At 69.5% G+C, this 55,604-nt stretch carries 53 protein-coding genes and 1 riboswitch (2 of these 54 running past the window's edge); of the genes, 25 read left to right on the forward strand and 28 right to left on the reverse strand.

The window, feature by feature from the left end; genetic code table 11:
- Positions 1–201: the 5' portion of a helix-turn-helix domain-containing protein gene (locus ACWFRB_RS07140; protein ID WP_452639835.1), read on the reverse strand. 648 nt of this gene lie to the left of the window's left edge; 201 of the gene's 849 nt are visible here — the first part of the coding sequence; its start codon is at positions 199–201; its stop codon lies beyond the left edge, outside the window.
- A 132-nt stretch (positions 202–333) separates the two neighbouring features.
- Here ACWFRB_RS07140 and ACWFRB_RS07145 point away from each other — a divergent pair, with 132 nt between their 5' ends.
- The 3 genes from ACWFRB_RS07145 (at position 334) to ACWFRB_RS07155 (ending at position 2,240) form a co-directional block, all read left to right on the forward strand.
- Positions 334–1,011 (forward strand): hypothetical protein, encoded by a 678-nt coding sequence (locus ACWFRB_RS07145; protein ID WP_452639942.1) that lies wholly within the window; start codon positions 334–336, stop codon positions 1,009–1,011.
- Positions 1,012–1,034: 23 nt separating this feature from the next.
- The gene (locus ACWFRB_RS07150) at positions 1,035–1,541 is read left to right on the forward strand and encodes a hypothetical protein (RefSeq protein WP_452639837.1); all 507 of its coding nucleotides are present in this window, start codon (positions 1,035–1,037) and stop codon (positions 1,539–1,541) included.
- Positions 1,542–1,607: 66 nt separating this feature from the next.
- Entirely contained in the window at positions 1,608–2,240 is a 633-nt protein-coding gene (locus ACWFRB_RS07155) for a DUF305 domain-containing protein (protein WP_452639839.1), read from the forward strand.
- A gap of 63 nt (positions 2,241–2,303) precedes the next feature.
- Here the strand turns inward: ACWFRB_RS07155 and ACWFRB_RS07160 are convergent, their stop codons facing one another.
- On the reverse strand, positions 2,304–3,299 hold the full coding sequence (locus tag ACWFRB_RS07160) for an HNH endonuclease signature motif containing protein (protein ID WP_452639840.1): 996 nt from the start codon (positions 3,297–3,299) through the stop codon (positions 2,304–2,306).
- A complete protein-coding gene (locus ACWFRB_RS07165) occupies positions 3,260–4,177 on the reverse strand; it encodes a DUF222 domain-containing protein (RefSeq protein WP_452639842.1) in 918 nt (305 codons plus the stop codon). The genes ACWFRB_RS07160 and ACWFRB_RS07165 overlap by 40 nt, the downstream gene beginning before the upstream one ends.
- 113 nt (positions 4,178–4,290) lie before the next feature.
- On the opposite strand from ACWFRB_RS07165, the gene ccsB reads away from it, so the two are divergent.
- Positions 4,291–5,271, forward strand: a complete 981-nt coding sequence (gene ccsB / locus ACWFRB_RS07170; RefSeq protein WP_452639843.1) for a c-type cytochrome biogenesis protein CcsB — start codon at positions 4,291–4,293, stop codon at positions 5,269–5,271.
- Here the strand turns inward: ccsB and ACWFRB_RS07175 are convergent.
- Positions 5,268–6,446 carry a YbfB/YjiJ family MFS transporter gene (locus ACWFRB_RS07175; protein ID WP_452639844.1) on the reverse strand — a complete coding sequence of 393 codons (1,179 nt, stop codon included), beginning with the start codon at positions 6,444–6,446 and terminating at the stop codon, positions 5,268–5,270. The genes ccsB and ACWFRB_RS07175 overlap by 4 nt on opposite strands.
- 112 nt (positions 6,447–6,558) lie before the next feature.
- On the opposite strand from ACWFRB_RS07175, the gene ACWFRB_RS07180 reads away from it, so the two are divergent.
- From ACWFRB_RS07180 to ACWFRB_RS07205, 6 genes are all read left to right on the forward strand, one after another.
- Positions 6,559–7,416, forward strand: a complete 858-nt coding sequence (locus tag ACWFRB_RS07180) for an LLM class F420-dependent oxidoreductase (RefSeq protein ID WP_452639845.1) — start codon at positions 6,559–6,561, stop codon at positions 7,414–7,416.
- A 71-nt stretch (positions 7,417–7,487) separates the two neighbouring features.
- Complete coding sequence (locus ACWFRB_RS07185; protein WP_452639847.1) at positions 7,488–8,441, forward strand: ABC transporter ATP-binding protein; 954 nt, start codon at positions 7,488–7,490, stop codon at positions 8,439–8,441.
- Positions 8,438–9,199, forward strand: a complete 762-nt coding sequence (locus ACWFRB_RS07190) for an ABC transporter permease (RefSeq protein WP_452639848.1) — start codon at positions 8,438–8,440, stop codon at positions 9,197–9,199. Before ACWFRB_RS07185 ends, ACWFRB_RS07190 begins: the two co-directional genes overlap by 4 nt.
- A gap of 63 nt (positions 9,200–9,262) precedes the next feature.
- Entirely contained in the window at positions 9,263–13,090 is a 3,828-nt protein-coding gene (locus tag ACWFRB_RS07195) for an ABC transporter ATP-binding protein (RefSeq protein ID WP_452639849.1), read from the forward strand.
- Positions 13,091–13,199: 109 nt separating this feature from the next.
- Positions 13,200–17,039, forward strand: coding sequence for a multifunctional oxoglutarate decarboxylase/oxoglutarate dehydrogenase thiamine pyrophosphate-binding subunit/dihydrolipoyllysine-residue succinyltransferase subunit (locus ACWFRB_RS07200; RefSeq protein ID WP_452639851.1), 3,840 nt, complete (start codon positions 13,200–13,202; stop codon positions 17,037–17,039).
- Between the two features lie 22 nt (positions 17,040–17,061).
- Complete coding sequence (locus ACWFRB_RS07205) at positions 17,062–17,763, forward strand: AAA family ATPase (protein ID WP_452639944.1); 702 nt, start codon at positions 17,062–17,064, stop codon at positions 17,761–17,763.
- Here ACWFRB_RS07205 and ACWFRB_RS07210 read toward each other — a convergent pair.
- From ACWFRB_RS07210 to ACWFRB_RS07220, 3 genes are all read right to left on the reverse strand, one after another.
- On the reverse strand, positions 17,722–18,741 hold the full coding sequence (locus ACWFRB_RS07210; RefSeq protein WP_452639852.1) for a hypothetical protein: 1,020 nt from the start codon (positions 18,739–18,741) through the stop codon (positions 17,722–17,724). The two genes, ACWFRB_RS07205 and ACWFRB_RS07210, sit on opposite strands and share 42 nt — an antisense overlap.
- Before the next feature lie 84 nt (positions 18,742–18,825).
- Positions 18,826–20,337, reverse strand: a complete 1,512-nt coding sequence (locus ACWFRB_RS07215) for a multicopper oxidase family protein (RefSeq protein ID WP_452639853.1) — start codon at positions 20,335–20,337, stop codon at positions 18,826–18,828.
- 58 nt (positions 20,338–20,395) lie between these two features.
- A complete protein-coding gene (locus ACWFRB_RS07220; protein ID WP_452639854.1) occupies positions 20,396–21,007 on the reverse strand; it encodes a TetR/AcrR family transcriptional regulator in 612 nt (203 codons plus the stop codon).
- Positions 21,008–21,078: 71 nt separating this feature from the next.
- Between ACWFRB_RS07220 and ACWFRB_RS07225 the strand changes: the two genes are divergently transcribed.
- From ACWFRB_RS07225 to ACWFRB_RS07235, 3 genes are read left to right on the forward strand one after another with little or no spacing between them, the layout of a single operon-like run.
- Positions 21,079–22,716 carry a flavin-containing monooxygenase gene (locus tag ACWFRB_RS07225; protein ID WP_452639855.1) on the forward strand — a complete coding sequence of 546 codons (1,638 nt, stop codon included), beginning with the start codon at positions 21,079–21,081 and terminating at the stop codon, positions 22,714–22,716.
- Positions 22,713–23,543 (forward strand): SDR family NAD(P)-dependent oxidoreductase, encoded by an 831-nt coding sequence (locus ACWFRB_RS07230; RefSeq protein ID WP_452639856.1) that lies wholly within the window; start codon positions 22,713–22,715, stop codon positions 23,541–23,543. The genes ACWFRB_RS07225 and ACWFRB_RS07230 overlap by 4 nt, the downstream gene beginning before the upstream one ends.
- 4 nt (positions 23,544–23,547) lie before the next feature.
- Positions 23,548–24,450, forward strand: a complete 903-nt coding sequence (locus ACWFRB_RS07235) for an alpha/beta hydrolase (protein ID WP_452639857.1) — start codon at positions 23,548–23,550, stop codon at positions 24,448–24,450.
- Positions 24,451–24,531: 81 nt separating this feature from the next.
- Here the strand turns inward: ACWFRB_RS07235 and ACWFRB_RS07240 are convergent, their stop codons facing one another.
- On the reverse strand, positions 24,532–25,137 hold the full coding sequence (locus ACWFRB_RS07240; RefSeq protein WP_452639858.1) for a glycine betaine ABC transporter substrate-binding protein: 606 nt from the start codon (positions 25,135–25,137) through the stop codon (positions 24,532–24,534).
- Between the two features lie 63 nt (positions 25,138–25,200).
- A riboswitch (SAM riboswitch) is annotated at positions 25,201–25,291 on the forward strand.
- 6 nt (positions 25,292–25,297) lie between these two features.
- Between ACWFRB_RS07240 and ACWFRB_RS07245 the strand changes: the two genes are divergently transcribed.
- Genes ACWFRB_RS07245 through ACWFRB_RS07260 form a run of 4 tightly spaced genes read left to right on the forward strand, consistent with a single transcriptional unit; the run spans position 25,298 to position 28,779 of the window.
- Complete coding sequence (locus tag ACWFRB_RS07245) at positions 25,298–26,251, forward strand: ABC transporter substrate-binding protein (protein ID WP_452639859.1); 954 nt, start codon at positions 25,298–25,300, stop codon at positions 26,249–26,251.
- 10 nt (positions 26,252–26,261) lie between these two features.
- Positions 26,262–27,407, forward strand: a complete 1,146-nt coding sequence (locus ACWFRB_RS07250; RefSeq protein WP_452639860.1) for an ABC transporter ATP-binding protein — start codon at positions 26,262–26,264, stop codon at positions 27,405–27,407.
- Positions 27,407–28,099: an ABC transporter permease gene (locus ACWFRB_RS07255; protein WP_452639862.1), complete on the forward strand. Its 693-nt coding sequence runs from the start codon at positions 27,407–27,409 to the stop codon at positions 28,097–28,099. The genes ACWFRB_RS07250 and ACWFRB_RS07255 overlap by 1 nt, the downstream gene beginning before the upstream one ends.
- Positions 28,096–28,779 carry an ABC transporter permease gene (locus ACWFRB_RS07260; RefSeq protein WP_452639863.1) on the forward strand — a complete coding sequence of 228 codons (684 nt, stop codon included), beginning with the start codon at positions 28,096–28,098 and terminating at the stop codon, positions 28,777–28,779. Before ACWFRB_RS07255 ends, ACWFRB_RS07260 begins: the two co-directional genes overlap by 4 nt.
- A 90-nt stretch (positions 28,780–28,869) precedes the next feature.
- Here the strand turns inward: ACWFRB_RS07260 and ACWFRB_RS07265 are convergent, their stop codons facing one another.
- The 4 genes from ACWFRB_RS07265 to ACWFRB_RS07280 all read right to left on the reverse strand — a co-directional run bounded on the left by ACWFRB_RS07265 (position 28,870) and on the right by ACWFRB_RS07280 (position 32,197).
- Complete coding sequence (locus tag ACWFRB_RS07265; protein WP_452639865.1) at positions 28,870–30,060, reverse strand: NAD(P)-dependent malic enzyme; 1,191 nt, start codon at positions 30,058–30,060, stop codon at positions 28,870–28,872.
- Positions 30,061–30,395: 335 nt separating this feature from the next.
- On the reverse strand, positions 30,396–30,710 hold the full coding sequence (locus ACWFRB_RS07270) for a hypothetical protein (protein WP_452639866.1): 315 nt from the start codon (positions 30,708–30,710) through the stop codon (positions 30,396–30,398).
- 4 nt (positions 30,711–30,714) lie between these two features.
- The gene (locus ACWFRB_RS07275; RefSeq protein WP_452639868.1) at positions 30,715–31,329 is read right to left on the reverse strand and encodes a MarC family protein; all 615 of its coding nucleotides are present in this window, start codon (positions 31,327–31,329) and stop codon (positions 30,715–30,717) included.
- 13 nt (positions 31,330–31,342) lie between these two features.
- A complete protein-coding gene (locus ACWFRB_RS07280) occupies positions 31,343–32,197 on the reverse strand; it encodes a PHP domain-containing protein (RefSeq protein ID WP_452639870.1) in 855 nt (284 codons plus the stop codon).
- A gap of 120 nt (positions 32,198–32,317) precedes the next feature.
- Between ACWFRB_RS07280 and ACWFRB_RS07285 the strand changes: the two genes are divergently transcribed.
- A complete protein-coding gene (locus ACWFRB_RS07285) occupies positions 32,318–33,391 on the forward strand; it encodes a magnesium and cobalt transport protein CorA (RefSeq protein ID WP_452639871.1) in 1,074 nt (357 codons plus the stop codon).
- On the opposite strand, the gene ACWFRB_RS07290 is transcribed toward ACWFRB_RS07285, so the two are convergent.
- Positions 33,392–33,979 carry a suppressor of fused domain protein gene (locus tag ACWFRB_RS07290; protein WP_452639873.1) on the reverse strand — a complete coding sequence of 196 codons (588 nt, stop codon included), beginning with the start codon at positions 33,977–33,979 and terminating at the stop codon, positions 33,392–33,394.
- 36 nt (positions 33,980–34,015) lie between these two features.
- The gene (locus tag ACWFRB_RS07295; RefSeq protein ID WP_452639874.1) at positions 34,016–35,419 is read right to left on the reverse strand and encodes a cellulase family glycosylhydrolase; all 1,404 of its coding nucleotides are present in this window, start codon (positions 35,417–35,419) and stop codon (positions 34,016–34,018) included.
- Between the two features lie 86 nt (positions 35,420–35,505).
- Between ACWFRB_RS07295 and ACWFRB_RS07300 the strand changes: the two genes are divergently transcribed.
- Positions 35,506–36,129, forward strand: coding sequence for a hypothetical protein (locus ACWFRB_RS07300; protein WP_452639876.1), 624 nt, complete (start codon positions 35,506–35,508; stop codon positions 36,127–36,129).
- Here ACWFRB_RS07300 and ACWFRB_RS07305 read toward each other — a convergent pair.
- The 3 genes from ACWFRB_RS07305 to ACWFRB_RS07315 form a co-directional block, all read right to left on the reverse strand.
- Positions 36,113–37,240 (reverse strand): winged helix DNA-binding domain-containing protein, encoded by a 1,128-nt coding sequence (locus ACWFRB_RS07305; RefSeq protein WP_452639878.1) that lies wholly within the window; start codon positions 37,238–37,240, stop codon positions 36,113–36,115. The genes ACWFRB_RS07300 and ACWFRB_RS07305 overlap by 17 nt on opposite strands.
- 81 nt (positions 37,241–37,321) lie before the next feature.
- Positions 37,322–38,233 (reverse strand): serine hydrolase, encoded by a 912-nt coding sequence (locus ACWFRB_RS07310; RefSeq protein ID WP_452639880.1) that lies wholly within the window; start codon positions 38,231–38,233, stop codon positions 37,322–37,324.
- Entirely contained in the window at positions 38,230–39,123 is an 894-nt protein-coding gene (locus ACWFRB_RS07315; RefSeq protein ID WP_452639881.1) for a LysR family transcriptional regulator, read from the reverse strand. The genes ACWFRB_RS07310 and ACWFRB_RS07315 overlap by 4 nt, the downstream gene beginning before the upstream one ends.
- 147 nt (positions 39,124–39,270) lie before the next feature.
- On the opposite strand from ACWFRB_RS07315, the gene bla reads away from it, so the two are divergent.
- Complete coding sequence (gene bla / locus ACWFRB_RS07320; protein WP_452639882.1) at positions 39,271–40,227, forward strand: class A beta-lactamase; 957 nt, start codon at positions 39,271–39,273, stop codon at positions 40,225–40,227.
- Between the two features lie 22 nt (positions 40,228–40,249).
- Here bla and ACWFRB_RS07325 read toward each other — a convergent pair whose 3' ends face one another.
- Complete coding sequence (locus tag ACWFRB_RS07325; protein WP_077042429.1) at positions 40,250–40,744, reverse strand: general stress protein; 495 nt, start codon at positions 40,742–40,744, stop codon at positions 40,250–40,252.
- Between the two features lie 61 nt (positions 40,745–40,805).
- A complete protein-coding gene (locus ACWFRB_RS07330; RefSeq protein WP_077042430.1) occupies positions 40,806–41,762 on the reverse strand; it encodes an HpcH/HpaI aldolase/citrate lyase family protein in 957 nt (318 codons plus the stop codon).
- Between the two features lie 32 nt (positions 41,763–41,794).
- Between ACWFRB_RS07330 and ACWFRB_RS07335 the strand changes: the two genes are divergently transcribed.
- The 5 genes from ACWFRB_RS07335 (at position 41,795) to ACWFRB_RS07355 (ending at position 46,980) form a co-directional block, all read left to right on the forward strand.
- Positions 41,795–43,066: a magnesium transporter MgtE N-terminal domain-containing protein gene (locus ACWFRB_RS07335; RefSeq protein ID WP_452639885.1), complete on the forward strand. Its 1,272-nt coding sequence runs from the start codon at positions 41,795–41,797 to the stop codon at positions 43,064–43,066.
- A complete protein-coding gene (locus ACWFRB_RS07340; protein ID WP_452639886.1) occupies positions 43,059–43,589 on the forward strand; it encodes a DUF1003 domain-containing protein in 531 nt (176 codons plus the stop codon). The genes ACWFRB_RS07335 and ACWFRB_RS07340 overlap by 8 nt, the downstream gene beginning before the upstream one ends.
- Before the next feature lie 85 nt (positions 43,590–43,674).
- Positions 43,675–44,736 carry a lytic transglycosylase domain-containing protein gene (locus ACWFRB_RS07345; protein ID WP_452639888.1) on the forward strand — a complete coding sequence of 354 codons (1,062 nt, stop codon included), beginning with the start codon at positions 43,675–43,677 and terminating at the stop codon, positions 44,734–44,736.
- A gap of 243 nt (positions 44,737–44,979) precedes the next feature.
- A complete protein-coding gene (locus tag ACWFRB_RS07350) occupies positions 44,980–45,819 on the forward strand; it encodes a lytic transglycosylase domain-containing protein (protein ID WP_452639889.1) in 840 nt (279 codons plus the stop codon).
- Positions 45,820–45,843: 24 nt separating this feature from the next.
- Positions 45,844–46,980 (forward strand): Mrp/NBP35 family ATP-binding protein, encoded by a 1,137-nt coding sequence (locus ACWFRB_RS07355; RefSeq protein WP_452639890.1) that lies wholly within the window; start codon positions 45,844–45,846, stop codon positions 46,978–46,980.
- A gap of 9 nt (positions 46,981–46,989) precedes the next feature.
- Here ACWFRB_RS07355 and ACWFRB_RS07360 read toward each other — a convergent pair whose 3' ends face one another.
- The 9 genes from ACWFRB_RS07360 to ACWFRB_RS07400 form a co-directional block, all read right to left on the reverse strand.
- A complete protein-coding gene (locus tag ACWFRB_RS07360) occupies positions 46,990–48,201 on the reverse strand; it encodes a vWA domain-containing protein (RefSeq protein ID WP_452639892.1) in 1,212 nt (403 codons plus the stop codon).
- 9 nt (positions 48,202–48,210) lie between these two features.
- Positions 48,211–48,870 (reverse strand): SRPBCC family protein, encoded by a 660-nt coding sequence (locus tag ACWFRB_RS07365; protein WP_452639894.1) that lies wholly within the window; start codon positions 48,868–48,870, stop codon positions 48,211–48,213.
- 13 nt (positions 48,871–48,883) lie between these two features.
- A complete protein-coding gene (locus ACWFRB_RS07370) occupies positions 48,884–49,798 on the reverse strand; it encodes an AAA family ATPase (protein ID WP_452639895.1) in 915 nt (304 codons plus the stop codon).
- Between the two features lie 3 nt (positions 49,799–49,801).
- Entirely contained in the window at positions 49,802–50,386 is a 585-nt protein-coding gene (locus tag ACWFRB_RS07375; RefSeq protein WP_452639896.1) for a nucleotidyltransferase family protein, read from the reverse strand.
- Positions 50,383–51,279 (reverse strand): XdhC family protein, encoded by an 897-nt coding sequence (locus tag ACWFRB_RS07380; protein WP_452639897.1) that lies wholly within the window; start codon positions 51,277–51,279, stop codon positions 50,383–50,385. The genes ACWFRB_RS07375 and ACWFRB_RS07380 overlap by 4 nt, the downstream gene beginning before the upstream one ends.
- A 51-nt stretch (positions 51,280–51,330) precedes the next feature.
- Entirely contained in the window at positions 51,331–53,748 is a 2,418-nt protein-coding gene (locus ACWFRB_RS07385; RefSeq protein ID WP_452639899.1) for an aerobic carbon-monoxide dehydrogenase large subunit, read from the reverse strand.
- On the reverse strand, positions 53,745–54,311 hold the full coding sequence (locus ACWFRB_RS07390; protein WP_452639900.1) for a (2Fe-2S)-binding protein: 567 nt from the start codon (positions 54,309–54,311) through the stop codon (positions 53,745–53,747). Before ACWFRB_RS07390 ends, ACWFRB_RS07385 begins: the two co-directional genes overlap by 4 nt.
- Positions 54,312–54,348: 37 nt before the next feature.
- Entirely contained in the window at positions 54,349–55,215 is an 867-nt protein-coding gene (locus tag ACWFRB_RS07395) for an FAD binding domain-containing protein (RefSeq protein ID WP_452639901.1), read from the reverse strand.
- 79 nt (positions 55,216–55,294) lie between these two features.
- Positions 55,295–55,604, reverse strand: partial view of an XdhC family protein gene (locus ACWFRB_RS07400; protein ID WP_452639902.1) — the 3' portion only. Its footprint extends 818 nt past the window's final position; the window shows 310 of its 1,128 coding nt (coding positions 819–1,128); its start codon lies off the right edge, out of view; its stop codon occupies positions 55,295–55,297.

Raw genomic sequence — 55,604 nt, forward strand, 5'->3', positions numbered from 1 at the left:
GCCGGGCTGCTGCCGCGGTTCGGACATCCGTGCGAGTTCGAGCGGGGCGTCGAGCGCGATGATCACCGTCAGGTACGGCGTGGGCAGGCCAAGGTGCGAGCCGGGCTCGTACCCGGCCAGTCGATAGCCCTCGTAGGGGCCGACGAACGGGCGCAGGGCCTGCGCAGGCGATGCCCGTCTACCCTCCGAGTGCCCGGTCATGAACTCAGCGTAGGCAGTGATCTGCGTCGCATCCAGGGATGACGTGCCCGGGCCAGGAACAAACACGACGTGGCCGACCGTTGGACAGGAGTTCGGCCGCGGACGGTGCTGGCCGTGACGGAGGGGAAGACCATGGCGGACAAGCTGGGACGCATCGAACAGGTCATCGTGTCGCTGCTCGACAACGGCGCCAAGCTGCAGGGACCCGCGATCCAGAAGTACGTGGACCGGGTTCGCCGCGCCCACCCCGACGAGAATCCTCAGCAGATCGTCGAGCGAATGGAAAAGATCTTCCTCACCGCGGTGACCGGCAGCGGCGGCGCGGTGGGCGCGGCCGCTGCGGTGCCCGGCATCGGAACTGTCGGCTCGATCGCGGCGGTCGGCGCCGAGTCGGCGTTCTTCCTGGAGGCCTCGGCTTTGCTGACGCTGGCGATCGCCTCGGTGCACGGCATCTCGGTGCAACAGCACGAGCAGCGCCGTGCGCTGGTCCTCGCGGTGGCCCTTGGCGCCTCGGGCATGGAGATCGTGGAGAAGGCCGTCGGCGCGACCACCAAGAACTGGGGCTCGCTCATCACCAATCGGCTCCCGGCGCAGACCATGTCGGGGATGAACCGGAAGCTGATCCACAAGTTCGTCACCAAGTACGCGGCCCGCAGGAGTGCTCTGATCCTCGGCAAGCTGGTGCCCGCGGGCATCGGCGCCGCCATCGGCGGCACCGGAAACCGGGTCATCGGCAAGGGCGTGATCAACAACGCGCGCGACGCCTTCGGGCCCGCACCCGCACGGTGGCCGCTGGAGCTTACTACCTGACCCCCGCAGGGTATGGTCTAGGCATGGACCGGCTCCGCCTCGCCCCGCAGCGCGCCGCACTGTCGTGCGCGCTGCTGCTCGGGGCGCTGGTGTGCGGCCTGCTGGCGATGCATCACGTGGCGGCGGCCGTGCAGGCGCACGGTTCCACGGCGGCGGTCAGCGCGCCCGCGGCGGACACGCACGACGCGGGCGCCCCGGTCACAGCCCACGGGGCTATGACCGGATTCGAGTCCACCGCCATGGCACCGGATCGGCCGGCGTCGGATCCCGGGACGTCGGCCCATGCGGCCGCGCCCGCGGATCAGCGGCCCGCCGACCACACCGGCGGCCATCACATGCTCAATGCCTGCGTCGCGGTCCTGCTGTCGGCGGTGCTGCTGGCCATGTCCGTGATCGCGTTCGGCCTCCCGTCGGGCGCGGGCACCCGCATCCGCCGCGGCCGGTCCGCGGTGACCTACACCGGTCGCGGGCCACCGTTTGCCGCGCCCACCTCGAATCGCCTTGCCACCTTGTGCCTTCTGCGGGTCTGACAGGGCCACTGCGTCGTGCTCGACGCAGTTCGGCCACTGATCCACTCGGAAGACCAAGGAAGAATGATGAACACACGTACCAAGACCGCGGGCCTGATCGCCGCGGCCGCTGCCGCCGTCGCCCTGATCGCGGGCTGCTCCAACGACGACTCCGGATCCGGCCACTCGATGGATTCGATGGGCGGGGCGTCCATGACCTCGAGTTCGGCGCAGTCCGCGTCGTCGGGCACGCACAACAATGCCGACACCATGTGGGTGCAGATGATGAACCCGCACCACCAGCAGGCCGTGGAGATGGCGGCGCTGGCCGAGGGCCGCACCGCCAACGCCGAACTGCTGGCACTGGCAGGCCAGATCAAGGCCGCCCAGGACCCCGAGATCGTGCAGATGACGGGGTGGCTCACCGAGTGGGGCGTGCCGACGATGGCGGCAGACATGAGCCACGCCGACATGGGCCACGGGGACGGCGGCGACGGGATGATGACGGCGGAGCAGATGACGCAGCTCGAGCAGGCGTCGGGAGCCGATTTCGACCGGGCGTGGCTGGAGATGATGATCGCCCACCATCAGGGCGCGGTGGATTCCTCGTCCGCGATCCTGACTGACGGACAGAGCGAGCAGGTCAAGGAGCTGGCAAAGAAGATCATCGCCAGTCAGAAGACCGAGATCGACCAGATGAAGGCGATGCTCGGGCAGTAGCCGGGCCCGACCCTGCCGCCGCACGTCCCCGTGGCCACCCTGGTGGCCGCGGGGACGCGTGCTTCAGAACGGCGGCGGGTCCGCCGGCCTCGTCTGCGGCGGCGACGGGGTGTTGCCGCCGCGGCGGCCGGTGATGCGTGGGGTTGGGGTGTGCAGTGTGTGGCTGCCGTGGGCGCCCGCGGGGAGGGTGATCGCGGTGGTGCCGGTGCGGGAGGTCCAACGCAGGGTGTGGCCGGGCAGCACGGTGACGCTCCAGAGGCCGAGGGTATTGAGTTGATGATGGAACTGGCAGAGGCAGTGCAGGTTGGTGGCGATGGTCCAGCCGCCGCTGAGGGGGTCGTGGGCCAGGTACTCGATGATGTGGTCAAGTTGGCATCCGGCGGCCGGTCGGGTGCAGCCGGGGAATCGGCAGTGCCCGTCTCGGGCGTGGACGAGTGCGGTGGTGGCGGCGTCGGGGCGGTAGGTGAGGGCGCCGCCGGGTGGGGAGGTGAGGCCGCCGTGTCCGTCGGGGTGTTCCGGTCGCGCAAGGGTCGGGTCGGCGTTGGTGGCGGCGAGGATCGCGTCGGCGATGGTGCCGATGCTGACCGGGGCCGGTGGCAGCGCAGTGCCCAGCCGCGATGGAGTTGACGTCCCGAATTCGGGGAGGTACCCAGCTTTTCGGCGACTGCCGCGGGCGAGGAACGAGCGCACGCAGAACCGCGACGGTGGTGGCGGGGGCGATGCCTCGGGGCCGGGTGGGTCGGCATGGGTGTGGGCAGACTTCTCCCCATCGGTTTGGCCTTCTGGTTCTTCGTCGACCCCCGCGGCTGGCTCTGACTCGGACTCCGGCTGCGGGGCAATGTCATTGACAGTTCCTGTGGCCGCGCGGTCACCGTCAACATCGACGTCGCCATCGCCATCGTCGGCGGCGCCCTCGTCATGGGCGATCAGGCCGAGCTCCTCCGCCAGGTTCAGTGCCTCGGTGAGCAGGGCTTGCCACGTCCCGTCCGCCGCCAGCATGCGTGCCAGCTCCGGGTCGATCAGCCCATGCCCGTGCAGGTAGGCGGGCTCCGAAAGCAACCCAAGCAGCGTCGCGACTGGGGGTACCTCCCTGCACGAAGTGCTTGGGGGCCGATGGTGACCTGCGTCAGCGGCGCCCGCCGACCCGGCAGCGCCGTCCGGCCGGCCTGTGTGCAGTCGGCACGCCCGCAGCTGCACCGCAGGTAGGGCTCGCCGTGCATGATCGCCATCACCGAATCCACCAGCCGGCACTGCTTGCCGCGCTTGTCGCGGGGGCACACCGTGGCCGCGAACTCGGCGACCAGCTGCATCACCTGCTCGGCCTCCTCAGGCGACACGTTCACCTCGATGGTGGAGGAATTCCCGCGGGAGCGTTTGACGATCCGGCGCCCCAACTCCTGCGCGGTGTTTCGCTGCGCGGCCGCCTCCTCCGCCGAGAACTCCGAGACCAGTCGACCGATTTCCCCAGCCAACGGTCCCGGCGTCAGCTGCCGTGCCGCCGCCACGATCCCCGGCTCCAACGCCGCCACCGTCTCCGGCTTCAAGCCCGTCGTCTCGCGGGCAATCGCCCGCGCCCGGGGCAGGTCCAGCTCACCGGACTCGAAAGCCTCCCGCGCCAGCGGGAGCCGCAGCCGCAGGTCCATGCCCAACGCCGCGTACGACTCGGCGACGGTCTTCGAGCAACCCATCCGCACCGACAGCTCGGCGATCGCACCGTTACCGCAGTCGACGATGTCACCCGACCCCAACCGCACGTCACGTTCGATCCACGACTCCCAGAACCGGCCCGCCGCCAACACCTTCCGCGCCGCGAACCGATTCTCCGCCCGGCAGGACCAGGCGACCTCGTCGAGAGCGGCGACGTCGGCCAGCAGCGAGGCGACCTCCGCCTCGACCCCGGACCCCACCTCGCTGACCCCGTCACCACTCTCGAACATACATTCGATAATACGCCCGGGGCCCGACATAAATCAGGGCTTGCGCGAAGTCCAGCCAGCGCCGAGTCGTCTACTATCTACCGTAGTAGCCGATGAGTTGCGAGGGGGGCCTCATGCCGGTCAACACCACACTGGCGCAGTACAGCGACTTCGCATTCGCGTCCGCGTTCGCGATCTACGTTCTTGCTCTGGGTCTTTCAGCATTCGAATTTGCCGGCACATCCGTTCGCCCCCGCACCGCAGCGGACGCCCAGGCGCGGGCCATGGCCACTGTCGGCGCATCAGCCCCGGATATGCCGGGGCGAATCTCGACCGCGGACAGCAACCGCCCGCCCAGCGAGAGAGCTGGACGCGCCGCCATCGCCCTCACACTCGTTGCCCTGACACTAAACACGGCGGCGATCGTCCAACGTGGCCTGGCGACCGACCGCTGGCCACTGGGAAACCTCTACGAGTACGCACTCTTCCTGAGTGCAGCAACTGTCGTCTGTTGGCTGGTCGCGGTGCGGAAGTACCCGATCCGCAACCTGACAGTCTTCGTACTCGCGCCGGTGGTCGTACTCCTGTTCATCGCGGCAGCGGCGATGTACAACGATGCCGCTCCCCTCGTGCCGGCGTTGCGCTCCTACTGGATCGCCATCCACGTCACCATCATCGTGTCCGCCTGCGGGATCCTCACCTTCGCCAGCACGGCCAGCCTGCTCCACATCGTCGCCGTCCGCAGGCACGGGCACGGGCACGGGCACGGCCTGACAGCCTGGATCGCCAACCGGCTTCCATCCGCAGAATTGCTCGATCGAGTCGCCTATCGCACGACCATCGTCGGCTTCCCGCTCTACACCATCGGTGTCATCTGCGGCGCGATCTGGGCCGAGGCCGCATGGGGACGCTTCTGGGGCTGGGATCCGAAGGAGACCGTCTCCTTCATCGCGTGGGTGCTCTACGCCGCCTACCTACACGCCCGAGCCACCAGCGGATGGGGGACCCTTCGCGCGTCGTGGATCAACGTCGCAGCCCTCGCCACCACACTGTTCAATATGTTCGCCATCAACTTCGTCGTCTCGGGCCTGCATTCCTACGCAGGACTCAACTAGCGCGCGACCACCTGCTCCGACTCACGCACCTCCGCCCTGGCAGAACGGAGCAGTGGCACCAGGAACGCCAACCCGAGCACCAGGGTTCCGGCCGCGACAGCGAGGGAGCGCGAGTAGCCGGTGTCGAGCAACGGGGCCACCATCAGCGGGCCGAGGACCTGGCCGAGCCCGTACAGCGCCGTGCCGATCGCGGGGGCACGCGGGCCGACCAGCTCCGTGCCCTCCGCGAGCGTCAGCATCACGATTCCCATGAAGGTGCCACCGAAGGCCAGCGCCGCCAGCAGCTGCACCGCCGTCGAATCGAAGAGCGCCGATGCCCCCACCCCGATGATCTGGACGGCAAACGCCACCGCGAGCACGGCCACCCGGGAATGCCTGCGTGACAGCCTGATCCACAGCACGCAGGAAGGCAGTCCGGCCAGCCCGACCGCGATCCACACGGCGCCGCCCAACCAGGTCGCCGTTCCGATGGAGGCCACCGCGGCGACGATGAAGGTGGCGGACACGATGTAGCCGACGCCCTCACAGAAGTAGGCCGCCATCAACCAGGCGAACCTCCCCCGGTCCCGGCGCGACACCGGCGTCGACCCGCCCGCCGAGGCGGCTGCCACCGGATCACCGCCGGGCAGCGACCACGCGAACAGCGCCAGGACCGCCGCCAACGCGGCCACCACGAGCCAACTCACCCGCCACGATCCACCGGACCCCAACGCGAGAAGCGCGCAGCCGGACAACGCGATTCCGGCCCCGATACCACCGAACACCCAGCCGACGCCGTCCCCGCCGCCCGTGACCTGCTGGTGCGCCACCCGCGCGGTGAACACGAACAGCACCGCGCTGGCGACACCGGCCAGGAACCGCAGCGTCAGCCACAGCGACATCGACTCGGCCGCAGGCATCAGCGCCAGAGTCGCGATCAGCAGGAGCAGCGACACCCGCAGCGCCGCCCTGCTCCTGGGAATCCAGTGCGCGAAGATCGCCGCCACCGCACCCACCAGGTATCCGAGGTAGTTCGCCGTCGCCAGCGTGGCCGCGGACTCCGCGGTCAGCCCCGTCTGACTCACCATCAACGGGAGGATCGGCGTGAACGCGAACCGCCCCAGTCCCATGGCGACCGCCAGGGTAAGGCTCGCGCGCAACACGAGCATCCGATCGTTGCCCCCGGTAACCACCATGATCAGCAGGCTACGACCCACCGAGAATCACCGAATCAGCTGCCGGAATGAACTCCCGCTTCGCGGGGTTGCGCAAGGCACCCCTATGGCAAGCCAATCGGACGGAGAGCCCATGAGCGTCATCGAAGAAACCCCCGACCTCGGCCGAATCGGTGTGTGGCAGCCCGCGTACTTTGCGACTCCCGAGTTCGGGCAGGCGCTGGAACGACTGGGTTACGGCACCGTCTGGCTCGGCGGCTCCCCACCCGCGGACCTCGTGACCGCCGAGTCCCTGCTCGACGCGACCACCGGCCTCACCGTCGCCACCGGGATCACCAACATCTGGGTCTCCCCCGCCGCCGAGGTCGCCGCGTCGTTCCACCGACTGGAGGCGCGCCACCCGGGCCGGTTCCTGCTCGGCATCGGCGCCGGTCATCCCGAGCACTCCGGACAGGTCTACGCGAAGCCATACCAGGCACTCGTCGCGTATCTCGACGAACTCGACGCGGCCGGGGTCCCCGCCGGGCGCCGCGTCCTCGCCGCTCTCGGACCGCGGGTGCTCAAGCTCGCCGCGGACCGCACCGCGGGCGCGCACCCCTACCTGACCACCCCCGAGCACACCCGCGAGGCGCGCGAGTTGCTCGGCCCTGAACCACTTCTCGCACCCGAGCACAAGATCGTGCTCGACACCGACGCCGCGGCCGCGAGGGCGATCGGCCGCCCCGTCGTGGAGAACCCGTATCTGCACCTACAGAACTACATCGCGAACCTCACCCGGCTCGGATTCACCGAGGCCGAACTCTCCGACGGCGGCAGCGACCGGGTCATCGACGCCCTCGTCGCTCACGGCGATGCCGCTGCGATCGCCGCCCGCCTCACCGAACACCTCGACGCGGGCGCGAACCATGTCGCCATCCAAGCGCTCCCCGTCGACGGCGACCAGCTGCCCGCCCTCACCGCGCTCGCCGCCGCGCTCGGCCTGCGGAACTGAAACCGCGCGGGTTATCGGCCCGCCCCTCCCTCCGCGGATAGGCTGTCGCCATCACGGAGGGAGGGCACGGCATGAGCGCAGGGGGATCCCCGGCGGCACTCGAGGCGATCGGACTGACCAAGCGGTTCAAAACCGTTGACGCCGTATCGGATCTGAGCTTCACGGTGCCGCAGGGGTCGATCACCGGGTTCCTCGGCCCGAACGGCGCAGGCAAGACCACCACCCTTCGCATGCTGCTCGGCCTGGTTCGGCCCACCGCGGGCACCGCCACCGTCGCGGGCGTGCCGTTCGCGGAGCTCACGCAGCCCGCCCGCGTGGTCGGCGCGGTTCTCGATTCGCTGAGCCTGCACCCGAACCGCACAGCGCTCGGCCATCTCCTCGTCTGCACGGCCGCGACCGGGCTCCCCGATTCCCGCGCCAGTCAGGTGCTGGCGCTGGTCGGGCTCGAGCAGGCCGCCCACCAGAAGGCAGGCACCTTCTCGCTCGGCATGCGTCAGCGGCTCGCACTGTCCACCGCGCTGCTCGGCGATCCGCAGATGCTGGTCCTCGACGAACCCGCGAACGGCCTCGACCCCGAGGGCATCGCCTGGCTGCGCGAGTTCCTCAAGGCGTTCGCCAGATCCGGCCGCACGGTCCTCGTCTCCAGCCACATCCTGCGCGAGGTGGAGCAGACCGTCGACCGCCTGGTCATCGTGAACGAGGGCCGCCTCGTCTATCAGGGCGGCATCGACGAACTGCGGCGTTCACGCCAGGGCCGCATCCTCATCGCGGGCTCCGACCCCGCGACCCTGGCGATCGCCCTGGCAGCCAACGGGATCACCGACGCCCAGGTGCTGCCCGACGGCCGCCTCGCGGTCACCGGCGCCGACCTCGACACGATCGCCACCATCGCGCAGCCCGCAGGCGTGCGCATCTTCGGCGCCACCGCCGAGCCGGTCGACCTCGAGCAGGTGTTCCTGTCGATGACATCCGGCCGGTACGCGGCCGACTACCAGCCGGGCCACCACTACGGAGGTCCCCGATGACCGCGCTGCTCACCGCCGAACTCCGCAAGGTCACCACCCTGCGCTTCTGGTGGGCCCTGGCGATCGCACCGCTGGCCGTCGCGCTGTTCGCAGGGGCGATCTTCGCGGCGGTCGACGACACCCTCACCACCATGGACGCCGAACTCACCACCAGCGCGCCGAACGTCGGGCTCTTCATCACCATCGGCTGGGTCGCCCTGTTCGCCGGCCTGTTCGGCGCGGTGAACGCCGGCACCGAATTCCGTTACAGCACATTGACTCCCACCTTCCTCACGGCCTCGAACCGGGACCGGGTGCTCGCCGCGAAACTGATCGTGACGGCAGCGTTCGGCGCGCTGTACGCGATCGCAGCCATGGCACTCGCGGCGATCTGCCTGACGGCCTTCGGCGGCGCCCTCGAATTCGACGGCTCGCTGGCGGAACTGCTCGCAGCCGGGGCGCTGACATCCGTCGCCTGGTCGCTGATCGGGGCCGGGTTGGGACTGGCGCTGGCCTCCTCGATCGGTGCGGCGATCGCGCTGCTGGCCTGGTACCCGGTCGGCGAGATGATCGTCGGCGCGGTCCTCGCCGGGTTCGGTGCGGGATCGCTCGTGCAGTGGTTGCCCGGCGCGCTCACCCTGTCCACCGTGCTGGGCGCGGCCACCGACGGGCTCTCCGACACCGCGCCCTGGCCGCTCGCGCCGATCGTGCTGCTGGCATGGGCGGCGCTGTCCGCAGGCCTCGGCTGGTGGCTGACCCGAGCCCGCGACATCACCTAGGGCGGAGACATGCCCTAGGGCCTGAATCGTCCGCGTCGGACCCCGGGGCTACCGTGGATTTCGATGGTGACCTCGGAGAGCAAACGCGGCTGGATACGTCGGCTGACGGCCGAATGCTGGGCCCACAGGACCGTCGTGCTCGGCGCGCTCGCGGTCACGGTGATCGCCGCGATCATCGACATCTCGTTCCCGCTCCTGACCCGGATCGCGATCGATGACGCCACCAGCGGCGCCACCGAGATGATCGCGACGGTGGCCGCGAGCATCGCGGCACTGGCCGTGGTCCGGTTCGGCTGCCAGTTCGGCCGCCGGATGCTCGCCGGCCGGCTCTCCATCGATGTACAGCACGACCTCCGGCTCGGGTTGCTGGGCTCGCTGCAACGCCTCGACGGCGCAGGCCAGGACCAGATCCGCACCGGACAGGTGGTGTCCCGCTCGATCACCGATCTGCAGCTGGTGCAGGGCCTGCTCGCCATGGTGCCGCTGTCCGCGGGCGCGCTGATCCAGTTCCTGCTCGCGGTCGTGGTGATGGCCTACCTCTCCCCGCTGCTCACCGTCGTCGCGCTGCTCGTGGTCCCGGCGGTCTCGCTCGTGGTCTGGCTGATCCGACCCAAGCTGTACGCGGCCACGTGGTCCGCCCAGCAACGCGCCGCCGACCTCGCGCAGCACGTCGAGGAAACCGTCACCGGGGTCCGGGTGGTCAAGGGATTCGGCCAGGAGGCCAGGGCGGTGCAGCGCCTCGAGGGCCTCGGCCGCGACCTCTACGCCGAACGGATGCGGGCCGCCAGGATCAACTCGCGCTTCACCCCGACGATGGCCGCGCTGCCGCAGCTCGGGTTGGTCGGGGTGATCGCGCTCGGCGGCGCGCTGGCGCTGCAGGGCTCGATCTCCGTTGGCACCTTCCTCGCGTTCGCGACCTACGTGGCGACCATGTCGAACATCAGCCGATTGCTGTCGTCGGTGGTGATCATGGCCCAACTGTCGCGGGCGGCGGTCGAACGCGTCTACGAGGTGATCGACACCGAGCCGTCGGTCGCGGACCCGGCGCGGCCGATCCCGTTGCCCGCCGGGCCGATCGGGGTCCGGCTGCGCGGGGTCACCTTCGGCTTCGAGTCCGGCCGCGAGGTGCTGCGGGACCTGGACCTCGACATCGCACCCGGCGAGACGGTGGCCGTCGTCGGCCGGGCCGGCTCCGGGAAGACCGCGTTGTCGCTGCTGCTCCCCCGCTTCTACGCGCCCACCGAGGGCAGCGTGGGACTCACCTCGGACGGACAGGCCATCGACGTGTCGGACCTGCGCGCCGACCAGCTGCGCGAGGCCGTCGGACTGGTCTTCGACGAGCCGTTCCTGTTCTCCGACACCATCGCCGCGAACATCGCCCTGGGCCGCTCCGACGCCGGCGCCGAGGAGATCGCGATCGCCGCGAAGATGGCGCAGGCCGACGAGTTCATCGAGGCGCTGCCCGACGGCTACGACACCGTCGTCGGCGAGCGCGGGCTCACCCTCTCCGGCGGCCAGCGCCAGCGGGTCGCACTGGCCCGCGCGCTGCTCGTCGATCCCCGGCTGCTCATCCTCGACGACGCCACCTCTGCCGTCGACGCAGCCACCGAGGCCGCGATCTTCGACACCCTGCGCTCCCAACGCGATCGGACCACGCTGATCCTGGCGCATCGGCGCTCGACGCTGACCCTGGCGGACCGGGTCGCCGTCCTCGACGACGGTCGGATCATCGACAGCGGGACGATCGCCGAGCTCGACGAACGCTGTCCGTTGTTCCGGGCGCTGCTCGCCGACCCGGACCCGGAAGGCGCGCACCCGGATCCGACGCCGTTGCCGACGGGACCCGAACCCACAGACGCGCAACTGTGGCCCGAGACCGTGCCCTCCGCCGAGTTCGACGCGATCGTCTCCGACAACCCGGCCGCGGCGGCCGGGCACGGGCACGGGGGCGCACCCGGCCGCGGCGGTGGCGGAGGCGGAGGGCCGATGGCAGGCGCCCTCGGCGACGTCGCGGCGACCCCCGAGCTGCGGGCGGCGGTCGAGGCGCTGCCGCCCGCGGTCGAGAACCCACGGATGGACGACGCCGGCCTCCGCAGGCCCGATCCCGACTTCCGGCTGTCGTCGCTGCTGCGGCCGGTCCGCTGGATCCTGGCCGCGGTGGTCGCCTGCCTCGCGCTCGATTCGCTCGCGGGTGTGCTGTTCCCGTCGATCGTGAAGTTCGCCATCGATCACGGCGTGGTCCCCGACCAGCCGTCGGCGCTGTGGTGGGCGACCCTCGCCGGGGTCGCGTTGGTGGCCGCCAACTGGGTTGTGGTCGCGGTGATGACGGTGATCACCGCCCGCGCGGGCGAGAAGGTCCTCTACGGTCTGCGGGTGCGCAGCTACGCGCACCTGCAGCGGCTCGGACTCGACTACTACGAGCGCGAGCTGTCCGGCCGGATCATGACGCGGATGACCACCGACGTCGACGCGCTGTCGTCCTTCCTCCAGACCGGCCTGTCCACCGCCGTGGTCAGCGTGCTCACCGTCGTCGGCATCTCGGTGGCGCTGCTGCTCACGGACGTCGTCCTCGCGCTCGTCGCCCTCGCCGTCGTGCCGCCGCTGATCGTCGCCACCCTGATCTTCCGGCGGGTGTCCTCCGTCGCGTACTCGGTCTCACGCGAACGCATCTCCATCGTGAACGCCGACTTCCAGGAGAACGTCGCGGGCCTGCGCGCCGCCCAGGCGTATCGCCGTGAGGACTTCGCGGCGGAACGCTTCGCGGCGCGGGCGGACAGCTACCGCAGCAGCCGGATGCGCTCGCAGCTCGCGATCTCGATCTTCTTCCCGTTCATCACGCTGCTCTCCGACCTGGCACTCGCCGCGGTTGTCCTGGTCGGCTCGCGTGAGGTCGCGAGCGGCGACGCCACCGCGGGGACGCTGGTCGCGTTCGTCCTCTACCTCGGGCTGCTGTTCGGTCCCATCCAGCAACTCTCGCAGGTGTTCGACGGCTACCAGCAGGCCAGCGTCGGCCTCAGCCGCATCGGCGACCTGCTGCGCACCTCGAGCTCGATCGAGACCGCGACCCAATCCGACACCGTTCCCATCGAGGGCCACCTGCATGGCGACGTCTCCTTCGGTGCGGTGAGCTTCCGCTACAGCGGCGCCGAACGGGACGCGTTGAGCGGGGTGGACCTGCGGATCGAGTCCGGCGCGACTGTCGCGCTCGTCGGCAAGACCGGCGCGGGCAAGTCGACCGTGGTCAAGCTGCTCGCCCGGTTCTACGACCCGAGCACCGGTTCGGTCCGCGTCGACGACGTCGACCTGCGGGCCTACCCGCTGCACCGATACCGCGGCCGCCTCGGCGTGGTGCCGCAGGAGGCGCACCTCTTCTCGGGGGACGTGGCGAGCAACATCGCCTACGGAAAGCCCGACGCCACCCGTGACGAGATCGTGGCCGCGGCCCGCGCGGTCGGGGCGCTGCAGACCATCGCCGGCTTCCGGGGCGGGATGTTCCAGCCGATCGGGGAACGAGGCCAGGGGCTGTCGGCCGGGCAGCGACAACTGATCGCCTTGGCCAGGGCCGAGCTGGTCGACCCCGACCTCCTGCTACTCGACGAGGCGACCGCGACGCTCGACCCCGCGACCGAGCGGACCGTGCTGGAGGCGGGCAGGCTGCTCACCCGTCGCAGGACCGCGGTCATCGTGGCGCACCGCCTCGCGACCGCCGCCCAGGCCGACCTCGTGGTCGTGATCGACGACGGGCGGATCGTGGAAAGCGGTCGGCACGGCGAGTTGCGGCGTGCCGGTGGTCACTATGAGCGGCTCTGGGATGCAGCGCAGAGCCAGGAAGGGAATAATTCGCGAGGACTAACCGTCATCGATAGTAGAGAACCCGGCGGCCTGAAGTGATGTACTTCACTCGGCGGGCGCCCGGTGCGCGCTCGTCACAGATGGGGTCTAGCCTCAGGTCTATCCGCGCTGATCTGGGACCAAGAGAGAAACGAGGCGAACACCTGCCGTGAGCAGCAGTTCTACGTCACAATTCGGACAGAACCAGTGGCTGGTCGACGAGATGTACCAGAGGTTCCAAAAGGACCCGGCATCCGTTGACGCGAGTTGGCACGAATTCCTCACCGATTACACGCCAGATGCTTCCGGAGCCGGCAACGGCGTGAGCACCCCCACGGTGCCCGCGAAGCCTGCCCCGACGAACGGCACCGCCGCACCGGCGACGAACGGCACGCCGCCTGCCCCCGCCGCAGCTGCGCCGCCTGCCCCGGCCCCCGCGCCGGCTGCCCCCGCGGCAGCCGCACCGGCAGCCCCGGCCGCACCGGCAGCCCCGGCCGCGCCCGCTGCACCGGCAGCCCCGGCCGCTCCGGCCCCCGCGGCGAAGCCCGCGCCCGCGGCCCCGGCCGCCGCCAAGCCCGCGCCCGCGGCCCCGGCCGCCGCCAAGCCCGCGCCTGCGGCGCCCGCTGCCACCACCGACGAGTCGAAGATCCTGCGTGGCGCCGCTGCCGCGGTCGCGCGCAACATGTCCGCCTCGCTCGCGGTCCCCACCGCCACCAGCGTGCGCGCCATCCCCGCGAAGCTGATGTTCGACAACCGGATCGTCATCAACAACCACCTCGCCCGCACGCGCGGTGGCAAGATCTCGTTCACCCACCTGCTCGGCTACGCGATCGTGCAGGCGGTCAAGGCGTTCCCGAACCTGAATCGGCACTTCGCCGAGGTCGACGGCAAGCCGAACGTCGTCACCCCCGCACACACGAACCTCGGTCTGGCGATCGACCTGCCCGGCAAGGACGGCAGCCGCGCGCTGGCCGTCGCCGCCATCAAGGGCACCGACGAGATGAACTTCGTGCAGTTCCACGGCGCGTACGAGGACATCGTCCGCCGTGCCCGCGACGGCAAGCTGACCGCCGAGGACATGTCCGGCGTCACGATCTCGCTGACCAACCCCGGCGGCATCGGCACCGTGCACTCCGTGCCGCGCCTCATGCAGGGCCAGGGCGCGATCATCGGTGCAGGCGCGATGGAGTACCCGGCCGAGTTCCAGGGGTCGAGCAACGAGAAGATTGCCGAGATGGGCGTCGGCAAGCTGATGACGCTGACCTCGACCTACGATCACCGCATCATTCAGGGCGCGGAGTCCGGCGACTTCCTTCGGACCATCCACAACCTGCTTATCAGCGACGAGTTCTACGACGAGGTCTTCCACTCGCTGCACATCCCGTACGAGCCCGTGCGGTGGCGTCAGGACATCTCCGCGACGGACATCGACAAGAGCACCCGTGTGCTCGAGCTGATCGCGGCGTACCGCAACCGCGGACACCTGATGGCGGACACCGATCCGCTGCAGTTCGTCAAGGACAAGTTCCGCAGCCACCCCGACCTCGACGTCACCACCCACGACCTGACGCTGTGGGACCTCGACCGCCAGTTCAACGTCGGCGGCTTCCACGGCAAGCAGCGGATGAAGCTGCGCGACGTGCTGTCCATCCTGCGCGACGCGTACTGCAGGCACATCGGCGTCGAGTACACGCACATCCTCGACCCGAAGCAGCAGCAGTGGCTGCAGGAGCGCGTCGAGGCCAAGCACGTCAAGCCGACCGTCGCTCAGCAGAAGTACATCCTGAGCAAGCTGAACGCCGCCGAGGCCTTCGAGACCTTCCTGCAGACCAAGTACGTCGGCCAGAAGCGGTTCTCGCTCGAGGGCGCCGAGTCGGTCATCCCGATGATGGACGCGGTCATCGACCAGAGCGCCGAGCACGAGCTCGACGAGGTCGTCATCGGCATGCCGCACCGCGGTCGCCTCAACGTGCTCGCCAACATCGTCGGCAAGCCGTACTCGAAGATCTTCACCGAGTTCGAGGGCAACATGAACCCGGCGGCCGCACACGGCTCCGGTGACGTGAAGTACCACCTCGGCGCCGAGGGCACCTACATCCAGATGTTCGGCGACAACGACATCAAGGTCTCGCTCACCGCGAACCCGTCGCACCTCGAGGCCGTCGACCCGGTCCTCGAGGGCCTCGTCCGCGCCAAGCAGGACATCCTCGACAAGGGCGAGGAAGGCTTCACCGTGCTGCCACTGATGCTGCACGGCGACGCCGCCTTCGCCGGTCAGGGCGTGGTCGCGGAGACGCTGAACCTGTCGCTGCTGCGCGGCTACCGCACCGGTGGCACCGTGCACATCGTCGTCAACAACCAGGTCGGCTTCACCACCGCCCCGGAGCACTCGCGCTCCTCGGAGTACTGCACCGACGTCGCGAAGATGATCGCCGCGCCGGTCTTCCACGTGAACGGCGACGACCCCGAGGCCTGTGTCTGGGTCGCGCAGCTCGCCGTGGACTACCGCGAGGAGTTCGGCAAGGACGTCGTCATCGACATGATCTGCTACCGCCGCCGCGGCCACAACGAGGGCGACGACCCGTCGATGACGCAGCCGGCGATGTACGACCTGATCGACACCAAGCGCAGCGTCCGCAAGAGCTACACCGAGGCCCTGATCGGCCGTGGCGACATCTCGCTCAAGGAAGCGGAAGACGCGCTGCGTGACTACCAGGGTCAGCTGGAGCGGGTGTTCAACGAGGTCCGCGAGCTGGAGAAGTTCAAGCCGGAGCCGTCGGAGTCGGTCGAGCTCGACCAGACCCCGCCCGCGCGCCTCACCACCGCTGTCGAGCAGGCCGTGCTCGAGCGGATCGGCGACGCGTTCGTCAACGTGCCCGAGGGATTCACGGTGCACCCGCGCGTCAAGCCGGTCATCGAGAAGCGCCAGGAGATGTCCCGCGACGGCAAGATCGACTGGGCGTACGCGGAGCTGCTGGCGTTCGGTTCGCTGGTCGAGCAGGGCGCGCTGGTGCGCCTGACCGGTCAGGACTCGCGTCGCGGCACGTTCACCCAGCGCCATTCGGTGCTCATCGACCGCAAGACCGGCGACGAGTACAACCCGATCTCGGCGATCGCGGCGAATGCGGGCAACGGCGGCAAGTTCATGGTCTACGACTCGGCACTGACCGAGTACGCGGGCGTGGGCTTCGAGTACGGCTACTCGGTGGGCAACCCCGACGCGCTGGTGCTGTGGGAGGCGCAGTTCGGCGACTTCGTCAACGGCGCCCAGACGATCATCGACGAGTTCATCTCCTCCGGCGAGGCCAAGTGGGGCCAGCTCTCCGACGTCGTGCTGCTGCTGCCGCACGGCCACGAGGGCCAGGGCCCGGACCACACGTCCGGCCGCATCGAGCGTTTCCTGCAGCTGTGCGCGGAGGGCTCGATGACCGTGGCGGTGCCGTCCACCCCGGCGTCGTACTTCCACCTGCTGCGTCGTCACCACCTCGACGGCATCAGGCGTCCGCTGGTGGTCTTCACCCCGAAGTCGATGCTGCGCAACAAGGCCGCGGTCAGCGATCTCGCGGACTTCACCACCGGCAAGTTCCGCTCGGTCTTCGAAGAGCCGGAGTACGAGACCGGCGGCGGCGAGCGCGACAAGGTCAAGCGCGTGCTGCTGGTCAGCGGAAAGCTGTACTGGGAGCTGCTGGCCCGCAAGCAGAAGGAAGACCGCGAGGACATCGCGATCGTGCGGATCGAGCAGCTGTACCCGCTGCCGAGCCGGCGCCTGCGCGAGACCCTCGACCGGTACCCGAACGCGACCGAGTTCCGTTGGGTCCAGGAGGAACCGGCGAACCAGGGTGCCTGGCCGCTGTTCGGCCTGGCCCTGCCGGAGCTGATCCCCGACAAGCTGACCGGGATCAAGCGGATCTCCCGCCGTGCCATGTCGGCCCCGTCCTCGGGATCGAGCAAGGTGCACGCCGTCGAGCAGCAGGAGATCATCGACGAGGCGTTCAAGCCGATCGCGTAGCTTGACCGCACCGGCCTTGCCACTGAGCCGGGTCGAGTTCACTCAACGGAGTGGATTCGACCCGGCTTCGTGGTATCTCGACCTGCCCGCGATCGGCGAACTGTGCCGGGGCGGGCTCGATTTCACCAGCCCGGTGACGGTCGTCGTGGGTGAGAACGGCGTCGGCAAGTCGACCCTGGTCGAGGCCATCGCCGGCGCGTGGCAGGGCGGATTCCGCGGCGCCCAGGACCGGCTGTGGTCAGCGGGCGGCAGCGCCGAGGACACCGACCTGCCCCGCCACCTGACCTGCATCGGGGCGCAGCCCAGACCGTACGGCGGCTGTTTCCTTCGGGCCGAGTCCATGCACTCGCTCTTCGACCGGGCCGACGCCGATCGGGTCCGGGACACCGACCAGGGGCTCAACGAGCTCTCGCATGGCCAGTCGTTCCTGCGCTACGTGGCGGACCGGCCGATCGGCATCGGCCTGTGGGTCCTGGACGAGCCGGAGGCCGCGCTCTCGTTCCAGTCCTGCCTGGCGCTGCTCGGGGTGATCAAGGACCTGGCCGCCGAGGGCTCCCAGGTGATCATGGCGACCCACTCCCCCCTGCTGGCCGCCTGTCCCGGCGCCGAGATCTGGGAGCTGACCGAGGACGGCATCGAGTACCCCCGGTGGGACGAGCTCGAACTGGTCCGGAACTGGCGCTCATTCCTGGACGGCCCCGACCGGTTCCTGCGGCACCTGTAGCGGCTGCGCCGCCCGTGCGCGAGTCGTACCTCTACCGGTGTGAAACGCGCGCACGGCTGCGACCCCGAGCACCGTGGCGCCGAACAGGGCGCCGGCGGCCGCGAGGGTGAGCGCGTCGGGGTCGGTGACCGGCTGTCCGCGCAGCGCCTGCCACGACAGCAGCACCAGCAGGCCCGTGTAGCCGCCTGCGAGCACCCCCATCACCGCGGCCCGCGTGCCCTCCTCCCGGAGCCACGCGACGCGCGGGGCGAGCGCCGCCAGGACGACCGCGGCCAGCAGCAGGACCTGCAGCGCGTGCAGCCCGACGAAGTGCGGGATGCGCAGGTCTCCACCGGTGGTGCTCCAGTTGGTGATCGGCATGCCGGGACGGTCGTCGGTCGCTCCGACGGTGTGCCCCGCGCCGAGCTCGACCATGCGACCGTTCGCATCGCGCGCCGACTGCTCACCCTGGAAGCCCACCATGTAGGCGATCGCCATCCCGGCCAGCGCGAGCCACAGCCCGGCCTTGACGGCCCGGGTGGTCGGGCGGTCGGCCAGCCGCTGACGCAGCAGGATCACGGCGATCACCAGATTGGCCGCGAAGAGCCCCAGCACGCCGTACATGAAGATCGTCTGCCCCACCGAGTTGACGATGTCGTCGGATTTGTTGAAGTGGCTGAAGGTTCCGCGTGCCGCCTGCACGGCGATGAAGGCGACGTCGGCGAGGCCGGCCACCACGAAGACGAGAGCCAACCGGCGAGTCCAGCGACTTCCCCTGTGCGGCAGGTTCAGCAGCCACGCCAGGGTGGCGCCGTAGAGGACGAAGGCGATCGCGAACTTGAACGGTTTGACCCACACCGAGACGCCCAGCAGCGTGCGGTCGTCGACGACCATGCCGACGGCACAGACGCACGCGAGCACCATCATCGCGGCGACCATCACCATGAGTGGCCGCTGCCGGGCGAGCAGGGGGCGGACCTGCGATCCGAGGGTGTCCATGCACCGACGGTATGGACGCGAGGCCGATCGGCGCGTCCCGCTGCGGAGTGAGATCGGATCCCATACCCAGGTATGAGAGCGCGATTAGATCTCGTAGGAGACGTTGCCCATCATGCCCGAATCCTGATGAAAGCTGTTGTGACAGTGGTAGGCCCACACCCCAGGGTTGTCGGCGTCGAAGTCGGTCGCCATCGTGGTCCTCGGCAGCACGATGACGGTGTCCTTGCGCGCACCCGATTCGGCGAGCTGAAAGGTGTGGCCGTGCAGGTGCATGGGATGCCACATATCGGTGTCGTTGCGCCAGTTGATGCGTACTCGCTCACCGCTGCGCACCCCGAATCGGTTCGACTCGACGCTGCTGGGATCGAACGGGACGCCGTCGATGCTCCACGTGTACGGGCTCATCGACCCCGTGAGCCGGATGTCGAGGGCGCGGGTGACATCGCGGCGCGGAAGGCGGTCGGCCTCCGTCGCCGACATGTCCCACGCCATCGGGATCCTCCCGTCCAGCTCGGCGACCGGCGCATCGGCAGGCGGGGGCTCGCCGGGACCTGTGCGGACGATCGCCAGCCCCCTGGCGTTCTTGCCCTCCGCGGAGGCGGCGAGCGGGAACACGCCGTCCTTCAACGTCACCATGGCGTCGTACCGCTCGCCCATCCCGAGCAGCAGTGCATCGGCCCGCACCGGCTCGATCGGGTAGCCGTCGGTGTGGGTCACGGTGAGCTCGTGGCCGCCTAGCGCCACCCGGAATGCCGTGTCGGCGCCGGCGTTGACGATGCGGAGTCGGGCACGGTCGCCCGGCTTCGCGGCGAACTGTGGCGGATCGGCGGGGATCCTGCCGTTCACGAGGTAGTAGGGGTACTTCACGTCGCCTGCGTCGCCGCCGAGCAGGGCGCTCGTTCCGTCGGTGAGCATGTACTGCGGCCCGGCCATGCCGGGCATCCCGGTCATGCCGGGCATCCCGCCCATCCCGGTCGTCAGTTCGCGGTAGACGTCGTCGGGCGTGCCGGTGACCCCATCCATCCAGTCCTTGAGGAAGACCGTCCATTCGTGGTCGTAGCGCAGGCCCTCGTTCGGGTCCTCGATGATCAGCGGTCCGGACAGTCCCCGGTCGAGCTGCAACCCGGAATGCGAGTGGTACCAATACGTTCCCGGGTCCGGCATCACCGCCTCGTAGACGAAGGTCTGCCCCGGCGCTATCGGCGGCTGGGTGAGCACCGGTACACCGTCCATGTCGTTGCGGATCGCGATGCCGTGCCAGTGGATCGTCGTCCCGACCGGCAGGCCGTTGGCCACCTCGGCGCGCAACCGTTCGCCCGCCTTCACCCTGATCTCGGGACCCACCGCGACGTCGCCGAACCCCCAGGTGTTCGCCGCGACACCGCCCAGGTCGACGGTCACCGGCCTCGCCGACAGGGCCATCGGGACCACCGTCGCCGAACGGGCCAGCGCCCGATCGCGCGCCGCGATCTCGGGGTCGGAGGAGGTGATGAAACGCGGCTGCGGCGGTGAACTCGAGCACGCCGCGGCGAGGCCGCCCGACACCGTGGCCGCGGCGGCGTACTTCAGGAACACCCTGCGAGACACGGCATCCATCGCGGCACCCTCCGCTGTGAACAGCGACAAGTCTATCCCCGAAGAGCGCGTCCGAGGGTTACGCGCCGAGCAGTGCCGCCGTGGTCTCCGAGCTCAGTGCGACCGCAGGCAGGGCGGTGACGATCAGGTCGATCAGTTCCTCGCGGGAGATCTCCGGGTCCTTGAGCCAGCTGATCGTGGCCTCCTCGACGAACGCGATCCAACCGCGGACCGCGAGGGTGATCCGGGGCCCCGGTTCGATACCCAGCTTCGGCAGCTGCAGGGTGATCCGCTCCGCCATGGTCGCCCGGGTCCGCTCGAACTCCTCCCGCATCTCCGGGTCCCCGCTCGCGGTGCCGCGGAGCAGCGAGACGTAGGTGTTCCGGTTCTCCGAGACGTAGTCGACGTAGGAGGTGATCGCGGACCTCAGGATCTCGAGCGGCTCCAGGTCGAGGTCGGGTTCGGTGTGCGCGAGCATCTCGACGTTGGTGTGGCGCACGATGGCGAGGTGGAAGTCGTGCTTGGACGCGAAGTAGTGGAAGAGCAGTCCGCGGGAGACGCCTGCCTGGTCCGCGATCTCCTCGACCGAGACCTGCTCCAGGGGTCGCTCCGCCAGCATGCGTGCGCCCAGGTCGATGAGCTGAGCGCGCCTCTCCTCCGGGCTGAGCCGGGTGCGCTTGGTGACCGCCATGACCATCAGCTTACTGAATTGTCGTCAATAAGCTATTGACTGCGACTCAACAAGCCCCTACTGTGTGGTACATGAGTCTTCCAGTTACAGATACCGCCGTGAAGCCGGGTGGAGCTCCGCGACACGTCGACACGCTGATCATCGGCAGTGGCTTCGCGGGCCTGGGCGCCGCGATCAAGCTGGTTCAACAGGGCAAGCGGGACTTCGTCGTCCTCGAGCGCGGCAGCGAGGTGGGCGGCACCTGGCGCGACAACACCTACCCCGGCGCGGCCTGCGACGTTCCGTCGCATCTGTACTCGTACTCCTTCGCGCTGAACCCGTCCTGGACCCGGTCGTTCTCCAAGCAGCCGGAGATCCAGAACTACATCAGCTCCGTCGCCCGCAAGTACAACGTGCTCGACAAGCACGTCTTCAACTGCGAGGTCCAGGAGGCGCGCTGGAACGAGGTCAACGCACACTGGGAGGTGCAGACCTCGCAGGGAGCGTTCACCGCCAAGATCGTGATCTCCGCCGTCGGCGCGCTGTGCGAGCCGTCGCTGCCGGACATCAAGGGCATCGACGGTTTCGAGGGCGAGATCTTCCACTCCGCCCGCTGGAACCACGACGCCGACCTGGCGGGCAAGCGCATCGCCGTGATCGGCACCGGCGCCTCCGCCATCCAGATCGTCCCCCAGCTCGCGGCCAAGGCCGGCCGGCTCGACGTCTACCAGCGCACGGCGCCGTGGGTCCTGCCCCGCGCGGACCGCGAGTACACGACGCTCGAGAAGCTCGCGTTCAAGTACGTGCCCGGGTTCCAGAAGCTCTCCCGCACCGGCATCTACTGGATGCGCGAGACCCAGGTCGTCGGCCTGGCCAAGGCCCCGATCTTCATGAAGCCGCTGCAGTTCGCGGCCGAGCGCCACCTGCGCATGCAGATCAAGGACCGGGACCTGCGCAAGAAGGTCACCCCGAACTTCCAGATCGGCTGCAAGCGAATGCTGATCTCGAACAACTACTACCCCGCGCTGGCCCAGCCGAACGTCGATCTCGTCACCGACGGCATCGCGGAGGTCACGGCCAACGGCATCGTCGACCGCAACGGCGCGACCCGCGAGGTCGACGCGATCGTGGTGGCCACCGGCTTCCACGTGACCGACTCCCCCACCTTCGCCGGGATCATCGGCAAGGACGGCCGCTCCGCCGCGGAGGTATTCGAGGCCAGCGGACAGCAGGGCTACAAGGGATCGGCAATCGCCAACTTCCCCAACATGTTCTTCCTGGTCGGCCCGAACACCGGCCTCGGCCACACCTCGATGGTCTTCATGATCGAGTCGCAGCTCAACTACGTCATCGACGCGATCAACACCATCGAGCGCAACGGCATCGGGACCATCGAGGTCCGCCAGGACGCGCAGGACGCCTACAACAAGGACCTGCAGGACAAGCTCGCGCGAAGCGTCTGGAACAACGGCGGGTGCGCCAGCTGGTACCTCGACAAGCACGGCAACAACACCACTCTGTGGCCGGGCTTCACCTTCCAGTTCCGCAACACGACAAAGAAGTTCGACCTCGCCGCGTACCGCAGCGTGGCCACCAGGGACCTGCCGGGGATCACCGGCGACGAGATCGCCGCGGAGATCGAACGCGGCACGGCATCCACTGTCGGCATCGCCGACGGTGCGACCACTGTCGGCATCGCCGACGACGACGAGAAGGTTGTTGCACAGTGAGCGATTTCGCAGGCAAGGTCGTGGTCATCACCGGAGCGGGATCCGGCATCGGTCGGGCGCTCGCGCTGAACCTGGCCGAGAAGGGCGCCCGGCTCGCGCTCTCCGACTTCGACAGCGTCGGACTGACCGAGACCGTTCGCCAGGCCGAGGCCCTCGGCGCCGAGGTCAGGTCCGATCACCTGGACGTGACCCAGCGGGAGGCGGTACTGCAGTACGCCGACGCGATCGCCGAACACTTCGGCAAGGTCAACCAGATCTACAACAACGCAGGCATCGCGTACCACGGTGAGTTCGAGAAGTCCGAGTTCAAGGACATCGAGAAGATCATGGACGTGGACTTCTGGGGAGTCGTCAACGGCACCAAGGCATTCCTGCCGCACCTGGTTGCCTCCGGCGACGGGCACGTGGTGAACGTCTCCAGCCTGTTCGGCCTGCTCTCGATGCCCGGCCAGTCCGCCTACAACTCCGCGAAGTTCGCGGTCCGCGGCTTCACCGAGTCGCTGCGGCAGGAGATGTTGATCGCCAAGCACCCGGTCAAGGTGACCTGTGTGCACCCGGGCGGCATCAAGACCGCCATCGCCCGCAACGCGACCGCGGGGCCAGGAGAAGACCTCGCGGCCTTCTCCGAGTTCTTCGACAAGAAGCTGGCGCGGACCACGCCCGAGCAGGCCGCGAAGGTCATCGTGAACGGCGTGCAGAAGGGCAAGGCGCGGGTGCTGATCGGTGCCGACGCCAAGTTCCTCGACGCCTGGGTGCGCCTGGTCGGCTCGAGCTACCAGCGCGTGGTCGCCGAGATCGCCGGCCGCGTGATGCCGAAGGGGAAGTAGCCCAATGGTGTTCCTGCCCCGACCGCTGGTCGCCGCGAACCTCGGCGCCTTCTACCGGGTGGCCCTGCACGCGAAGATGCCGGTACCCGCGGCCCGTGCGCTGCTCGACGCGGGCTCCCCGCTGCAACGGCTTCCGCGCGACACCGTCGTGCGGGAGCTGACCCTGGCAGGCCGCAGGGCCGAGCGCATCACGGTCGGGGCCAGCGAGCGCCGCACCGCCGTGCTGTACCTGCACGGCGGCGGCTTCACCCTCGGATCGCTCGCCACCCACCGGTCGCTGGCCGCGTACCTCGCACGCGAGTCCGGGTCCGCGGTGTACCTGCTCGACTACCGCCTCGCCCCGGAGAATCCGTACCCGGCAGGGCTGGAAGACGCGGTCGACGCGTACCTCGAGCTGCTCGTCGAGCACGGGTACACCGCCGATCAGGTTGCCATCGCAGGGGATTCGGCAGGCGGCGGGCTGTCGCTCGCCACCGCGCGCCGCCTGATCGACGCGCACGACGTACACCCGGCCGCCCTCGGACTGATCGCGCCGTGGGTGGACCCAGGCGCCCGTAACGCCCCGAAGGATCGCGATCTCGTGATCAACACGGCGTGGTCGTTCATCGCGGCCGAGGCGTACCTCGGCGGCGGCGACCCCGCCGATCCGGGCTACGCGCCGCTGCACGGCGACATGACCGGGCTACCGCCGACCATCGTGCACGTCGGCACCTCCGAGGTGCTGTACCCGCAGGTGGTGGAGCTCGTGGACAAGCTGCGGGCCGCGGGCGTCACGGTCGAGTTCACCGAGTACCCGACGCTGTGGCACGTCGCGCACCTGCAGGCGTCGATCCTGCGGGAGGCGAACGACGCCGTGCGCGAGCTCGGCGGCTTCCTGCGCGAGGCGCTCGAACGCACCGAGGTCTAGCTCACCTGTCGAACGGGTGGTCACCGGGACGATCGCCGAGAGGCGAACCCGGCAACCACCCGTTCGAGCGTCACCGCAAGTTCAGCGCTCGGCGAGCCATTCGTCCGCCGCCCGCTTCGGATCCGCCTCTCCCCGCCGGACCCGCTCCGCCATCGACGCCAGGTCGGCCGAGGTCAGCTCGCCTGCAACGACGTTGAGCGCCTTGACCTGATCCTCGGTGAGCACCCCGTTTCGCATGAGTGGCACCACGTTCTCCGCGGGTGCCGAATCACCGGCCTCCAACTCGGCCTCGCTGTAATCGGACACCGAGAGCCCCTCCGGCAGAGACCTGTTCAGCTCCTCGAACACCTCATCGGGATCGGTGAGCGCCGAGTCCGGCTGAAAATAGTGCAGAAGCTGCCCGGTGAAGTCCGGCACCACCGTGATCTCCGCCGCCCCGAGTCCCTCCACGTACTCCGCCCTGGTCTCCGGGGAACCCACCTCGACCGGGGATCCGGTGCCGCGCAGGATCCCCGCGTAGATCTCCGCGACGACCTGTGACTCCGCGCTCTCCCCTGACCCGACGGTGATCGCTGCAGGTGCCTGCGTCTCGTCGAGCCGGGAATTGTCCACCGTGCATCCGGCGAGCGCGCACACCACGGCCGCGGACATCGCTGTCGTCGCAGCCTTCCTCCACCGAGCCGTCATGGCGCGCCACGCTCCCTCTCCTCACCAAGCGAATGTCCTCCCTATCGTTACACTCGGTGGCCAGCACCATCTCGAGCGGCCGAGAGATCCGGCTTGTTGACGCCGCAGCAACCAGTCCGACAGGGACGGGTGCTACCGCCGGAACCGATGGAAGGATGCCATGAGGTTCTCAGCTCGCCGCTCCGCCCGCCCGATCGCTGTCGCCGCGGCGGTCACCGCCCTGACGGTCCTGACCTCATGCGGCAACTCCGACCCACTGAGCAGCGGCGGTGGCACCGGCTCGGACCCGAACGCGATCATCGTCGGGTCGGCGAACTTCCCCGAGTCCGAGACCGTGGCGAACATCTACGCGGAGGCCCTGCGTGCCAACGGCTTCGACGTACAGACCAAGCTGAACATCGGCAGCCGGGAGACCTACATCCCCGCGGTCAAGGACGGATCCATCGATGTGATCCCGGACTACACCGGCAACCTGCTGCAGTACCTCGACAAGGACACGACCGCGACCAGCGCCGCCGAGGTGGACGCGGCCCTGCCCGCGGCGCTCGGCCCCGACCTGGCGATCACCACGCCGGCGCCCGGCGAGGACAAGGATGCGGTGGTCGTCACCCGTGAGACCGCCGACAAGTGGCAGCTGACCTCGATCGCCGACCTGGCGCCCCACTCCGCCGAGGTGAAGTTCGGTGCCCCCGCCGAGTTCCAGGAGCGCGCGGGAGGGCTGCCCGGCCTCGAGGCCGACTACGGCCTCGTCATCAGCCCGCAGAACTTCGTGCCGATCGCGGACGGCGGCGGACCCGCAACGGTGGCCGCCCTCTCGTCCGGCCAGGTCACCGCGGCGAACATCTTCACCACCTCGCCCGCCATCGCCAAGAACAACTTCGTGGTCCTCGCGGACCCGAGGAACAACTTCCCGGCGCAGAACGTGGTCCCGGTCCTGCGCGCGAACAAGCAGTCCGAGAAGCTGGCGGCGGTCCTGAATGCGGTGTCGGCCAAGCTGACCACCGACGAACTCATCGCACTGAACACTTCGGTGTCCGGCGACTCGAAGACCGAACCGGACGCCGCCGCCGCCGAGTGGGTGTCGGCACAGGGGCTCGACAAGCCGGTGTCGTAGGCGGCCGGCCTTGATCTCCTTCGAGTCGGTCACCAAGCGCTACCCGGACGGCACCACCGCGGTCGAGAGCCTCGACCTGGTCATCGAGCCCGAGTCCTTCACCGTGTTCGTCGGGCCGTCGGGCTGCGGCAAGACCACGTCCATGCGGATGATCAACCGGATGATCACGCCCACCTCCGGCAAGGTGATCGTGAACGGCCAGGACGTCACCCGCACGGACGCGGTCAAGCTCCGCCTCGGCATCGGCTATGTGATCCAGAGCGCGGGCCTGCTCCCGCACCGGACCGTGATCGACAACGTGGCCACGGTGCCTGTGCTGCGCGGCGATTCGCGGCGCGCGGCCCGCAAGGCCGCGCTCGAGGTGCTCGAGCGGGTCGGGCTCGACCCCGCGCTGGCCACCCGTTACCCGTCCCAGCTCTCCGGCGGCCAGCAGCAGCGCGTCGGCGTCGCCAGGGCGCTGGCGGCTGATCCGCCGATCCTGCTGATGGACGAACCGTTCAGCGCGGTCGATCCGGTGGTCCGCGAGGACCTGCAGGCCGAGATGCAGCGCCTACAGGCGGAGCTGCGCAAGACCATCGTGTTCGTCACCCACGACATCGACGAGGCGGTGCGGCTCGGCGACCGCGTCGCGGTGTTCGGCCCGCACGGCAGGCTCCAGCAGTACGCCGATCCGCAGACCGTGCTCGCCTCCCCCGCAACGGATTTCGTGGCCGACTTCGTGGGACGCGATCGCGGCTACCGCGGGTTGTCGTTCCGGCCCGCCGACGAGGTGCCGGTGCACGAGATCCGCACCGCCGTCGAATCCGAACTCGCCGCGCTTCGCCTCGACCAGGGTGAGTGGGTGCTCGTGGTCACCGAGGACGGCGCGCCGCGCGGCTGGATCGACGTCACGGGTGTCGAGGGCATCCGGGCGGGCAACACCCTGGCCGACAGCACATCGGCGGGTGGTTCGCTGTTCACGCGGGGCGGGGACCTGCGGCAGGCGCTGGACGCCGCGATCTCGTCGCCGTCGGGAATCGGGGTCGTGGTGGACGAATCCGGCTCGGTGGTGGGCGGGGTCAACGGATCCGAGGTGATCCGCAAACTCGCGGACCAGCGGCAGGCCGAGGACCGGGCCAGGAACCGGCACTTCTTCAACGGCGAGACGGCCGGCTGATGCGCTGGCTGATCGACAACTTCTCGCAGGTTGTCGACCTCGCGAAGACGCACCTCTACCTGGCGCTGCTGCCGCTGCTGATCGGGCTGCTGATCGCGGTGCCCGTCGGCATCGCCATCCGAAATGTCGCGTGGTTGCGCAAGACCACCATGACGCTCGCCTCGCTCGCGTTCACGATCCCCTCGCTTGCGCTGTTCGTCACCATCCCGCCCCTGCTCGGGCTGAACATCCTCGACGAGATGAACGTGGTGATCGCGCTGTCGATCTACTCGACCGCGCTGCTGGTGCGCGCCGTGCCCGAGGCGCTCGACTCGGTTCCCGCGTCGGTGATCGACTCGGCCACCGCGATGGGCTTCACCCCGCTGCGGCGCGCGCTGACCGTCGAACTGCCGCTTGCCGTCCCGGTGCTGATCTCCAGCATCCGGGTCGTCGCCGTCACCAACATCTCGCTGGTGTCGGTGGGCTCGCTGATCGGCATCGGCGGACTCGGCGAGCTGTTCACCAAGGGCTACCAGCGCGACTACCCGGACCAGATCCTGGCGGGGATCATCGCGATCGTCTTCCTGGCGTTGGTGATCGACGGCCTGCTCTACGTCGCGGGCCGCCTGCTGACGCCATGGACCAGGACCGCCCGCAGCCGGAAGGCGGACGAACCGGCTGCGGTCCTGCGCGCGACGGAGGGCCCCGCATGAACTTGTTCGGCTCCGCCTTCGACTTCATCGCCGACCCGTCGAACTGGTCCGGCCCCACCGGCATCGGCGCCCGGATCGTCGAACACCTCTGGTACAGCCTGCTCGCGGTGGTCATCTCGGCCGCCATCGCGATCCCGATCGGCCTGCTCATCGGGCACTTCCGCAGGGGCGACGCCATCCTGGTCGGTCTGGTCAACTCGCTCCGCTCGCTGCCCACCCTCGGCATCCTGACGTTCCTGGTGCTGCTCCTCGGGCTCGGCCTGATCCCGCCGATCATCGCGCTGGTGCTGCTCGGCATCCCGCCGATACTGGCGGGCACCTACGCCGGAGTCGCGAACGTCGACCCGGTCGTGGTCGACGCCGCGCGGTCGATGGGGATGACACGGGCCCAGGTGCTCGGCCGGGTGGAGGTCCCCAACGCGCTGCCGCTGATCGTCGGCGGGCTTCGCAACGCGACGCTGCAGATCATCGCCACCGCCACGGTCGCCGCCTACGTCAACCTGGGCGGCCTGGGGCGGTACATGTTCGACGGCTTGGCGCTCGGTGACTACGCCCGCGTCCTGGTGGGCGCGATCCTCGTCGCGGCGCTGGCCCTGATCCTCGACGGCATCCTCGCGGTCGCGGTGTGGGCCTCGGTGCCGGGCACCGGCCGACTGCGCCGCACGCCGACGCTGACCTGAACCCACGCCGTGACGGACGGCCCCGAACGCGAAGGGCCCCGTCGTGCGGCGTCAACCGCCCGACGGGGCCCGTCGGTGCACAACTGGTGGCTAGGCGACGCCCTCGGCCTTGGCCGCGGCCGCGACGGCCTCGGCGACCGCGGGGGCGACCCGCGGGTCGAGCGGGCTCGGCACGATCTTGTCGACGGCCAGCTCGTCGGCGACGACGGACAGGATCGCCTCGGCCGCGGCGAGCTTCATGCCCTCGGTGATGCGCCGGGCGCCCGCGTCGAGCGCGCCCTTGAACACGCCGGGGAAGGCGAGCACGTTGTTGATCTGGTTCGGGAAGTCGCTGCGGCCGGTCGCGACGATCGCGGCGTGCTTGCGCGCGATGTCCGGGTGGATCTCCGGGTCCGGGTTGGACATCGCGAAGATGATCGCCTCGGGGGCCATCGTCGCGATGATCTCCTCCGGCACGGTGCCCGCGGAAACGCCGAGGAACACGTCGGCGCCGTCGAGCGCCTCGACGATTCCACCGGTGCGTCCCGCCGGGTTCGTGCGGGCGGCCAGGTCGGCCTTGATCTCGTTCAGGTCGCCACGGTCGCTGGACACGATGCCCTTGGAGTCGAGGACGGTGACGTCGGCGATGCCTGCCGCGAGCAGGATGTTCGCGCAGGCGACACCGGCAGCGCCCGCACCGGAGATCACCACGCGCAGCGCGGTGATGTCACGGTCCTGGACCCTGACCGCGCCCTTGAGCGCGGCGAGCGCCACGATGGCGGTGCCGTGCTGGTCGTCGTGCATGACGGGGCAGTCGAGGGCCTCGATGACCCGCTTCTCGATCTCGAAACAGCGCGGGGCCGAGATGTCCTCGAGGTTGACGGCGCCGAAGCTCGGGCGCAGCCGGATGAGGGTCTCGACGATCTCGTCGGGGTCCTTGGTGTCGAGCACCAGCGGGATCGAGTTCAGTCCGGCGAATTGCTTGAACAGCGCGGACTTGCCCTCCATCACCGGCAGCGAGGCGCGGGGTCCGATGTCGCCCAGCCCGAGCACCGCGGTGCCGTCGCTCACGACGACGACGAGGCGGCTGGTCCACGTGTAGCGGTCCGCCAGCGTCTCATCCGCCGCGATCGCGCGGCTGACCTGAGCCACACCGGGCGTGTACGCGATCGACAGTGCGCGCTGAGAATCGAGGGGGGCGGTCGTCTCGACAGAGAGCTTGCCGCCGACGTGGCCCGCGAAGATCTCTTCGTCGGTCAGCTCAACCTTTTTCGGTGTGGTTGCTTCAGACACAAGAGACACGATTGCACTCCTACTCATGCCGCTCCCACTCGGGGGCGGGTTACTGGGAAGTAGCAGCGCCGAGGTGGAAATCGACGCAGCCGCAGGTTTTTGGTCGAGATGGGGGTGAGGCTAACCGAGGGTGCACGATCAATTCCCGATTGGTCTACGGGCCGCTGCACTCAACTCGGAAGCGCGAAGGCGCCAGGCGGGGTGAGCCCGGGCGCGAAATCTGCCGCTGGTGAATCCGACTCTCGCTCCGTTACCGGGGGGTAGCACCGGCGCGAAGTGCAACAAGTGTGCCACCGCGGCCTCACCGCATGCAAATCTCACCGGTGAGTAGCTTTTTTGGTGAGCTAGCGCCACCACTGGGTCCACAGCAGCAGGCCTGTGACCAAGAACACGCCCACCGAGCCGAAGACGGCCGTGACACCCCGACGGTGATCGGCCACCCTCTGCGCCAGCAACACCAACACGACCGCAACGATGTGCGCGCCGACCGACACCTTCCCCGGCCCGGGGAACCCGCGCTGGCCGCCGAGATACGACGTGCCGAGGACGACCACCGCCAGCACCACGACGCCCGCCGCGACGGCACCGCTCAGCGCCCGCAGTCCGCGCGCGACTCCCCCGTTGCTCCCGGCGTGGCCCTCGTACTCGTCGACCGACACGTCCCTACCCACCTGCGATGAATCCGCGGACCGAGTCCGCAATGAGCTGCACCGCGATCGCGGCCAGCAGGAGTCCGGCGATCCGGGCCAGCAGCGAGATGCCGCTCACGCCCAGCAGCCGGATCAGCACCGTGGAGAACCGCAGCACCACGAACAGGATGAAGTGAATCGTCAGAATCGCCAACCCCACCGCCAGCGGGGCACCCGAATGCCCCTCGGCCTGGTTCACGAAGACGATCACCGCGGCGATCGCACCCGGCCCCGCCATCAGCGGCGTCCCGAGCGGCACCAGCGCGACGTTGACGTCCTCGGCCCCCCTCGGCTGATTTGCGTCCCGGCCGGTCAACAGCTCCAACGCGATCAACAACAGCAGCAGGCCGCCCGCACCCTGCAACGCGGGGATCCCGATGTGGAGATAGTTGAGGATCGCCTGGCCACCGATCGCGAACACGGTGATGACGGCCAGCGAGACCAGGGGCGCCTGCCACGCGGCCCGGTTGCGCGCCTCCTTGCTCTTGCGGCCGACCAGGGACAGGAAGACGGGGATGGCGCCCGGCGGGTCCATGATCACGAAGAGCGTGATCACGGCCGTCATGTACAGGGTCGTGTCGAAGGACATCAGCACTCCCCCCTCATCCCGAGATCACCTCGACGCCGCTGGCCCTGGCCACGATCCGCTCGAACTCGCTTGGTGCGGTGAGAAATTCGCCGAGCTTCACCGACTTGTTGACGCCGTGATAGTCCGAGGACCCGGTCACGATGAGGTCGTGTTCACGGGCGATCCCGGCGAGGATCTCCCGATCCGCCTGCAGGTGGTCGTGATGGTCGATCTCCACGCCCGCGAGACCGTCCGCCACGAGCTCGCCGATCTGCTCCATCGCGAGCAGGCGGCCGCGGCTGGCGGCCCGCCCGTGCGCGATCACACTCACCCCGCCCGCGTCGGACACCATCCGCACCGCCTCGGGCAGCGGCGTGTCCGCCTTGTGCACGTAGTAGCGGCCGCCGGTCCTGAGCAGGTCACCGAACGCCTCGTCGACGGACCCGACAACCCCCGCCGCCACGAGCGCCCGCGCCAGGTGCGGGCGACCCGCCGCGGGCCCCGCCGCCGCCATCACCTCGTCCGGGTCGACCGGCAGGCCGTCGAGCGCCATCCGCTCGGCCATGGCCCGCAGCCGTGACGTCCGCTCGGCTCGCAGCCGTTCACGTTCCGCGGCGAAGGCCGCATTCGTGGGATCGAAGAGGTAGGCGAGCAGGTGGACCGCGACCGGCCTGCCGTCCTCGCCGCGACCCTCGCAGGACATCTCCATCCCTCGGACCAGGCTCAGCCCGGCGGGCAGCGCGGCTGCGGCCTCGGCCCAGCCGGCGGTCGTGTCGTGGTCCGTCAGGGCCACCACGTCGAGCCCGGCATCCGCGGCGTGCCGCACCAGGTCAGCGGGGCCGTCCGTCCCGTCCGAGGCGGTTGTGTGGGTGTGGAGGTCGATGCGCACCGAGCCATTGTCTCAGGCTGTGGGAAGTGGATTCGACAACTCGCGGCGCGGCGTCCGCCCGGATCCCCCGGGCTAGGATTGACCCGAGACCGTCGCCTGGCTCGAGAGGGAGTGACTGCTGTGCCGTCCATGCCGTCACTACGCCCGACCCGGAGGTCGCCCAGCCCCGCTCCGGCGCGAATCCCCGTCCCGACCGCAAGGGCCATCGTGGACTGCGCCGTGTACATCGACGGTGAGCGACTGCCCGGCAAGTTCACCCACTCCGCCGCCCTCGCCGAGGTCCGTGCCCGCGGGAAGGGCTTCGCCTGGGTGGGATTGCACGCCCCCGACGAGTATCAGATGGGCAGTGTTGCAGAGGTTTTCGGCCTGCACGAGCTGACGGTCGAGGACGCCGTGCACGCCCATCAGCGACCTAAGCTCGAGCTGTACGACGATGTCCTCTTCCTCGTACTGAGGACCGTGAATTACGTTGAGCACGAGTCGATCACCACGGCCAACGAGGTGGTCGAGACCGGCGAGATCATGATCTTCCTCGGCACCGACTTCGTGATCACCGTCCGGCACGGCGAGCATTCCGGCCTGGCCGGTGTGCGGGCGCTGATGGAGGCCAACCCGACCCGACTCGCACTGGGGCCGTCGGCCGTCCTGCACGCGATCGCCGACCATGTGGTGGATCACTACCTCGCGGTCACCGAATCCGTCGAGAAGGACGTCGATCTCATGGAGGAGGAGGTCTTCAGCCCCCGCACGCGGGTCGCGATCGAGCAGATCTACCTGCTCAAGAGGGAGATCGTCGAGCTGCGCAAGTCGGTGAACCCGCTGGCCAGCCCACTGCAGCGGCTGAGCCAGGACGCCGCGACCGGCGTGCCCAAGGAGGTCAGGCGCTATCTACGCGACGTGCAGGACCACCACACCGTCGTCGCCGAGCGCATCGCCGAGTTCGACGAGGTGCTCAGCACCCTCGTCGAAGCGGCCCTGGCCAAGGTCGCCGTGCAGCAGAACACCGACATGCGCAAGATCTCGGCCTGGGTAGCGATCGCCGCGGTGCCGACGATGGTCGCGGGCATCTACGGGATGAACTTCGACCACATGCCGGAGCTGCGCTGGACCTATGGCTACCACGGGGTGGTCGCGTTGATCGCCATCGTGTGCACCGGCCTGTTCGTCACGTTCCGCCGCAACAACTGGCTCTGACTACAGAGCTGCTGCACCGCGCTCTGGATCGCGCACGTCGATCCCGGCCTCCGCCCACGCCTCCCGCAGCGCCGCGGCGCCACGCAGCCGCACCCAGGCGGCCTCGGTGCCGGTGATCGGCACCGCGGCGAGGAAGCGCACCGGATCGGCAGGCTCGGGCAGCTCGAGGTCCTCGACGTCGCCCTCCCCCAGCAGCATCGCGGTGAACGGCGCGCCCTTCCACAGCGGCTCACCCACATCGAGCAGTCCGTCGACCGTGAGGACCACGCCCTCGACCGCGGGCGCGGCGGCCAGGATCGCCAGCGTCTTGTGCACACCGGAGGCCACTCCGACGCCGCCGCGCAGGGTCAGCATCAGCTCCGCGCGGGGCCCGCGCACCGGGTCCGCGATGGCCTCGCCCGGATCACCCATCGGGTGTCGCGAACATCCGAGCGAGACGTACCGGACCAGATCGTCGGAGTCGGCGGGAAAGCGGAGCACCTCCAGCGGTTCGAGCCCTAGGAAGGTCACGGAGGCGGCGGAGGGCGCGGGCCCACCGATCCGCTCGGTGAGGTGCGCACGGACGGAGGCGATGACGCTGTCACTCACCCGTTCATCTAACACCCAACCGCCGATTCGCTCCGATCAGGGCGCCGGGGTGAGCGTCACGGTGACGTCCTCGCGCGACTGCGGCCGCTGGAGCGCGAGCAGCCGGGTTTGCTGATCCCAGGCCAGCACCTCGCCGCCGTCGACCGTCACGCCTGCCGGGAAGCCGCGCCGCGGCAGGTAGATCTCGGTCGGTGCCGAGACATCGTGGTCGGGACGGAAGGTGAGCTCCAGCCGATCCGCGGATGCCGCCCAGGAGACGGGCGTCCCGGCGACCGCGCGAGGGTACGGCGTGTCCAGCACGGGAACGAGGTTCCTGGCCGTGCCGTCCTCGGCGTACGGACCCCATGGCCCCGGATCGCGCGACCAATAGCTCACGCCTGCGCCGATCTCCTCCGCGGTGGCGTAGATCCGGTCCACGTAGTCGAGCGCGCCGGGGAGCGTGGTGTCGAGCCCGAACTCGCCCAGGATGATCGGGGCGTCGCCGAGGGCCGCCGCCGTGCGCACGGTGTTGCCGCGCCACGAGTCGACCGTCGCGTCGACCAGGTCGCGGGAGGTGCCCTCGTAGCCCCCGCCGAGATCCATCGGCAGCGGATAGATGTGTGGGCAGTAGGCGATCCGCTGGTCGCCCTGACGGTTGTCGGTGATCGCGCCGAGGCCGCTCGGGGTACCCCAGTTCGTGCCCATCGCCTGCGGTGCCACGCAGACCCAGGTGTCCTGGTCGACGGTGCGGATCGCGTCGGTCGACTTCTGGTAGAGCGCCGTGAGCGGCCCGGCCTCGAAGACGGGGCCCTGCAAGGTACCGCCGTATGGCTCGTTCATCAGGTCGTAGGCGACGACGGCGGGATGGTCGGCGAATCGCTCGGCCACCGCCCGCCACGCGTTCGCATAGTGCTCGGAGAGCTCGGGGTGCTCGCCGGTGGTGTTCCAGAAGTTGTCGAAGGCCCGGATCACGCCGGGGTCGAGGTAGTACTGCTCCCACATGTCGTGCGATCCGACCGGCAACCCGTCCATGTATGTGGCCCATGCGGGGGCGCCGTTGCCGGTCTTGCCGTCCGGGGTGATCGCGCCCGACCAGAGGTCCTGGTGCATGTCGAGCATGACGTGGTAGCCGCGGTCCGCGTACCAACCGACGCGCTCCTCCACCCGGTCCAGGTACTCCTGGCTGTAGACGCCGGGCTCCGGCTCCACCGACCGCCACGAGATCAGGAACCGGACGAAGTTCGTGCCCATGTCCGCGTGTTCACGTTCGAGGTCGGCCTCGGCGAAGTCGGGCATGCCGTCCGGGGTGCTCTTCGCGCTGGACGCCGTGTTGAATCCACGGAGGACGAGCGAGCGCCCCTGGTCGTCGGTCAGGTACGACTCGGCAGGCGCCGGGTCGGCGCGGAGCACCGCGCCGACACCACCGGCGAGGACGAGCGCACCGGCCGCAACGAGGGACACCACTCTGATTGGCCGCACTGGACTCACACCCGACTTTCTGCATGATTCTGGACGCTTGGTCCATTCGATCCCGTTAATGTTGCGGCATGTCTGACGCCAGCGCTGCCGATTCGGTGAATCCGCAGGTAGAGCCCGATATTCGCACCCCGTGGCCTGCCGTCGCGACGCTCGCCGTGATCTCGGTCCTGTTCGGGGTCTGGTCGATCACCGGTGCCGTGCTGACCCGGCTCCCGGAACTCCTCGTCCCGAGCGCGATCGGGCTGCCGTTCGGCATCCCGGCTCTGCGACTGTTCCCGCTCGGCGAGACGACCACCACCAACTGGCTCGTCGATTGCGCCGCCGCGCTCGTGATGCTCGCCGTCGTCTGGATGCGGCTGGTGAATTCCGCGCGCAGGCACCCCGGCGGCGGCGTCGGGCGCGCCTTCTCGGCGGGCCTTGGCGCCACCGTGATCGGCATCCTCGCCGGCAACCTGATCCGCACGGTGTACCTGAGTTTCGTGCTGCAGGAGGGTCCGGGCGCCTACCTGGCCTCGCTCGTCGGCGGCGCGCTCGTGTCGCTGCTCTGGGGCGCGATCGTCGGGCTGTTCGTCGGCGCGGTCCACGCGCTCGCGCGGCGGATCTCGAGGGGTGGAGCGGCCGAGGAATCGAGCAATGACCTTCCCGCAGCGGACGAGTCGTCGATCGCGGAGACGGTTACCGCACGGCCGTGAACCGGACGTCGTGGTCGTCGGCGTCGGGGTGTGCGAACTCCAGCAACCGCTGCGCCTCTGCCTCGAGCGCGGACGTGGCGCCCTTCGCGAGCGGGGCGAATGTCGCGATCTCGACGGCCGCGGAACGCTTCTTGGCGGTGACCGTGACGAATCCGGCGACCTGACCGCCGACCAGGACCGTCGGCTTGACGATCCCGTTCACGGTGAACACCACCTTGCGGTGCTCGTCGGCGAGCACCCGGCTCCGGTTCGCGTGGCCCAGCAGGACGCTGTCGAACGGCGCCAGGATCCGCGGCGGCAGGCTGCCCGCCGGGTCCGGCCGCGGGGCGTCGGGCAGGTCGAACAGTTCGGCGCCGTCCTCGTCGACGAACACCCGCAACCCCGGACGGAGTCGGTCGAACACCTCCCCCAGCCTGGTCAGTCCGGACCAGGCCTGGGCGTCCGCGACCGACGCCGGACCGTAGGCGGCCAGGTAGCGCAGGATGATCTCGTCCGGCACGGGTTCGGACAGCGGCGCGTCCGTCCACCGCTCCAGGGTGGTGCAGACCGGCTGACCGGACCGGCCCCAGATCCCCCGCGGGGGCACCTGTACGAGCGGGAGCAGAGCCCGGACCGCATGCGCGAGGGCCGCCGGGTCGCGGTCCGGCCAACGCTCGGCCAGCAGCGGTCGCAGATCGGCCAGGCTCAGTGGGGTGTGCTCGAGCGTCGCCCGGCTCCAGTCCGTCAACGCCGCGAAGTCCATCCCGACGAGAGCGTCCTTGTGCAGGGTGTTCGTCCGCAGGTCCGCATCCATGATCGGCCGCACCCACGGTCGCAGCGCGAGGGCATCGGCCGCGGTGACCGCGTGCACCGTGCCTCGCATGATCGCTATCCGGACGACGTCCCGGCTCTCGATCAACGAGGACAGGTCGGCGGGCCGAAATCCCTTGATACGAGTCCACAACGCGAAGTAGGGGGCCATCGGCGCCTGCGCCTGCAGTCCGTACAGGTGCCCGATCACCTCGAGCGCGTTGTCGCCGGTGCGGCGCAACAGGTGCTGCCGTTCCAGCGTCGCGCGGCTCAGTGCCCTGCGGGACAATCGTTCACGCCTGGCCTCTAACCCCGCTGACATTGCACTCCCCTACCGCCGAAGGACTTCCACCGCCGCACCAAGGGTAGGACACCGCACCACAGAATCCGGCTCACTGCGCTCTCACTCGACGCGGCCGGAACGAAGTTCGGTCACCGCGATGTGGGCGGCCCGTCCGATTGCCTGATCGACCACGGGCAGGACCGGATCGGCACGCGCCGCCCGCGTGAAAACAGCCACGGCAACGGGAGTCTCGCCAGGGAAGCCCACCACTGCCACCTCGTTGCGGATCGCCCCGATCGTCCCGGTCTTGCCCGCCACCGTGACCCCCGCATAGGGAAATCCGGAACGGATCCGGTGCGGCCAGATCTGCCTGGCCATGACCTCCCTGATGAACTCGGTCTGAGCCGCGGACACCGCCCTGCCCGTCCAGATCGCGTCGAGGAGCGACGTCATCTCCCGGGGCGTGGTCGCACTCGTGAACGCCGGATCGTAGGCCGAGGCCGCCCACGCCTCGTCGTTGTCGGCCAGCGCATCGAACGCTTCTCTCGTCGTGTGTGCCTGCGACTCCACGAGCAGGGCCCGGTGGACATCCGCTGTACCGCCGATGATCCGCGTGCGACTCAGTCCGAGTTCGGTGAGGACCCGATCGATTCCATCGAGGCCAACCCTCCCGAGGATGAGATCCGCCGCGGCGTTGTCGGACACGGTCATCATCGACAGGGCGAGATCACGCCAACTCATCACCACGGGGTCCAGGAAGATCGACACCCCGGTCGGCCCCGGCGTGCAGTCCGCGGGGTTGACACGCACCGTCGCCGTGGGCGAGAGGGCACCCGTGTCGAACTCCCCGCACAACGCGACCAGGAGGGGAAGCTTGTAGACGGATGCCGTCACGACGAGATCGTCGGCCTCGACCGAGACGTCATCACCGTCGTCGACCCGCTGTTCTCCGACACGACGGGCGTGCAGCCAACCGGTACAACCGGCGTCGGCGAACACGTCGCGGATCCGCTTCTCGGTGGCCGTCCTCATCGCCCCGCCTTGAGGAGCACCCGATCCAGTTCCCTGGCCGCAGGTGAGAACTCGGAACCCGATCGCCAGACGATCCGGAGCCGAAGCGCGATGTCTTCACGAACCATGTCGACCCACCTCACGCCCGGCATCGCCGTCGGAGTTGTCGTCGTCACCCCGAAACACCCACCGGCCGCGACCTGGGTGAGCAGATCCCGGGTACCTGTCGAGACGATCACCTCCGGATCGACCCCTCGCGCCCTCCACATGTCGACGAACAGATCGTGGGCAGGAGGATTGTCCGACCGTTGACCCGTGCACAATGTCAGCCCCCTGAGCATCCGGACCTGCGCCTTCTTCGCGGCGCCGACAGGGTGGTCCTCCTGCACCACGACCCAGCGCCGAATCTTCAGGACAGGCCCACTGTCGAGGCCGGTGAGCAGGGCCGGGTGCTCGACCACCGCGACATCCAGGCTCCCGGCCCGGACACTCTCCACGAGTTCGGTGGTGGTGGCCGTGGTTGTGACGATCCTCGTTGGCCTGGCCCCGTCGGCTCCTCGGAGCGCACGGACACACCGCACCACCACCTCGTCGCCGAGCGAGGGGATGACACCCCACCTCACCGTCCGGTCGTCCCCGCCCGCGATGCGCTGGGCCTCGTCCTCGAATCGGGCGGCATCTGAGACGAGAAGCCTTGCCCGAGGCAGTAATTGACATCCAGCGTCCGTGAGGACGACGCCGCGGGCACCGCGATGGACGAGATTGGTGCCCAGCCTCTGCTCGAGGCGCCGCATCCCCTGCGACAACGGTGGCTGCGTCATCCCCAACCGCGACGCGGCATTTCCGAAATGCCCCTCCTCCGCAACGGCGACAAAGAAGCTCAGATGGCGGAGCAGATCCATGGCCGCCATTGAACCAGCCGATCCGGGGCCGTCAGCCGCCCATGACGAGTTGCCCGACACAAAAGGCGTCCCCGAACTGGGGGGATAGTCATGTCGACTGGCGGCGGCGGCGCGTCCGTCTTTGCGCCTGTCGCGGACGATCACGACATTGGGTTCATGACCAGACTTCGAGTTCAGCCGAAACCGGGGCACGCCGCCCGCCGTCGCGGCGCCTTCGCTCTCGCACTCACACTTCCCCTGCTGCTCGGTGCGTGCACGGCCGCCGCGGATCACCCCGCACCCGTCACATCAGTGACCCCGACACCGGAACTCCGGTCGCTCGACGCGACCCTCGACACGTTGGAGGCCCAATACTCCACGCGAATCGGGGTCACCGCAATCGATCCCGCGTCGGGCCGAACCTACCGGCATCGGGGCGAGGAACCGTTCGCACTGTGCTCGACGTTCAAGACATACGCGGCAGCCGAGGTGCTCCGCCGAACGGTCACCGGTGCCTCTTCGCTGGAGGAGCCGGTCATGGTCGACCCCGACGATCTGGTCGAGAACTCGCCCGTGACCGCAGCCGCTGTCGGCACGACGATGCCGCTGCGGCAGCTTGCCGAAGCGGCATTGACGAGGAGCGACAACACGGCGGGCAACTACCTGCTCGAGGAGATCGGCGGGCCGCCTTCCGTCACCGCGCTCGCCCGCGATATCGGCGACGAGAGCACTCGTCTCGATCGGTGGGAGCCCGAACTGAACACCGCACTCCGAGGCGATCCGCGGGACACCTCGACACCGAACGGCCTCGCGGAGGGATATCGGGCCCTGATCGTCGGGGACGCGCTCGGCTCGGCGGAACGTGCACAACTCGTCGACTGGATGCGCGCGAGCAAGACATCGGACAAGCGGATTCGTGCCGGCCTGCGGCCAGGGTGGACCGCTGCGGCCAAGTCCGGCGCGGGCAGCTTCGGGACCGTCAACGACGCGGGCGTCGTGTGGGACCAGGACGGCACTCCCCTTGTCCTCGCCATCCTCACCGACAGTCTGACGAATCAGGTGGACGCACAGGGGAACAACCAGGCCGTGGCGGACACGGCCGCCGCGGTGGTCGAGGCCCTGTCAGCGGCGTGAGGTCGGCGCCGGACCGAAGCGATCAGATGGCCAACTTGGCGAGCAGATCCCGCGCCCGCTCGGCGGTCTTCGGCTCGCACAGCACGTCGTAGCGGCCGGCCACCAACTGCATGGTGGACGCGAAATCACGCTGACCACGCGTGGCGGCGTACGGGATGGTGGTGGAGATCAACCCGAAGATGATGCCGCCGATGATTCCCGCGACCAGCGGGCCGAGGAGACTGTCGGTGAACAGTCCGAGCAGCAGGCCGAGGAACACACCCAGCCAGGCTCCCGAAACGATTCCGCCACCAATGACTTTCGCCCAGGTGAGGCGTCCGAGAACGCGCTCGACCTGCATCAGGTCGACACCGACGATGGTGACGTCCTCGACCGGGAAGGCCTGATCCGACAGGTGATCGACGGCGCGCTGCGCCTCGGCATAGGTCGGGTACGAACCGATCGGCCAACCGGTGGGAGGGGTCGGCAGCGGCCCGCCGCGTCCGGTCCGATTCGGCTGTGCGAGCGGATTGGTCATCGTCTGTGCTCCCTCATCGGTGATTCAGCTCGTGAGAACTGCACTTTGGTCGATGTCCATCTTACTGAGAGTTCGGGTCGAACCGTGTGGTCCGCACCATGCCGGCCGCGCGCCCCTTGCCGGCGACGACCAGCGCCATCTTGGCGCTCGCCTCGTCGATCATCTCGTCACCGAGCATGGCGGCGCCGCGGCCGCCGCCCGCCGCCGAGGTGTGGAACTCGTAGGCGTCGAGGATCATCTCGGCGTGGTCGTAGTCGGCCTGACGTGGGCTGAAAACCTCGTTGGCCGCATCGATCTGGCCGGGGTGGAGCACCCACTTGCCGTCGAATCCGAGCGCTGCGGTCCGCCCGGCGGCGCGCCGGAAGGCCTCGACGTCGCGGATCTGCAGGTACGGCCCGTCGATCGCCTCGAGCCCGTGCGCCCGCGCCGCCATCAAGATCGTCATCAGGATGTGGTGGTAGGCGTCGCCCGGCTCGTATCCCTCCGGCTGCTCGCCGACGACCAGGGTGCGCATGTTGATGCTCGCCATGAAGTCCGCGGGGCCGAAGACCAGCGTCTGCACGCGCGGGCTGGCGGTCGCGATGGCGTTGATGTTGGTGAGACCGATCGCGTTCTCGATCTGCGCCTCGATGCCGATCCGGCCCACCTCGAGCCCGTTGGCCCGCTCGACCTGGGTGAGCAGCAGATCGAGCGCCTGCACATGACTCGCGTCGGTCACCTTCGGCAACAGGATCGCGTCGATCCGCGCGCCTGCGCCGGAGACCACCTCGATGACATCGGCATGGGTCCACTCGGTGGTCCAGTCGTTGACCCGGACGACCCGGATCTGCTCACCCCATCCGTCGGAGTTCAGCGCATCGACGATCTCGGCCCTGGCCTGTGCCTTGGCGATCGGCGCGACGGCGTCCTCGAGATCGAGGAAAATCTCGTCGGCGGGCAATCCCTTGGCCTTGTCGATCATCTTCCTGCTGCTGCCGGGAACGGCAAGAATCGACCGGCGCGGGCGCGCGACCTGCATGTGGACCTCCAGTGTGAATTAGCCTGGCCATCATGGCAGCAGTGAGCAAGGTCTTCGTAGCCAGGCTCGCCGGCCTGGTGGTGCTCGGGCCCGACGGAGAATCGATCGGCCGCGTCCGCGACGTCGTCATCACCATCCGGGTCGGTCGACAGCGCCCCCGAGTCCTCGGCCTGGTCGTCGAATTGCTCACCCGGCGAAGGATTTTCATCCCGATGCTGCGCGTGACGGCCATCGAGCCCGGCTCGGTGACGCTGACCGGCAACGTGAGCCTGCGCCGGTTCACCCAGAAGCCCGGCGAGGTACTGGCCCTGGCCCAGGTGCTCGACAGCCGGGTGCGCGTCGACGACCCCGAACACGATGACCTGGCCGGTCAGGAGGTCCTGGTCGCGGACCTGGGCATCGAGCTGACCAGGACGCGGGACTGGGTGGTCTCCCGGGTCGCGGTACGAAAGCCCCGGGGCCGGCTGGCCCGCCGCACCGCGATGCAGATCGTCGACTGGCAGCACGTGGAGGGCCTGACGCAATCCCAGCTTGCCCTGCCGGGGCAGGGCGTGTCGCAGCTGTTGGCACAGTTCGAGGGCATGCGCCCCGCCGACGTCGCCAACGCTATCCGGGAGCTGCCCGACAAACGCCGTCACGAGGTCGCGGTCGCGCTCGACGACGAACGGCTCGCGGATGTGCTGCAGGAGTTGCCGTCCGACGATCAGACCGACCTGCTCACCCACCTCGAGGTGGAGCGGGCGGCCGACGTGCTCGAGGCGATGGACCCGGACGACGCCGCCGACCTGCTGGGCGAGCTGCCCGACGCAGAGGCGGAGTCGCTGCTGCAGCTGATGGATCCCGAGGACTCCGAGCCCGTGCGCCGGCTACTCGAGCACTCCCCCGACACCGCGGGCGGCCTGATGACGCCCGAACCGGTGATCCTCACGCCCTCCACCACCGTCGCCGAGGCGCTGGCCCGGGTCAGGAATCCGGATCTGACGCCCGCGCTGGCCAGCCTCGTGTTCGTGGTCCGCCCGCCGATCTCGACCCCTACCGGTCGATATCTCGGCTGCGTGCACCTGCAGCAGCTGCTGCGGGAGCCGCCAGCAACCCTGGTCGGCGGGGTGCTGGACACCGACCTCACCCGGCTCGACCCGGACGACTCGCTGACGGCGGTGACCCGCTACTTCGCGAGATACAACCTGGTGTGCGGCCCGGTCGTGGACGACGAGGAGCACCTGCTCGGCGCCGTCACCGTCGACGACGTGCTCGATCACCTGCTCCCGGAGGACTGGCGCGAACAGGAAGTGGCCGATGAGTGAGAAGCGGACAGCGACCGACAAGTCGACGGCGCTGAGCGCACGCCAGCGACTCGACACACCGCGTGGTTCACGCCTGTTCAACTTCCAGATCGACGTCGAAGCCGTCGGCCGGGTCGGCGAGCGGTTCGCGCGGTTCCTGGGCACGGGGCGGTACCTGGCCATCCAGACCATCGTGGTGATCGTCTGGATCGTCCTCAATGTGTTCGCGGTCCGGCTGCGGTGGGATCCGTACCCGTTCATCCTGCTCAACCTGGCGTTCTCCACCCAGGCCGCGTACGCGGCGCCGCTGATCCTGCTGGCGCAGAACCGGCAGGAGAACCGGGACCGCGTCTCGCTCGGGGAGGACCGGGCCCGGGCAGAGCAGACCAAGGCCGACACCGAGTTCCTTGCCCGCGAGCTCGCCGCGCTGCGCCTGGCCGTCGGCGAGGTGGCCACCAGGGACTACCTGCGCCGCGAGCTCGAGGAGATCAAGTCCATGCTGACCCCCCAGGACGAGGAGGAGCCGAGGCCACCCCGGCGGTAGCACCACCCGAAAGGGGCACCGGGAGCGTTTCCGCTATGTAATCTGGGTCACATTTCGTGGGTCGGGCATCGCGAAGGGTGGGCGCATGCGGATCAGGGGTCTTGCGGCCGGGTCGACGGCGACGATGGTTGCGGTCGGGGCAGCGGCCACGGTCGTGGGCGCCGCGCTGGGCTTCGGGCCGTTCGGTACCGCCGCACCCGCCCTGGCCGGGGTCGTGGTCACGACCCCGGACGCCCTCGATCCCGCGGGCACGGTCGGGGTGCTGCCGCCCGCACCAAGGCCCGCCCGCGCACCGCACGCGTACACCCCGCCCCCACCGGTCCAGTTCGAGCTGCCGCCCGCGCTGGCGCCCCGTCTGTCGCCGATGCCTGCAGCGATCACGGTGAGCGAACTCGGCATCCCCGAACTGGTGCTCGGCGCGTATCGGATGGCCGAGTCGACGATGGCCGCGGAGGCACCGGACTGCGGGGTGACATGGCATCTCCTGGCCGGGATCGGCCGGATCGAGTCCGGGCACGCGGGGGGCGGCCGAACCGACGCGGCGGGCACAACGGTGACCCCGATCCTGGGACCGGTCCTGAACGGGCACCTCGCGGGCAACCAGGTCATCACCGACACCGACGGCGGCGCCCTCGACGGCGACAAGAAGCACGATCGCGCGGTCGGGCCCATGCAGTTCATCCCCAGTACCTGGGCGCGGTACGCCGCCGACGGGAACGGCGACGGCACCACCGACCCGAACAACGTCTTCGACGCCTCGCTCGCGGCCGCCCGGTACCTCTGCTCGGGTGGACTGAACCTGCGCGACAGCGCCCAAGAAGTCCGGGCTGTCCTCCGCTACAACAATTCGATGGCCTACGCGGCCAACGTGCTGGCGTGGTCCGCGGCGTACGCGGGCGGCGGGACACCCGCCCCCGGGTCGATCCCGGACGTCCGGCCGGAGCCGACCGCGCCACCCGAGCCGAGCCGCGAGGGCGACGGCGGTCGCGCGGTCGACGCGGCCGCACCCGCAGCACCCGCCGCGCCTGCCGCCGCGCCCGCACCGCTGATCCCCGGCCTGCCCGAGCTGCCGTGCCTGATCTTCTGCCCGCCGCCCGCGAACGCGCCCGCCGCGCCTGCGGCACCGGCTCCCCCGCCGGCGCCCTGACCGCGGTAGTAACCCCCGGCACCCGACCCGCCCGAAGGTCTCGAAACGGTAGTCATCAGCGGCCCCGACCCACCTCGGCGTGACCTAACCGAAATTGTCGATTTTCCCTTTTGAACTGGGGATATCCTTCAATTCCGACAACGCAAATCACGGTTGAGTAACGGAACTATCTCGAATTCGGGTAGCCTCGTCTCCGGTTGATAACGAATCAGTTGCTTCCGACCGGGACGCAGGAGGATCACCGTGGGTCGCCACAGCAAGAAGAAGGACTCGAACCTTCGCCGCAACTCCGTCGTGGCGCTGGCCGGGCTCGTTCCCGCCGGACTCGTCGTCGGGACCACGGCAAGCGCTTCCCCCTCGCTCCCGTTCACGGTCGCCGCCGAGTCCGCACCGATCGCCGACGTTCCCGCCGCCCCGCAGCCCGAGGCCGAGCCCACCGCCGTGGCCACGCCCGCCCCGGATCTCGCCCCGGTCCTCGCACCCGCCCCTGAGCCCGCACCGGCGCCCGCGCCCGCCCCCCTGCCCGGCGGACCGCTCGGCATCCCCGGCGTCAACTTCGCCGCGTACCAGTCCGCCGAGAAGCTGCTCGCCAAGGACCTCCCCGGCTGCGGCATCACCTGGATGCAGATCGCCGGCATCGGCATGGTCGAGTCCCACCACGCCAACGGCGGCCAGGCCCACGACAACGGCGACGTGTTCGAGCCGGTGATCGGCCTGCCCCTCAACGGCAGCCTGCCCGGACAGGCCGTCATCATGGACACCGACGGCGGCGCCCTCGACGGCGACACCGTCTACGACCGCGCGGTCGGCCCCACCCAGTTCATCCCGACCACCTGGGCGCAGTTCGGCGCCGACGGCAACGGCGACGGCAAGATCGACCCGCAGAACCTGTTCGACTCCGCCGCCGCGACCGCCAAGTACCTGTGCGACCGCGGGACCAACATGCGCGACATCGGCTCGGCCACCATGGCGATCCACCGTTACAACAACTCGATGGCCTACGTGGCCAACGTGACCGCATGGGCGCTGGCCTACTCGACCGGCATCACCCCCACCGCGGACGCCCTGCCGCGTATCCACTGAGCCGACCCCACCTAGGATTAGGGCATGCCAGTAGTGACCGAGTCCGACGTTCGTAGCGCGCTGTCCCGGGTGCTCGATCCGGAGATCCGCAAACCCATCACCGAGCTGGGGATGGTCAAGAGCGTCGCGCTGTCCGACGACGCCAGCGTCGACATCGAGATCTACCTGACGACCGCGGGCTGCCCCATGCGGACCGAGATCACCGATCGGGTCACCAAGGCGGTCGCCGACGTGTCCGGCATCGGCGCCATCCGCGTCGAGCTCGACGTGATGAACGACGAGCAGCGCACCGAGCTGCGCAAGTCGCTGCGTGGCGACGCCACCGAGCCGGTCATCCCGTTCGCCCAGCCCGGCTCGCTGACCCGCGTGTACGCCGTGGCATCCGGCAAGGGGGGCGTCGGAAAGTCCAGCGTCACAGTCAATCTCGCGGCCGCCATGGCCGCCCGCGGCCTCTCGGTCGGCGTCCTCGACGCGGACATCTACGGCCACTCCGTCCCCCGCATGCTCGGCACCGACGCCAAGCCGACGCAGGTCGAGCGGATGATCATGCCGCCGCAGTCGCATGACGTGAAGCTCATCTCGATCGCGCAGTTCACCCAGGGCAACACCCCCGTCGTCTGGCGCGGACCGATGCTGCACCGCGCGCTCCAGCAGTTCCTGGCAGACGTGTTCTGGGGCGACCTGGACGTGCTGCTGCTCGACCTGCCGCCCGGCACCGGTGACGTGGCGATCTCCGTCGCCCAGCTGATCCCCGGCGCGGAGATCCTGGTGGTCACCACCCCGCAGCAGGCCGCGGCCGAGGTGGCCGAGCGCGCGGGCGCGATCGCGCTGCAGACCCGCCAGCGCATCGTCGGGGTCGTGGAGAACATGTCCTGGATGGAGCTGCCGGACGGCACCCGGATGGAGGTGTTCGGCTCCGGCGGAGGTCAGGCCGTGTCCGACCGGCTCACCAAGGCCGTCGGTGCGAAGGTCCCGCTGCTCGGGCAGATCCCGCTCGAACAGGCCGTCCGCGAGGGCGGCGACGAGGGCGTCCCGATCGTGCTCAGTGCCCCCGACTCCCCGGCAGGCACGGCGATGCGCGAGATCGCCGAGAAGCTCTCGGTCCGCTCGCGCGGCCTGGCGGGCATGTCGCTCGGCATCGACACCACGCGGCACCTGTAGGTCCGCCGCTCAACGGCCGAGCCACGCGGCGGTACCGATCACCTCCAGCGCCTCGCGCACCGAGATCAGGGTGTCGGCGGCCAGGAGCCGGTCGCAGTACGGCAGCGCCGCGGCCATCGCCCCGACCAGCGGCTCGAACCCCGCCGCCCCGGCGCGGGGGTTGAGCCAGATCACGCGGTACGCCCTGCGGTGCAGGCGGGCCATCGCGGCACCCAACTCCTGCGGGCCGTCGCTGTCCCAGCCGTCCGAGGCGATGAGCACCACCGCCCCACGCAACGCATTGCCGTGGTGCGACGCGAGCAGTTCGCGCACACTGCCGCCGATGTGGGTGCCGCCGAACCTGTCGACCACCCGGTCGTTGGCATGCGCGACCGCGGCCTCGGCGGATCGGTGCGCGAGCACGGCGGTCAGCCTGGTCAGCCGCGTCGAGAAGGCGAAGACCTCCGCATTGCCACGGGTCACGGCGGCACGCATCAGGTGCAGGTAGACGTCGGCATACGGCTGCATGGACTGGCTCACGTCGCAGAGCATGACCATCCGCCGGGGGCGGGTCACCGGCCTGGTGCGCACGATCGTCAGGGTCTCCCAACCGGTGCGCCTGGACCGGGCGATCGTCTCCCGTAGCGCGATCCGCCTGCCTGCCGGGTGGCGTCGCCTGCGCCTCGTGCGTCGTTGCGGCCAGGCGACCGATGCCCGGTCCAACCAGCTGCGCAGGGCCCGCAGCTCATCCTCCCTGAACTGCCCGAACGGCAGGCCCTCCACCGCCTCGAGACGGCCCGGCAATCGCAGGGGCAGGCTCGGCCCCTCCTCACCACGGTCGCGCGTGACCCGGACCGCCTCCATCGTCGCCCATGGCAGTCCGACGCCCTGCGACTCCGTCGAGTCGCTCCCCGCGCGCGACACCAGCGCCGCGATGTGGGAATCGGGCAGCGAATCACGCAGCGCGCGGTGCGCATTCGGGTCCATCGCCAACAGCGACGCACCGAAGACGCCCGTGAACACCCGGTCGAAACCGGCGAGGTCAGCCTGCCTGCGCACCAGTGTCAGGCGCGCCGCCCAGTACAGGCGGGACATCGAGGTCGGCCGCAACGACGACAGCGCCCTGGCGAACTCGGCCGCGGCGCCCTCGGTCACCGGGATCCGCGCGGCCCGCAGGCGCATCGTCAGCGCGATGGAGAAGGCCGCGAGGTCGATCCCCCTGGCCAGCGCCGGTTCGCCCATGGCCACGGCTCAGTGTCGCCGCAGGAATCGAATGGCCAGCCCGACCACGACACCGGCCAGCAGCGCGGCCGCGAGCGGGAGCAGCCGCTTCGCGAGTGCCGGGCCCGCCAACCCGAGCAGGTCGAGCGGCTCGGACTCCTTGGCCGGTTCCGGCGCCACGACAGGCGCACCGGGCCGGGCCGCCGACTCGGCCCGGGACGCCGGTTCCGGCTCGGTCACCCGCGCCCCCGCGGCCAACTTGGCCTCGAGCGCGGCCGCGAACTGGTTCATCATCTTCTCCGACACCTGTGCGATGACGCCGCTGCCGAACTGCGCCAGCTTCCCGACCACCTTCATATCGGTGTCGACGGTCACCCTCGTCGCGTCGCCGTCCTCGACCAGGCGCGCGGTGATGGTGGCGGAGGCGTTGCCCGCGCCCCGCGAATCCCTGCCGTTGGCCTCGATCACGGCGCGGTGCGTCGCACGGTCGGTTTCCGTCAGCGCGGCCCGGCCGGAGAACTCACTCGTCACGGGGCCGACCTTGACCTTCATCTTGCCCAGGTACGCGTCACCGTCACGCCCCGTCAGCTGCGCACCCGGGAGCAGCGGCGCGACCGCATCGAGATCGGTCAGGGTGTCCCAGGCCGTCTCGATCGGCGCGTTCACCGTGAACTGATTCTCCAGTTTCATCGACCTCGACCTCTCATGTGGTGGCATCGGGCGCCGGAAACGGCGTGGCCCGATCGCGTTCGTTGTCGTCGAGCAGCGCGATGATCGAGTCCCGGTCGTCCGGGGTCTTGGCGATCGCACCGAGGCTCGTCACCGCCTCGGCGCGGCCGAGTTCGGTCGCGCCCAGTGCCGCGAGCGCCGACACCCAGTCGATCGACTCGGCCAGGCCGGGCGGCTTGTCGAGGTCGAGCCCGCGGGCGTCGCCGACGAACTCGGTGACCTGTTTGATCAGGGCGGTGTTCGCCTCCGGCACGGTGCGCCGCAGGATCGCCACCGCGCGTTCGGGTTTCGGGTACTCGATCCAGTGGTAGAGGCAGCGCCTGCGGAGCGCGTCGTGCAGATCGCGGCTGCGGTTCGAGGTGAGGACCACCACGGGGGGTCGCTCCGCGGTGAAGGTCCCGAGCTCCGGCACCGTGACGGACGACTCGCCGAGGAACTCCAGCAGCAAGGCCTCGAATTCATCGTCGGCACGGTCGATCTCGTCGACCAGGAGTACGGGGGCCCCGGCGCCCCGGTGCCGCACGCACTGCAGGATCGGGCGCGGCAGCAGGAACTCCTCGGTGAACAGGTCCGACTCGTCCAGCCGGCCCGCGCGCGACTCGGCCATCCGGATGGCGAGCAGCTGTCGCTGGTAGTTCCAGTCGTACAGGGCCTCACCGGCACCGAGCCCTTCGTAGCACTGGAGCCGGATCAGTGTGGTGTCGAGGGCGGCCGCGAGCGCCTTTGCCGCGGTCGTCTTACCCACTCCCGGCTCACCTTCGAGCAACAGCGGCCGCCCGAGAGCCAGTGCCAGGTAGATCGCCGACGCCGTGCCCTCGTCCAGCAGGTAGTCCTGCGCGTCGAAGCGCCCGACGACGTCGGCGAGATCGGCGAACCCCGGCTGGCTCATGGCTCACCGAGAATCCTGCGCCTGCAGCGCCAGGTAGTCGTCCCAGGTGTCGACGTCGAGCGGGATCTCCGCATCGACCGGCACCTCCAGCACCGGGATCCGGCCCGATTCGAGCAGTCTCCACACCCCCTTGTCGCCGTGCAGCGTCCGCAGCTCGGGGAAGAGGCTGCGACCGAACCAGAGCGGATGCCCGCGGCCGTCCCGGTATCGGCACACCACGCTCGCGTCCGGCGTCGCGATGTCCAGCAGCGCCGCGACCGTCACCGATCGGACCCCGGGTTGGTCGCCGAGCATCAGGACGATGCCCCGCGCGTGCGGGTCGACCTCGTCCAGCGCGCGCGAGATCGTCGAGGCGCAGCCGGAACCGAAGTCGGGGTTGTGCACGACCTGCACCCCGGACAGGTCGACGGCGGCCTCCACCTCGGCGGCCGCCCCGCCGAGGGCCACCAGCACCTGGTCGAGGTGGCACTCGCGCGCGACCCGCAGCACCTCCGACAGCAGCGGGGCGCCGCGGTACTCCAGCAGTTGCTTGGGCCGGCCGAGCCGGGCGGATCCGCCGGCGGCGAGGACGATGCCGGTGACCGTCACGGCGACCGCTCGCTCACGAACCGGTCGCGGCACCCGGTGCTGCAGAACCAGTACGGCTGCCCGTCGAGTTCGACTCGCGGGGTGTCCGCGCGGGCCGTCACCGTCATGCCGCAGTTCGGATCGGTGACCGTGTCCTGTGCGGCGGCGGCGAGTGCGGCGTCCAGTGCCGGACTTCGGTGGGCCAGCCCGCCGAGCCGGATGCCCTGCACGATCTGCGCGAGGATCGACAACGCGATCTCGGCAGGGGTGCGCGCGCCGATGGGCAACCCGGCCGGGGTGTGGATCCTCGCCCTCTCGGCCTGGTCGAGTTCGAGCTGATCCAGCACGCTCGCGCCGCGGATCCTGCTGGCGACCAGCCCGATGTATCCCACGCCCGCGTCGAGCGCCGCCCTGATGGACTCCGCCTCGTTCCCCCCGAGACCGACGATCACCGCCGCCACCGCGCCGTCGGGCCTGCCGCCCTCCTCGACCCGCTCGATCTGGAGACCCAGCATCAGGGACAGATCGGCGACCGCGTCCGCGGCGGGGTTGGTGCCCATCAGATACAGCCGCGCGGCGGGCAATCGCGGCGCGAGGAAGATCTCCAGTGCGCCCCCGGACAGACACGGGTTGACGACGACCGTCGCCCCCGGCGCCTCAGGGAACTGGGCCTGACCGTCCGGCAGCACCCGCAGCAGCACGCTCTCCTCGGACTGCAGGGCATCGAGCGCGGCCCTGCGCACCGAACTCTCGGCGCACTGACCGCCGACGAATCCCTCGATGGTGCCGTCCGGCAACACGATCGCCTCGTCGCCCGTGCGCGCGGAGGTCGGCGGCTCGGCACGAACCACGGTCGCGTGCACGAACGGTTGCCTGCGGTCGATCAGCTCGGCGATCCGCGCGTTCGTCTCCATGCCCGCACCCTCCTGCGCTGTGCTGGGTCCTGCCCGGTCTCCGGCCGCGGGCTAGATCGGTGGCGCCGCTCTGCCCTGCATCGCCTCCCACACCCGCGAGGGTGTCAGCGGCATGTCGGCGTGCCGGACGCCGAACGGCTTCAGCGCGTCGATCACGGCGTTCACCACGGCGGGCGGCGAACCCACGGTCGCCGACTCGCCGACGCCCTTGGCACCGATCGGGTGATGCGGCGAGGGCGTCACCGTGAAACCGGTCTCGAGGTGGGGTACCTCGAGCGCGGTCGGGATCAGGTAGTCCATCAGCGAGCTGCCCAGGCAGTTCCCGTCCTCGTCGAAGGCCATGATCTCCATCAGCGCCATCCCGATCCCGTCGGTGATGCCCCCGTGCACCTGGCCCTCGATGATCATCGGGTTGATCCGGGTGCCGCAGTCGTCGACCGCGAGGAACCTGCGCACCTTCACCACTGCGGTGCCGGGATCGATGTCGACGACGCAGAAATACGATCCGTACGGGTAGGTGAGATTCTCGGGGTTGTAACAGATCTGGGCCTCGAGCCCGCCCTCGAGACCCTCCGGCAGGTCGCCTGCACCGTACGACCGCATCGCGATGTCCTGGATCGTCACCGCCGTCGTCGGATCGCCCTTCACGTGGAAGGAACCCTTCTCCCATTCGAGGTCGGCCACGGACACCTCGAGCATCCCCGACGCGATGATCTTCGCCTTGTCCCGCACCTTCCGCGCGACCAGCGCCGCGGCCGCCCCTGACACCGGCGTCGACCGGCTGCCGTAGGTGCCGAGGCCGAACGGGGTGTTGTCGGTGTCGCCGTGCACCACCTCGATGTCGTCCGGCGGGATGCCGAGCTCCTCGGCGACGATCTGCGCAAACGTCGTCTCGTGCCCCTGGCCCTGGGTCTGCACCGACAGCCTCACCACGGCCTTGCCGGTGGGGTGCACGCGCAGTTCGCAACCGTCCGCCATGCCGAGCCCCAGGATGTCCATGTGCTTGCGGGGCCCGGCGCCGACCGCCTCCGTGAAGAAGGACATGCCGATGCCCATCAGCTCGCCCCGCTCACGCTTCTCGGCCTGCTCTCGGCGCAGGTCGGCGTAGCCGATCATGTCCATGGCCTTGCGCATGGTCACCTCGTAGTCGCCCGAGTCGTATACCCAGCCGGTTTTCGAGGTGTAGGGGAACTGGTCCGGCTTGAGAAGGTTCTTCAGCCGCAGCTCGGCGGGATCCATGTCGAGGTCATAGGCGAGGCAATCGACCAGTCGCTCAACGAGATACACCGCCTCGGTGATCCGGAACGAGCAGGCATACGCCACCCCGCCAGGAGCCTTGTCGGTGTAGACGGCGGTCATCTTGCAGTAGGCGGCCTCGAGGTCGTAGCTTCCGGTGAACACCCCGAAGAATCCGGCCGGGTACTTCACCGGAGCCGCGGTGCCGTTGAAGGCGCCGTGGTCGGCGAGCACGTTCGTCCGGATCGCGAGGATCTTGCCGTCCCGGGTGGCCGCGATCTCGCCCTGCATGATGTAGTCCCGCGCGAACCCGGTGCTCATCAGGTTCTCGCTTCGGTCCTCCATCCACTTGACCGGCTTCCCGGTCACCAGCGAGGCGACGATGGCGCACACGTATCCGGGGTAGATCGGCACCTTGTTGCCGAACCCACCGCCGATGTCCGGCGAGACGACCCGGATCTTGTGCTCGGGTAGCCCCGCCACCAGTGCGTACAGGGTCCGGTGGGCGTGCGGCGCCTGGGAGGTGGACCAGAGCGTCAGCTTGCCGTTGACCGCGTCGAAATCCGCAACGGCACCACAGGTTTCCATCGGTGCCGGGTGCACGCGGGGGTAGACGATCTCCTGGGTGGTGATCACCTCCGCCCTGGCGAACACCTCTTCGGTCGCCTTCGGATCGCCCGCCTCCCAGTCGAAGACATGGTTGTCGGACTTTCCTTCGAGGTCCGTGCGGATCACCGGGGCGTCGGGGGCGAGCGCCTTGCGGGCGTCGATCACCGGATCGAGGATGTCGTACTCGACCTCGATCAGCTCGAGCGCGTCACGCGCCGAGTACCGGTCCTCGGCGACGACGCACGCCACTTCCTGCCCCTGGAAACGCACCTTGTCGGTGGCGAGGACCGCCTGCACGTCGTTGGAGAGGGTCGGCATCCAGGCCAGGCCCTGCTCGGCCAGGTCGGCGCCGGTGATGACCGCCTTCACCTTCGGATGCGCCTGCGCCGCAGTCGTGTCCACGCGCACGATGCGTGCGTGTGCGACGGGCGACCGCAGGATGGCCAGGTGCAGCATGCCGGGAAGCACGATGTCGTCGACATAGTTCCCGCGACCGCGGATGAAGCGGGGATCCTCCTTGCGGAGCATTCGCCCGTACCCGACCGGCTTCTTGTTGTTGTCGAAGTGTTCGTTGTCCGACTCGTCCGTCACGGGTCCGGTCGGTGGATGGTCGACGGTGGTCATGATGCACCTCCGGCGTGCTCGCTGACGCGCGGCGGTGAGGTCGGCTCGGGCTTCGCCGCGGTGGGACCGGTGCCGCGCTCCGGTTCCGGTTCGCGGGCCGCGCCCTCTTCGTGCGCCGCGGCCCACTGCACGGAGCGGACGATCGTGGTGTAGCCGGTGCACCGGCAGATCTGTCCGGAGATCGCCTCCCGAATGGCCTGTTCGTCCGGATGCGGAGTGCTGTCGAGCAGGGCCCTTGCGGTCATCATCATGCCGGGGGTGCAGAAGCCGCACTGCAGGCCGTGACATTCCATGAAGCCCTGTTGGACCGGGTCGAGTTCGCCGTCGCGTTCGAGGCCCTCAACGGTTCGCACCTCGTGCCCGGCGGCCATCGTGGCCAGCATCGTGCAGGACTTCACGGGCTCGCCGTCCACCAGCACCACGCAGGTGCCACAGTTGCTGGTGTCGCAGCCCCAGTGGGTTCCGGTCAGTCGCAGCTGATCTCGCAGGAAATGCACCAGGAGCATTCGGGGCTCGACATCCTCCGTGACCTCCCTGCCGTTGACGGTCATCGTCACCTGCATGTCTTTCGTCCTTCCCTGGTCCCCCGACCTGCCCTCGCTAGTGGACCCGTCCGGCCGCTGTGCGCAGCGCGCGGCGGGTGAGTTCCTTGGCCAGGTGCCGCTTGTACTCCGCGGTCCCCCGCTGGTCGGTGACCGGTTCGCAGTGCCGCGACGCCAGATCGCCTGCATAGAGGGCGACCTCGTCGGTGCACGGCTTGCCGAGGAGGAACTCGTACACCTCGCCGAATCCGGCCGGGTCGGCATTCACAGCGGTGAGACCGATCCTCGCTTCGACGATGACCGGGCCGTCGAGCCACACCGCGGCACCCGCCGCCGCGATCGCCCAATCCCCTACGCGTCTCTCCACTTTCGCGTAGGCATTCGACCCGTGATCGCGGAAGGGGATCCGGATCTCGGTGAGGATCTCGTTCTCCGCCGCGGCAGTCTCGTAGGGCCCGAGGTGGAACTCGGACATGCCGATCGTGCGCTCGCCGCCCGGTCCGCGCAGCACACAGGTCGCGTCGAGCACCTCGCACACCGTGCTGAGGTCCTCGGCCGGGTCCGCCTGGCAGAGCGATCCGCCGATCGTGCCTCGGTTGCGAACCACCGGGTCGGCGATCACCCGCTCGGCGTCCCGGAAGATCGGCCACAGCGCGGCCAGTTCCGCGGACTCGAGCAGTTCCCGGTGTCGCACCATCGCACCGATCCGCACGCCCGACGGCTCCACCGTGATGTGACCCAGCTCGTCGTGCAGCGGGTTGATGTCGATGAGGTACTCGGGGTTCGCCAGCCGCAGTTTCATCATCGGGAGCAGGCTGTGGCCGCCGGCCACCAGTCGAGCCTCGCTCCCCAGCCGTTGGAGCAGTCCGATCGCATCGTCCACGCTCGTCGCTCGCTCGTATTCAAAGGGTCCAGGGACCTGCATCTGATCCACCTCGCATCGCATGGGGACAAATCCAGACTCGACCGGTCCACCGGGGGTGTCAAGCGCCCAAGGGCTCCGGTCAGGAGGTCTCGTCGTGGTGGATCCGGCCCTCGATCGCGGTCAGCCGTTCGCCGCCCCCGCCCCACCTCAGCTCGATGATCTCGGCGGCGATCGACACCGCGGTCTCCTCCGGCGTGCGGGCCCCGATGTCGAGTCCGATCGGGCTCGACAGCCGTGCCAGCTCCGCCTCGCCGAGCCCGGCCTCGCGCAAACGCGCGAGCCGATCGCGGTGGGTACGCCTCGACCCCATCGCCCCGACGTAGCCGACATCGGGCAGCCGCAGCGCGAGCGCCAGCAGCGGGACATCAAACTTGGGGTCGTGGGTGAGC

The organism is Rhodococcus sp. NPDC055112, from assembly GCF_053607505.1.

What these genes read in the sequence shown, in the direction of transcription:
- ACWFRB_RS07365 (WP_452639894.1), bottom strand. Translation starts at nt 48,870, where the DNA reads ATGAAACTGGAGAATCAGTTCACGGTGAACGCGCCGATCGAGACGGCC.
- ACWFRB_RS07225 (WP_452639855.1), top strand. Translation starts at nt 21,079, where the DNA reads ATGAGTCTTCCAGTTACAGATACCGCCGTGAAGCCGGGTGGAGCTCCG.
- ACWFRB_RS07255 (WP_452639862.1), top strand. Translation starts at nt 27,407, where the DNA reads ATGCGCTGGCTGATCGACAACTTCTCGCAGGTTGTCGACCTCGCGAAG.
- ACWFRB_RS07385 (WP_452639899.1), bottom strand. Translation starts at nt 53,748, where the DNA reads ATGACCACCGTCGACCATCCACCGACCGGACCCGTGACGGACGAGTCG.
- ACWFRB_RS07185 (WP_452639847.1), top strand. Translation starts at nt 7,488, where the DNA reads ATGAGCGCAGGGGGATCCCCGGCGGCACTCGAGGCGATCGGACTGACC.
- ACWFRB_RS07390 (WP_452639900.1), bottom strand. Translation starts at nt 54,311, where the DNA reads ATGCAGGTGACGATGACCGTCAACGGCAGGGAGGTCACGGAGGATGTC.
- ACWFRB_RS07215 (WP_452639853.1), bottom strand. Translation starts at nt 20,337, where the DNA reads ATGGATGCCGTGTCTCGCAGGGTGTTCCTGAAGTACGCCGCCGCGGCC.
- ACWFRB_RS07235 (WP_452639857.1), top strand. Translation starts at nt 23,548, where the DNA reads ATGGTGTTCCTGCCCCGACCGCTGGTCGCCGCGAACCTCGGCGCCTTC.
- ACWFRB_RS07395 (WP_452639901.1), bottom strand. Translation starts at nt 55,215, where the DNA reads ATGCAGGTCCCTGGACCCTTTGAATACGAGCGAGCGACGAGCGTGGAC.
- ACWFRB_RS07300 (WP_452639876.1), top strand. Translation starts at nt 35,506, where the DNA reads ATGTCTGACGCCAGCGCTGCCGATTCGGTGAATCCGCAGGTAGAGCCC.
- ACWFRB_RS07220 (WP_452639854.1), bottom strand. Translation starts at nt 21,007, where the DNA reads ATGGCGGTCACCAAGCGCACCCGGCTCAGCCCGGAGGAGAGGCGCGCT.
- ACWFRB_RS07370 (WP_452639895.1), bottom strand. Translation starts at nt 49,798, where the DNA reads ATGAGCCAGCCGGGGTTCGCCGATCTCGCCGACGTCGTCGGGCGCTTC.
- ACWFRB_RS07305 (WP_452639878.1), bottom strand. Translation starts at nt 37,240, where the DNA reads ATGTCAGCGGGGTTAGAGGCCAGGCGTGAACGATTGTCCCGCAGGGCA.
- ACWFRB_RS07150 (WP_452639837.1), top strand. Translation starts at nt 1,035, where the DNA reads ATGGACCGGCTCCGCCTCGCCCCGCAGCGCGCCGCACTGTCGTGCGCG.
- ACWFRB_RS07195 (WP_452639849.1), top strand. Translation starts at nt 9,263, where the DNA reads ATGGTGACCTCGGAGAGCAAACGCGGCTGGATACGTCGGCTGACGGCC.
- ACWFRB_RS07180 (WP_452639845.1), top strand. Translation starts at nt 6,559, where the DNA reads ATGAGCGTCATCGAAGAAACCCCCGACCTCGGCCGAATCGGTGTGTGG.
- ccsB (WP_452639843.1), top strand. Translation starts at nt 4,291, where the DNA reads ATGCCGGTCAACACCACACTGGCGCAGTACAGCGACTTCGCATTCGCG.
- bla (WP_452639882.1), top strand. Translation starts at nt 39,271, where the DNA reads ATGACCAGACTTCGAGTTCAGCCGAAACCGGGGCACGCCGCCCGCCGT.
- ACWFRB_RS07155 (WP_452639839.1), top strand. Translation starts at nt 1,608, where the DNA reads ATGAACACACGTACCAAGACCGCGGGCCTGATCGCCGCGGCCGCTGCC.
- ACWFRB_RS07355 (WP_452639890.1), top strand. Translation starts at nt 45,844, where the DNA reads ATGCCAGTAGTGACCGAGTCCGACGTTCGTAGCGCGCTGTCCCGGGTG.
- ACWFRB_RS07325 (WP_077042429.1), bottom strand. Translation starts at nt 40,744, where the DNA reads ATGACCAATCCGCTCGCACAGCCGAATCGGACCGGACGCGGCGGGCCG.
- ACWFRB_RS07340 (WP_452639886.1), top strand. Translation starts at nt 43,059, where the DNA reads ATGAGTGAGAAGCGGACAGCGACCGACAAGTCGACGGCGCTGAGCGCA.
- ACWFRB_RS07145 (WP_452639942.1), top strand. Translation starts at nt 334, where the DNA reads ATGGCGGACAAGCTGGGACGCATCGAACAGGTCATCGTGTCGCTGCTC.
- ACWFRB_RS07175 (WP_452639844.1), bottom strand. Translation starts at nt 6,446, where the DNA reads ATGGTGGTTACCGGGGGCAACGATCGGATGCTCGTGTTGCGCGCGAGC.
- ACWFRB_RS07330 (WP_077042430.1), bottom strand. Translation starts at nt 41,762, where the DNA reads ATGCAGGTCGCGCGCCCGCGCCGGTCGATTCTTGCCGTTCCCGGCAGC.
- ACWFRB_RS07240 (WP_452639858.1), bottom strand. Translation starts at nt 25,137, where the DNA reads ATGACGGCTCGGTGGAGGAAGGCTGCGACGACAGCGATGTCCGCGGCC.
- ACWFRB_RS07335 (WP_452639885.1), top strand. Translation starts at nt 41,795, where the DNA reads ATGGCAGCAGTGAGCAAGGTCTTCGTAGCCAGGCTCGCCGGCCTGGTG.
- ACWFRB_RS07245 (WP_452639859.1), top strand. Translation starts at nt 25,298, where the DNA reads ATGAGGTTCTCAGCTCGCCGCTCCGCCCGCCCGATCGCTGTCGCCGCG.
- ACWFRB_RS07315 (WP_452639881.1), bottom strand. Translation starts at nt 39,123, where the DNA reads ATGGCGGCCATGGATCTGCTCCGCCATCTGAGCTTCTTTGTCGCCGTT.
- ACWFRB_RS07275 (WP_452639868.1), bottom strand. Translation starts at nt 31,329, where the DNA reads ATGTCCTTCGACACGACCCTGTACATGACGGCCGTGATCACGCTCTTC.
- ACWFRB_RS07380 (WP_452639897.1), bottom strand. Translation starts at nt 51,279, where the DNA reads ATGGAGACGAACGCGCGGATCGCCGAGCTGATCGACCGCAGGCAACCG.
- ACWFRB_RS07260 (WP_452639863.1), top strand. Translation starts at nt 28,096, where the DNA reads ATGAACTTGTTCGGCTCCGCCTTCGACTTCATCGCCGACCCGTCGAAC.
- ACWFRB_RS07360 (WP_452639892.1), bottom strand. Translation starts at nt 48,201, where the DNA reads ATGGGCGAACCGGCGCTGGCCAGGGGGATCGACCTCGCGGCCTTCTCC.
- ACWFRB_RS07210 (WP_452639852.1), bottom strand. Translation starts at nt 18,741, where the DNA reads ATGGACACCCTCGGATCGCAGGTCCGCCCCCTGCTCGCCCGGCAGCGG.
- ACWFRB_RS07190 (WP_452639848.1), top strand. Translation starts at nt 8,438, where the DNA reads ATGACCGCGCTGCTCACCGCCGAACTCCGCAAGGTCACCACCCTGCGC.
- ACWFRB_RS07345 (WP_452639888.1), top strand. Translation starts at nt 43,675, where the DNA reads ATGCGGATCAGGGGTCTTGCGGCCGGGTCGACGGCGACGATGGTTGCG.
- ACWFRB_RS07310 (WP_452639880.1), bottom strand. Translation starts at nt 38,233, where the DNA reads ATGAGGACGGCCACCGAGAAGCGGATCCGCGACGTGTTCGCCGACGCC.
- ACWFRB_RS07165 (WP_452639842.1), bottom strand. Translation starts at nt 4,177, where the DNA reads ATGTTCGAGAGTGGTGACGGGGTCAGCGAGGTGGGGTCCGGGGTCGAG.